Origin of the sequence: Pseudoalteromonas sp. MMG012 (assembly GCF_018100875.1) — a bacterium.
Lineage (GTDB): Bacteria > Pseudomonadota > Gammaproteobacteria > Enterobacterales > Alteromonadaceae > Pseudoalteromonas > Pseudoalteromonas aurantia.
This window is the reverse complement of sequence record NZ_JAGJEF010000022.1, coordinates 1-57,671: the sequence shown is the minus strand read 5'-3', so window position 1 is coordinate 57,671 and position 57,671 is coordinate 1. Positions and strand designations below refer to the sequence as shown.

50 protein-coding genes (1 of these 50 running past the window's edge) are annotated in these 57,671 nt (G+C 41.7%); 16 read left to right on the top strand and 34 right to left on the bottom strand.

What is annotated here, in order from left to right:
- The 23 genes from J8L97_RS09915 to J8L97_RS23480 all read right to left on the bottom strand — a co-directional run.
- Positions 1-1,527 carry the 5' portion of an acyl-CoA dehydrogenase family protein gene (locus tag J8L97_RS09915; protein WP_211049199.1) on the bottom strand. 162 nt of this gene lie to the left of the window's left edge, so only the first 1,527 of its 1,689 coding nucleotides appear in the window; the start codon lies at positions 1,525-1,527; its stop codon lies off the left edge, out of view.
- Positions 1,508-2,188: a 4'-phosphopantetheinyl transferase superfamily protein gene (locus tag J8L97_RS09910; protein ID WP_211049196.1), complete on the bottom strand. Its 681-nt coding sequence runs from the start codon at positions 2,186-2,188 to the stop codon at positions 1,508-1,510. The genes J8L97_RS09915 and J8L97_RS09910 overlap by 20 nt, the downstream gene beginning before the upstream one ends.
- Positions 2,189-2,197: 9 nt before the next feature.
- On the bottom strand, positions 2,198-2,503 hold the full coding sequence (locus J8L97_RS09905; protein WP_210997641.1) for a RedY protein: 306 nt from the start codon (positions 2,501-2,503) through the stop codon (positions 2,198-2,200).
- On the bottom strand, positions 2,504-3,121 hold the full coding sequence (locus J8L97_RS23495) for a PEP-utilizing enzyme (protein ID WP_247688626.1): 618 nt from the start codon (positions 3,119-3,121) through the stop codon (positions 2,504-2,506). It lies immediately after the preceding gene.
- 77 nt (positions 3,122-3,198) lie between these two features.
- Entirely contained in the window at positions 3,199-5,205 is a 2,007-nt protein-coding gene (locus J8L97_RS09900) for a PEP/pyruvate-binding domain-containing protein (RefSeq protein WP_247688625.1), read from the bottom strand.
- Positions 5,206-5,231: 26 nt separating this feature from the next.
- Entirely contained in the window at positions 5,232-5,426 is a 195-nt protein-coding gene (locus tag J8L97_RS23490; protein ID WP_247688624.1) for a hypothetical protein, read from the bottom strand.
- A gap of 98 nt (positions 5,427-5,524) precedes the next feature.
- Positions 5,525-6,235 carry a trans-aconitate 2-methyltransferase gene (locus J8L97_RS09895; RefSeq protein ID WP_247688623.1) on the bottom strand — a complete coding sequence of 237 codons (711 nt, stop codon included), beginning with the start codon at positions 6,233-6,235 and terminating at the stop codon, positions 5,525-5,527.
- Between the two features lie 9 nt (positions 6,236-6,244).
- Positions 6,245-7,438 carry a hypothetical protein gene (locus J8L97_RS09890; protein WP_211049193.1) on the bottom strand — a complete coding sequence of 398 codons (1,194 nt, stop codon included), beginning with the start codon at positions 7,436-7,438 and terminating at the stop codon, positions 6,245-6,247.
- A complete protein-coding gene (locus J8L97_RS09885; protein WP_211049190.1) occupies positions 7,435-8,154 on the bottom strand; it encodes an ABC transporter ATP-binding protein in 720 nt (239 codons plus the stop codon). The genes J8L97_RS09890 and J8L97_RS09885 overlap by 4 nt, the downstream gene beginning before the upstream one ends.
- Before the next feature lie 10 nt (positions 8,155-8,164).
- Positions 8,165-9,421 carry an ABC transporter permease gene (locus J8L97_RS09880; RefSeq protein ID WP_211049187.1) on the bottom strand — a complete coding sequence of 419 codons (1,257 nt, stop codon included), beginning with the start codon at positions 9,419-9,421 and terminating at the stop codon, positions 8,165-8,167.
- On the bottom strand, positions 9,418-10,827 hold the full coding sequence (locus J8L97_RS09875; RefSeq protein ID WP_211049184.1) for an ABC transporter permease: 1,410 nt from the start codon (positions 10,825-10,827) through the stop codon (positions 9,418-9,420). Before J8L97_RS09875 ends, J8L97_RS09880 begins: the two co-directional genes overlap by 4 nt.
- A 9-nt stretch (positions 10,828-10,836) precedes the next feature.
- The gene (locus J8L97_RS09870) at positions 10,837-11,598 is read right to left on the bottom strand and encodes an outer membrane lipoprotein-sorting protein (protein ID WP_192509902.1); all 762 of its coding nucleotides are present in this window, start codon (positions 11,596-11,598) and stop codon (positions 10,837-10,839) included.
- Positions 11,599-11,608: 10 nt separating this feature from the next.
- On the bottom strand, positions 11,609-11,830 hold the full coding sequence (locus tag J8L97_RS09865; protein ID WP_211049181.1) for a hypothetical protein: 222 nt from the start codon (positions 11,828-11,830) through the stop codon (positions 11,609-11,611).
- Between the two features lie 22 nt (positions 11,831-11,852).
- Positions 11,853-12,758, bottom strand: coding sequence for a nitroreductase (locus J8L97_RS09860; protein ID WP_211049178.1), 906 nt, complete (start codon positions 12,756-12,758; stop codon positions 11,853-11,855).
- Positions 12,733-15,558 (bottom strand): aminotransferase class III-fold pyridoxal phosphate-dependent enzyme, encoded by a 2,826-nt coding sequence (locus J8L97_RS09855; RefSeq protein WP_211049175.1) that lies wholly within the window; start codon positions 15,556-15,558, stop codon positions 12,733-12,735. The genes J8L97_RS09860 and J8L97_RS09855 overlap by 26 nt, the downstream gene beginning before the upstream one ends.
- A gap of 11 nt (positions 15,559-15,569) precedes the next feature.
- Complete coding sequence (locus J8L97_RS09850) at positions 15,570-16,736, bottom strand: acyl-CoA dehydrogenase family protein (protein ID WP_211049173.1); 1,167 nt, start codon at positions 16,734-16,736, stop codon at positions 15,570-15,572.
- A 27-nt stretch (positions 16,737-16,763) separates the two neighbouring features.
- Positions 16,764-19,061 carry a polyketide synthase gene (locus J8L97_RS09845; protein ID WP_211049171.1) on the bottom strand — a complete coding sequence of 766 codons (2,298 nt, stop codon included), beginning with the start codon at positions 19,059-19,061 and terminating at the stop codon, positions 16,764-16,766.
- Positions 19,058-20,608, bottom strand: coding sequence for an AMP-binding protein (locus J8L97_RS09840; RefSeq protein WP_211049169.1), 1,551 nt, complete (start codon positions 20,606-20,608; stop codon positions 19,058-19,060). Before J8L97_RS09840 ends, J8L97_RS09845 begins: the two co-directional genes overlap by 4 nt.
- 9 nt (positions 20,609-20,617) lie before the next feature.
- Entirely contained in the window at positions 20,618-22,228 is a 1,611-nt protein-coding gene (locus J8L97_RS09835; RefSeq protein WP_211049167.1) for an aminotransferase class I/II-fold pyridoxal phosphate-dependent enzyme, read from the bottom strand.
- Between the two features lie 16 nt (positions 22,229-22,244).
- Positions 22,245-23,363, bottom strand: coding sequence for a Rieske 2Fe-2S domain-containing protein (locus J8L97_RS09830; RefSeq protein ID WP_211049165.1), 1,119 nt, complete (start codon positions 23,361-23,363; stop codon positions 22,245-22,247).
- Positions 23,360-23,632, bottom strand: a complete 273-nt coding sequence (locus J8L97_RS09825) for an acyl carrier protein (protein ID WP_192509910.1) — start codon at positions 23,630-23,632, stop codon at positions 23,360-23,362. Before J8L97_RS09825 ends, J8L97_RS09830 begins: the two co-directional genes overlap by 4 nt.
- A complete protein-coding gene (locus tag J8L97_RS09820; RefSeq protein ID WP_247688622.1) occupies positions 23,626-25,245 on the bottom strand; it encodes a non-ribosomal peptide synthetase in 1,620 nt (539 codons plus the stop codon). The genes J8L97_RS09825 and J8L97_RS09820 overlap by 7 nt, the downstream gene beginning before the upstream one ends.
- Before the next feature lie 80 nt (positions 25,246-25,325).
- Entirely contained in the window at positions 25,326-25,706 is a 381-nt protein-coding gene (locus tag J8L97_RS23480; RefSeq protein WP_247688621.1) for a hypothetical protein, read from the bottom strand.
- Positions 25,707-26,453: 747 nt separating this feature from the next.
- Here J8L97_RS23480 and J8L97_RS09815 point away from each other — a divergent pair.
- From J8L97_RS09815 to J8L97_RS09790, 6 genes are all read left to right on the top strand, one after another.
- Complete coding sequence (locus tag J8L97_RS09815) at positions 26,454-27,716, top strand: efflux RND transporter periplasmic adaptor subunit (RefSeq protein WP_211049163.1); 1,263 nt, start codon at positions 26,454-26,456, stop codon at positions 27,714-27,716.
- Between the two features lie 70 nt (positions 27,717-27,786).
- On the top strand, positions 27,787-28,491 hold the full coding sequence (locus J8L97_RS09810; protein WP_192509913.1) for an ABC transporter ATP-binding protein: 705 nt from the start codon (positions 27,787-27,789) through the stop codon (positions 28,489-28,491).
- Positions 28,492-28,493: 2 nt separating this feature from the next.
- Entirely contained in the window at positions 28,494-29,807 is a 1,314-nt protein-coding gene (locus J8L97_RS09805; RefSeq protein WP_210997657.1) for an ABC transporter permease, read from the top strand.
- Positions 29,808-29,816: 9 nt separating this feature from the next.
- Positions 29,817-31,022: an ABC transporter permease gene (locus J8L97_RS09800; protein WP_211049161.1), complete on the top strand. Its 1,206-nt coding sequence runs from the start codon at positions 29,817-29,819 to the stop codon at positions 31,020-31,022.
- Between the two features lie 82 nt (positions 31,023-31,104).
- Positions 31,105-32,445, top strand: coding sequence for a sigma-54-dependent transcriptional regulator (locus tag J8L97_RS09795; RefSeq protein WP_192509916.1), 1,341 nt, complete (start codon positions 31,105-31,107; stop codon positions 32,443-32,445).
- An 83-nt stretch (positions 32,446-32,528) separates the two neighbouring features.
- Positions 32,529-33,764 carry a PAS domain-containing sensor histidine kinase gene (locus J8L97_RS09790; protein ID WP_211049158.1) on the top strand — a complete coding sequence of 412 codons (1,236 nt, stop codon included), beginning with the start codon at positions 32,529-32,531 and terminating at the stop codon, positions 33,762-33,764.
- A gap of 39 nt (positions 33,765-33,803) precedes the next feature.
- Here the strand turns inward: J8L97_RS09790 and J8L97_RS09785 are convergent, their stop codons facing one another.
- Both J8L97_RS09785 and J8L97_RS09780 read right to left on the bottom strand, forming a co-directional pair.
- A complete protein-coding gene (locus J8L97_RS09785) occupies positions 33,804-34,442 on the bottom strand; it encodes a 2OG-Fe(II) oxygenase (protein ID WP_211049155.1) in 639 nt (212 codons plus the stop codon).
- A 103-nt stretch (positions 34,443-34,545) separates the two neighbouring features.
- Positions 34,546-35,016, bottom strand: coding sequence for a low molecular weight protein-tyrosine-phosphatase (locus tag J8L97_RS09780; protein WP_211049152.1), 471 nt, complete (start codon positions 35,014-35,016; stop codon positions 34,546-34,548).
- A 429-nt stretch (positions 35,017-35,445) separates the two neighbouring features.
- Here J8L97_RS09780 and J8L97_RS09775 point away from each other — a divergent pair, with 429 nt between their 5' ends.
- Both J8L97_RS09775 and J8L97_RS09770 read left to right on the top strand, forming a co-directional pair.
- Complete coding sequence (locus tag J8L97_RS09775) at positions 35,446-35,637, top strand: hypothetical protein (protein ID WP_211049149.1); 192 nt, start codon at positions 35,446-35,448, stop codon at positions 35,635-35,637.
- A 247-nt stretch (positions 35,638-35,884) separates the two neighbouring features.
- Positions 35,885-36,223, top strand: coding sequence for a hypothetical protein (locus tag J8L97_RS09770; protein WP_211049147.1), 339 nt, complete (start codon positions 35,885-35,887; stop codon positions 36,221-36,223).
- Between the two features lie 323 nt (positions 36,224-36,546).
- On the opposite strand, the gene hmpA is transcribed toward J8L97_RS09770, so the two are convergent.
- Genes hmpA through J8L97_RS09755 form a run of 3 tightly spaced genes read right to left on the bottom strand, consistent with a single transcriptional unit; the run spans position 36,547 to position 39,163 of the window.
- On the bottom strand, positions 36,547-37,701 hold the full coding sequence (gene hmpA / locus J8L97_RS09765; protein WP_211049146.1) for an NO-inducible flavohemoprotein: 1,155 nt from the start codon (positions 37,699-37,701) through the stop codon (positions 36,547-36,549).
- A gap of 20 nt (positions 37,702-37,721) precedes the next feature.
- The gene (locus tag J8L97_RS09760) at positions 37,722-38,939 is read right to left on the bottom strand and encodes an NnrS family protein (protein ID WP_211049144.1); all 1,218 of its coding nucleotides are present in this window, start codon (positions 38,937-38,939) and stop codon (positions 37,722-37,724) included.
- Positions 38,939-39,163, bottom strand: a complete 225-nt coding sequence (locus tag J8L97_RS09755; protein ID WP_192509923.1) for a hypothetical protein — start codon at positions 39,161-39,163, stop codon at positions 38,939-38,941. Before J8L97_RS09755 ends, J8L97_RS09760 begins: the two co-directional genes overlap by 1 nt.
- A gap of 160 nt (positions 39,164-39,323) precedes the next feature.
- On the opposite strand from J8L97_RS09755, the gene norR reads away from it, so the two are divergent.
- The 3 genes from norR to bfr (J8L97_RS09740) all read left to right on the top strand — a co-directional run bounded on the left by norR (position 39,324) and on the right by bfr (J8L97_RS09740) (position 42,083).
- Positions 39,324-40,886 (top strand): nitric oxide reductase transcriptional regulator NorR, encoded by a 1,563-nt coding sequence (gene norR / locus J8L97_RS09750; protein WP_211049142.1) that lies wholly within the window; start codon positions 39,324-39,326, stop codon positions 40,884-40,886.
- A gap of 237 nt (positions 40,887-41,123) precedes the next feature.
- Positions 41,124-41,594: a bacterioferritin gene (gene bfr, locus J8L97_RS09745; protein ID WP_192509925.1), complete on the top strand. Its 471-nt coding sequence runs from the start codon at positions 41,124-41,126 to the stop codon at positions 41,592-41,594.
- Between the two features lie 3 nt (positions 41,595-41,597).
- Positions 41,598-42,083, top strand: coding sequence for a bacterioferritin (gene bfr / locus J8L97_RS09740; RefSeq protein WP_211049140.1), 486 nt, complete (start codon positions 41,598-41,600; stop codon positions 42,081-42,083).
- A gap of 196 nt (positions 42,084-42,279) precedes the next feature.
- Here the strand turns inward: bfr (J8L97_RS09740) and J8L97_RS09735 are convergent, their stop codons facing one another.
- Positions 42,280-43,746 (bottom strand): reprolysin-like metallopeptidase, encoded by a 1,467-nt coding sequence (locus J8L97_RS09735; protein ID WP_211049138.1) that lies wholly within the window; start codon positions 43,744-43,746, stop codon positions 42,280-42,282.
- 816 nt (positions 43,747-44,562) lie between these two features.
- Complete coding sequence (locus tag J8L97_RS09730) at positions 44,563-45,471, bottom strand: IS5 family transposase (protein ID WP_211049136.1); 909 nt, start codon at positions 45,469-45,471, stop codon at positions 44,563-44,565.
- A gap of 279 nt (positions 45,472-45,750) precedes the next feature.
- Between J8L97_RS09730 and J8L97_RS09725 the strand changes: the two genes are divergently transcribed.
- From J8L97_RS09725 to J8L97_RS09710, 4 genes are all read left to right on the top strand, one after another.
- Positions 45,751-46,326, top strand: a complete 576-nt coding sequence (locus J8L97_RS09725; RefSeq protein ID WP_211049134.1) for a TetR/AcrR family transcriptional regulator — start codon at positions 45,751-45,753, stop codon at positions 46,324-46,326.
- 9 nt (positions 46,327-46,335) lie between these two features.
- On the top strand, positions 46,336-47,190 hold the full coding sequence (locus J8L97_RS09720; protein WP_211049132.1) for an alpha/beta hydrolase: 855 nt from the start codon (positions 46,336-46,338) through the stop codon (positions 47,188-47,190).
- Between the two features lie 90 nt (positions 47,191-47,280).
- Positions 47,281-48,522: an ABC transporter substrate-binding protein gene (locus J8L97_RS09715; protein ID WP_211049130.1), complete on the top strand. Its 1,242-nt coding sequence runs from the start codon at positions 47,281-47,283 to the stop codon at positions 48,520-48,522.
- A gap of 8 nt (positions 48,523-48,530) precedes the next feature.
- Positions 48,531-51,851 carry a response regulator gene (locus J8L97_RS09710; protein WP_211049128.1) on the top strand — a complete coding sequence of 1,107 codons (3,321 nt, stop codon included), beginning with the start codon at positions 48,531-48,533 and terminating at the stop codon, positions 51,849-51,851.
- A 694-nt stretch (positions 51,852-52,545) separates the two neighbouring features.
- Here J8L97_RS09710 and J8L97_RS09705 read toward each other — a convergent pair.
- Positions 52,546-54,201 carry a hypothetical protein gene (locus J8L97_RS09705; RefSeq protein WP_211049127.1) on the bottom strand — a complete coding sequence of 552 codons (1,656 nt, stop codon included), beginning with the start codon at positions 54,199-54,201 and terminating at the stop codon, positions 52,546-52,548.
- 100 nt (positions 54,202-54,301) lie between these two features.
- On the opposite strand from J8L97_RS09705, the gene J8L97_RS09700 reads away from it, so the two are divergent.
- Positions 54,302-54,691, top strand: a complete 390-nt coding sequence (locus J8L97_RS09700) for a DUF1294 domain-containing protein (RefSeq protein WP_210997673.1) — start codon at positions 54,302-54,304, stop codon at positions 54,689-54,691.
- Here the strand turns inward: J8L97_RS09700 and J8L97_RS09695 are convergent.
- The 3 genes from J8L97_RS09695 to J8L97_RS09685 all read right to left on the bottom strand — a co-directional run.
- Positions 54,653-56,818 (bottom strand): cation:dicarboxylate symporter family transporter, encoded by a 2,166-nt coding sequence (locus J8L97_RS09695; RefSeq protein ID WP_247688620.1) that lies wholly within the window; start codon positions 56,816-56,818, stop codon positions 54,653-54,655. The two genes, J8L97_RS09700 and J8L97_RS09695, sit on opposite strands and share 39 nt — an antisense overlap.
- Positions 56,819-56,996: 178 nt before the next feature.
- Positions 56,997-57,410 (bottom strand): cupin domain-containing protein, encoded by a 414-nt coding sequence (locus J8L97_RS09690; protein ID WP_211049125.1) that lies wholly within the window; start codon positions 57,408-57,410, stop codon positions 56,997-56,999.
- 113 nt (positions 57,411-57,523) lie between these two features.
- The coding region (locus tag J8L97_RS09685) for a DUF885 family protein (protein WP_211049227.1) at positions 57,524-57,671 on the bottom strand (148 nt) is incomplete at its 5' end.

Below are 57,671 nucleotides of genomic sequence, written 5' to 3'. Positions count from 1 at the left end.
AACAATGAATAGTGCACAGCAACTCGCTGCAAATAGTTGTGTATATTGTTTGGTTATCGCAAAGCGAGCGATACTTGTTGGTTCGTTTTGTTCACTATGTTGAAGGGTTTGTACGCAATCGCACCAGCTTAAAATTTGCTGTTTCAGGACTGCGAATTGCTGCGCTAAAGACGCGGTTACTGTATGTTCATGGAGTTGCTCGGTTATGGCGAGAAATGACGATAGAACCGGATCATTGCCCATGTTATTTATTGATAAATCATGACTATCAAGGTTTGCTACTGGTTTGGTGGTATCTAGGCTGAACCACAGCTCTAAGTCTTGATGAAGCTCAACTTGACCCAGCAATTTGGCTGCAATGGCATTAGTTTGTGACGATATCAACCCGAGATTCAGTTGACTACTGCCATCAAACAAAGAAACAACGGCATTGTCCCTTTGCATTTTTTGAAATATACCCGCTTGGTACTCTTCACGTAAATAATACCGAGCGCCTAAAATGACTTTTAGTTCGTCAATCGCTAACTCAGTGGTTTTAGGCACCCAATATTTACAACATGCAGAATAGACGCTTAAACTTTTACTGGCATAACTAATGGCTTTGCTACTGGCTAAAGACACCATTTCAGCAACAATTAGCTTCGCAAAACTGCGGCCAAGACCTTGCTTCACCGTTGGCATATCAAGTACGGTTTTTTGGTATAAAGCGCGGGACTTTGCAAAGTCATACGTTAGGCGTAAACAGGTATCAAAAGCCCCCAATGAAAAGCCCGCACATAATATACGTGAAATTTGCAATGCTTTAAGCACGCCATACATACCGGGTTCATTGGTTTCAATCAGTGCTGACTTGGGCACTTTTGTGTTATTGAAACGAACTCCACTGATATCTGCGCATCGGATCCCATGAGTGTTAATTTTCTCGATTGCTTCATAATCACTAAGCTGAGTTTTATCTAGTAGAAATACTGCAAGCGATTCACGTTGATTGCTATCGTATTTGCGAACCAGAATAGTCATAGTGTGGCCCTCAGTTGCATTGTTGATAAGCCACTTTTCGCCATTTAGCAGGTAACCATCGGTGCAGGGCGTCGCACTGACTTCACTGGCCAATAAGTTACTGCCATGGCGTTTTTCGGTGAGCGCCAAGCAGCCCAAATGGCCTTCGAGTATATGTTTAGCTAATTGCTTTTTTTGCGTCTGATTAGCACATAACCAAATAGGCAGTGCACCTAACATGGTTTGCCCAGTTGCAATGGCTGCGGTTAAATCTCGACGAGAGAGTGCTCTGCACATAAGCAGTAGCTCTGAAAATTCACCTAATTGCCCCCCCAACTCTTGTGGAACAAAGTAGCGAAAATACCCGATGTGGGTTAAATAACTGATATATTCTTCTGGAAACTGCTGTGTTTCATCCAGCGCGACAGACCGTGCAAAGTGAATGGTATTGCTCGCATCGGTTGGGTCGCCGAGGGGGTTTTCAAGTAACTGAACATGATGTAAAAAATTAGGAGTAAGATGCGTCATAATTAGGTTCTAATAATAAAATATCGTGTTGATGAAGTTGCCACGCCTGATATTGCCAGTGCGTGATTTGTGTATAGAGATTGTTGTTAATGATGATGCTATTTGGTTGCCATTTTACAACGGAAACAGCTTGACAAAATGTAAGGTAAGGGCCATTCCCAATGGCTTTGTAAAGCGCTTCTTTAATACACCATAACTGGGTTGCCGTGCGTTTTCCCAGTGTACTCAAACATACTTGTTCACCGGGAGTTAGCCAAGGAGCGGGTGTGTTATTAAACCTTGACTGGTGTTCGGTATCAATGCCGAATGTGCCAGTACACAGTGCCGCAATGGCCAACTCAGCGGTGTAACTGAGGCCTACTGGTAGACCAGAAACTGCACAAAAAGGGGCGCCTTTATTATTCTTAATTAATGATAATTGATGGGTCTTTAGATGAGAGTGAACGTGGTTTTTTAATAACCATTTGGCACTAAGACGCGCACCGAGCCAGCGCAGAGCCGGTTGTTTGAATGTAAAGTCATGATATGTGGCAAGCTCATCATCAGATAAATGTGACATGAGCTGTAGCTTCATAGCAGGGACCATTAACCGCAGCTTTAACTGCGGTAAATGGAGTGCATAGACCTCATGTGTGGGAGATGATTTAAGTTGCGTAAGCATATTAGATGATCACCATTGATAACCCGGCATGAGCTCATCTGCGTGGATGGTTTCCACCACATCTGCCATTTGTGTGAATCTTTCGACTAGAGACTGAAACAAAGGAGTATGGGTTTCTAACTCGAATTCAGCCAATGACGTGACGGATACAACTTCTACATAGTCATAATCTAGGTTATGTACTTTACTCACCACAAAACGTTTTACGGTTTGTAAATCATGACATGCGACGTAATCCGTGTCTGTGACCCACTGTTCAAACTGCGCTCTATGTGCGGTTGATTTCAATTTTATTTTATCGATAATAATCGGCATTTAATCTTCCTTATCTACAATTACCAGCCCTCTATGGGCATCAATAGTGACTATGTCTGCGGTGTTGATCAGGGTGCTGGCGTGGTGGGTATTTACCACACACGGAATCCCAAATTCGCGGGCGACAATTGAACTATGAGAGAGCATTGAGCCAATATCCGTAACAACCGCGCTAGCGAGTGCAAACAGTGGGGTCCACGAGGCATCGGTGAAGGGCGCAACCAGGATATCGCCTTTTTGAAAGTCAGCGGCTTGGGTTGCTAAATCGGTGATCACGCAGGCACGCGCTCTGCAAAAACCTTCTGAGGTCGTTAGCCCCTGTAACGACGTTAAGCTCGGATCAAAAACAAGATCAGGTTGACTGTTAGGTTGACCAATGAAAGTCAGCGGCGGCTCTGGTTGTGTTTGCCATTGCTGGTACTGCGTGCGGTGCTTATTAAGTCGCGCTTTATCGACGAGGAGTTCGGCTGTGCAGCGCTTGTCTAAGTATTTAATGATGTTTTCAAAGTCGAGATACGCGACGTCGTCAAGATGGGTTAACAGTCCTTTTTGCATTAAACGTCTAGCGACTTCATACACTACGCGACGAATTAACCAAATTGAGGTGGTCATACTCATGCGTGTTTCTTCGCGTAATTTAGCACATCCACAATATAGTGAAATAACTCGGTTAATTGTAAAACGCTGTGTCCAGCTCAGCTCAGTTCATTCAGTAGATCACGACTGATTTTTTGCTGTTTTTGTGTTTGTTCAGCCAAGGCACCATCGACTTCATAGCCTTGTTTTAGATAGAGCTTTATCATTTGTAGCACGTAGGTTCTATCGTCTAACCAACGTGGGTTTGTGAGTTCCATTTCTTCACGGCCACGTACACCATTATCGCGCATAAAATTGGCCAAAGGGCCTTGCGAAAACCTCAGTCCGAGTGAGGTCGTGGTGAGAAACTCTTCAATTTCAGAAATCGTTTTGTTCGTAAATACATCTTTAACCTGAGGCCATGCATTTAGTATTTTACACAATTGCCAAAGCTCTTGTGCACTGGCGATGGTTCGCAAGTTTGACATGTCACCTTTAATTTTATTTTGTAGGTGCTTACTTTTATCACCTAACCATTTAGCACTGAGCTCTTCCAATAACCCATAGCAGGCAAACGCATTGATATAATAGGGTAAATAACCTTCGTGCATAGTTTTAAAATACGTTAAGCAATGTGTAAATTCATCGTTGAGTGCTTCGTGAGACAACGCGGTAATATCTTGAACTTGGACTCGATCAAACTCTTCATAACGTGATGCTATCATTGATTTGGCACGACGCTTTGCTTGAAAAAATTCTTTAATGTTTTGCTTGATCCAATACTTTAAACACTGTTTAGGTGTCATATCGGGATGGCTGTGAGCGGTACCATAGGGGTTTTCATATCCAGTTAGGTCGATGGCTTCACTACTAAAACGTGCTAAAAATGGGGTTTGGTCTGCTCCGACAGGAGTTTGAGATAGCTGCCACGCTGTATACGATACGTTTAAATAAACGTGACCTTTGTAATAAGCGATAGTTTCATTGGCTTCACCGAGATCCAGTAAACCAAGTTTTTTACCGCAATCAATGTGTACACGGGTTTGATAGTACTGGGCAAATGACAGTCCCAATGGTGTCATACGACCGGTAAATATTTCACCAATGTCCATACGAGACCAGAGAATGTCTTTTTGTACGTGCATTGATTTATTACCTAAATAAAAAGGCTCTGGTTTCACTTTTTGACTGGTAATAGGTCGACTTTGTAGTAGCCAGACTTTGCCGTCACTGATTGTCCACTCGACATCTTGCGGACGGCCAAAATAAGACTCGACTTGACGGAGCACACTATACAGAGCTTGTTGATCAATATGGTTGAGTACTGGCTCATTTTGTAAAGTTGGTGGAACTGAAAGCTTTTTTATATCGCCATTAAGATAAACGACTTGATGTTGCTTTGGCTGGGTTGCATGGGCAATTAACTCGCCATGCGTTTTATCAATATGATAACTATCACTGCTCACTTGGCCTGAAACTAGCCCCTCACATAAACCGTAACAGCCTTCAATAATAAATGCACTTTGTTCGAGTGTGGTTGGGTGTTGGCCAAATGCCACTCCGGATACATCACCAAATTGCATTTGCTGGACAACTACAGCAATTTTTGGTAGCTCAGTTGCTTGGCCCAAGGTTTGTCGATATTGAAATGCGGCGTCACTCAATGCCGAAGCCCAACAAGCTTTAACTGCTTGTAATATATTGTCGGTGCCTTCTACTGCAAGTTTAGTCAGGTGTTGGCCTGCAAATGAGTGGCTTTCGCTGTCTTCATCCGTTGCAGAAGAACGCACTGCAACAGGACCAATTAATAGGGATGCGGCATTACTGACTTGCTCAGCGATGTGCTCTGGTATACTGGCGGTCAAAATAGCCTCAGCCAGTGCGCGCCATTGTGTCGCGCCCTGGTTCAGATCAAAATGTACGAGTAGCTGAGTTTGCTCAAGAAATTCTTCAAATAATGCGACACTGATGCAGTAGCCATTGGGGACTGGTAAGCCAGCATTGTGCATCGCAATTAGTGACGCACCTTTACCACCGACCTGTTCGGCACGCGCACTGCGCCGAGTATCAAAATGAATAATGCCCTCACAGAGCGGTTGTTTAATGGCAAGAGAATGAATTGTCATGTGTATGTCCTTACGCAAGAAATAACTTATTTTTGTGCCAAAAATGCAAAGTAGCTTTCACCGGGCATTAAGCGTTTACTGTTGACTTGAGAAAAGCCCGTGCGAGTGAGCGAGCGTTTAAGTTGTTCAACATCAGGCAATGCCCCGCCAATATCACTTAAGCTGAACCAGAGATTTAACGCCGTGATGGCGCTACTGCCCCCTTGGCAACTGGTGGTCATGAGTAGCTGTCCACCCGGTTTGAGAAGCGAGTGGGCTTTGGCTAGCACCGTTTGTCGCTGGCTCTCAGTGAAGTAATAAATATTGTTATGTAACGTGATCAGGTCATATTGTGATTCGCCTTGTAAGTCAAAGAATGATTGATGGCGTAATTGATACCGTGCTTAATTAAGGTTTGACTAGCGTGGGCAACAACATCAGCTTGATAATCAATTGCGGTAATATCGCAACTGTTAAGACGTTTACTGAGGTACACTAAATACTTGCCAGCACCACACCCGACTTCTAAAATAGCCTTCGGTTGAGGTTGCTTTTTTAGTCCCCACTCGATGGCTTCTTCCACGAAAGGTTCTAAAATTTGGGATGATTGGGCAATCACTTTACCGTCTTGGTCTGAGAGTTGGTAAGCGTTGTTTTGTTTCATTCGAGTTGGGGCACTCAGTAGCGCGTCATAATGATAACGAATGGCTTCTTCGAACATGGCCGCAGCAATTTGATTTTCTTGTTTAGCTAAGTGACGACTTAGTTTACCTTTTAAACGATATCGGCCTGCGCTAAACCCAAGCTCACCTAAACGTACACCACATTCTAACCAAGCCTCAAGCGCATCTCGTTTATTGTCTTCAATGGTGAGTTGCTGCTGTAACTGGTCTAAGCTTTGTTCAGCTTGACTCAAACTGTTGAGTAAACCACTGGAGTTTGCTGCGGTGACAAAGCTGGTTCGATATACGGTATCTACTTGCTTTCCAAGACGCAGAAACGCAAAGATATTTTTATCAAAGATGAGCTTTCTTAAAGTGCTTAGTTGCATCACTTATCCTTAAAAATAGTAACGGATCCCAAACTGCAAAAGATCTGAAAACTGTTCAAATTCACTGTTTCTTTGCCCTTTCTGTGGGGTATAGGCCAGCGCGAGTCGTATTTGTAAGTTGTCACTTGCAGAATGGGTAATTACGGCTGAAATGTTAACGTGATTGTCAATTAGGTTTTGGATTGCCAATAATTCATAGCGAGTTAAATCGCTCCATTCATCAGTGAAAGAAACCGCCATGTAACGCTTAGCAATTCCGAGGTTGGAAATGTTGCTTTGTGCGTAACGTTGTTGCCAAAGCAGATAATCAGAAGCAGTGTCGGCCGCCAGCGTTTGTTGAGTCCATTCGATGGTCAACATGCCATTGGCACCGAGTTTCCTACTTAACCCTAGCAGCGTGCGTTGCTGGGATGATTGCTCAAAAAGTTGTTTACTGGTTTGTGATAAATCTCCGTATAAGTACTCGGCATATGCATCAACGTTGAGCCAGTTGATGAAATGCTGTGTACTCAAAGAGGCGTATTGCTGTGACTCTCGGTTTGCCAGAGTCAGCAGCCAAACACCCTGCTGTAAGCTTCCCTTTAGCGTTTGTAGCAGATTGACGTGGCCATTATTATTTACAGTGATAACGCTCTGGGTTTGTACTGTATTGGGGAAGAAATAGTCGTATTTAATGGCATCTACGCCTGACTTGTATAGCCTATCTAAATCGAAGACGTTAAATGCCCCAAGCGGGTCAATTGGTGAAAAAATCCGACCCAGACCAATCGTGATCGGCTGTCGACCAAGCGTGAGGCTGCTACGAGAAAAGCGGCGTTGCCAGTAACTCCAATCAAGCTGTCCGAGCCATTGATGATGGCTGTGTTCATCTTGCCATGTCGCATCGAGTTTACGGTCAACAACTGGTGACGGTGTGAACATGGATAATGCCGATTGATTATCCACGTAATCGAAATCAATTTGTGCATGATTTACCCACTCGCCTTGCAAAAGGTAGGACTGCGATTCTAATCGAACGAATTGATTGGAGCCAAGTGCAGCGCGGTCATGGCCATCAATGGCAACGATATTAGCTTCATACACGCCAGACCAACTTGGTGCTGGCGTGCTTTGTGATTCTAATAGCAGCTCAAAGTCATCTTCGAACGCGGTGCTGGTAACCTGCATTAATATGCAGGTACTGATGAGTGCTTTTTTTATCACGATGGGATTGCCGCCGGCGAATGTGTCGATGAGATATGTTGCAATTGTTCGTCACGGATGACTTTGCCATCTTGTAGATGAATAACGCGGTGTGCACGTTCGATAACACGGGGATCATGAGAGCTGAATATAAACGTGATCCCTTGCTTTTGGTTCAAGGACACCATGAGATCCAGTAAGCTTTCGGTGGCGCGAGAGTCTAGGTTTGCTGTAGGTTCATCTGCAATGACCAACAAAGGCTTAGCTGCAATAGCGCGTGCAACGGCAACGCGCTGTTGTTGACCGCCACTGAGTTGGGCTGGGAAGCGGTCTTTAAATTCACCTAACCCAACGGCTTCAAGCGTTTCTATGGCGCGTTGTTTTCTTTGCTTTTTATCGATACCAGAGAATTCCATTATCATTTCAGTATTCTCCAAAGCAGTTAGGACCGGCATTAAGTTATATGCCTGAAATACAAAGCCAATTTTTTCTCGGCGGATGTCTGCCAACTTATTATTACTGAATTTAGCAACCTCTTTGTTATCAAATTGATAGGTTCCATTTGTAGGCTGATCTAACATACCAATAATATTGAGCAGGGTGGATTTTCCTGAACCTGAAGGTCCTGCGATAACTGTGAATTCGCCTTGTTTAACCGTCAAATCTATGTCTTTGAGACAGTGGAAAGATTGGTGCTTGTCGGCAAAAACTTTATTAATTTTATTAAGAGTGATCATGATTATTCCTTTAGGCATCTTGGGTTGCAGCAAGCGGTGAACGCTGACCTGCACGGATCGCAGGGATTAAAGTAACAACAAGAGTAAGTAGAAAAACAAATAGAACGCTAAGTGATAGTTTGCTTGCGTCTAATATTGAGTAAAATTTGTCAGGTAATAATACCCCACCAGCTTCCATTGCAGTGTCAAAAACCTCTTTAAAGTCTAGACCTTGCGTTGCAAAGTGGTGATGTCCCCACAAACCTAAAGCAAGACCAAGCGTGAGAGAAAAAGCACTGAGATAAACCGCTTCTAGTAGCACAATTTTTGATACGGTACTGGGCCTTGAACCAAGTGCTATCATCATTGTGAATTCTTTTTTCCGTTTAAAAGTCGACATCAACACCGTATTCAAGATACCAACCGCGACTACGACATAGACGATAAGCATGAGTAGGTACATACCAGCAGCATCGAGCGTGACAGCCGAATAGAGTTCGGGAGCGGCAGTTTGCCATGGTGATATGTTCACATGGTTGAATGACGTTTGAAGTTGCGTGGTGGTGTGGGCTAAGCTTTCGGGTGTTTCAAGACTGTATAGACTAATTTGACTGACTTGATCTGGTACCCCTAACAAAGTTTGCAAAGTGTGTAGCGGGACCTCAGCCCAGAATGTATCGAGCTCGTGTAAGCCGGTTTTGAAAATACCGGCTACCACAAATGCTGCGCGGGATAAATCGGCGCCACTGGCTGGTTTAGCTGTGATTGTGACTGTATCTCCAACGCGTACTTCCAAGTTATTAGCCAGAATTTCGCCTATGACAATGCCATCAAGGTGGTGGAATGTTTTACTTTGGGGGAACTCAGCGAGCGTTTTCCCTTTAGTGATGGCTCTTTGGTCGGCAATGGCTGACATTTTGACTTCTTTGGCAGGCTCTACACCAGAAATGGTTAATGCAACACCATGGCGGCCGGCTTGAATGAGTGCATCGACGCGTAATCGTGAAACGGCAGTCAACTCTGGTTTATTTTGCCGTATTTGTTGAATTAACTGCTTTGGTTGAACGATTAAATGCTGTAATGATGGGTCATCACTAAAGGATTTATGCTGCACGATGATATGCCCTAAGCCCATACGTACGCCAATATCAATCATGGCCTTATGGCCTCCATCAGAGAGGCCCATAAATAAAACCATCATGCTAAAAGCAAAAACAATGATTACCGACGTTAAGCATGAACGGCGTTTATTTCTAAGTAAGTTTCGTAATGCGAGCTTATGTATCATGAGCTTCTCATTCCTTGTGCTGGTATTAATTTTGCGGCAGACAAAGCAGGGTATAGCGCGGCGAGCAATGCGATGATGAACATGACAAATACAGGAGTGAATAAGTTATCTAATGTTAATTTTGCTTTAAGTGCGGTGGTCATACCCACACCCGCCAAGCTAAATTCACCAAATTGGCTAATATCCCAACCATACTGTTGTAAATAGCTACCCAGCGTCACCCCCATGATAAGCCCAGCAATTGATGCGATAAGCGTAAGTAGTAAGGTTTCTATTGTCACCACCCATACAACATTGCTGCCTTTTAGACCAAGCGCTTTGAGCAGACACAGTTCTTTTTTACGTTCCATCACACTGACCAGCATTGCATTCATTACTCCGACGCCAGCGATTAAGAAAATGATAAACACCAACGTGCCCATGAGCGCTTGATTTGACTGGATCAAGGCCAGTATATCTGGGCGTAACTGGGACCAAGTTTGTACGGTTAATGGTTGCTTATGCTCTGCAATAACCGGATTGAGCGCATTCTGTGTACGTGCCACTGTGGCTAAGTCATATGTTTTGATGGCAATTTCATGACTTTGTTCGGGCAGTTGCAACAGTTTTTGCAGGTCATTTAAATGAAATATAATCCGAGTTCGATCTATAAGATCAGTACCCTGACGACTGGTACCAGCTACTTCTAGCTGTAACGATTGTTGGGCTCCCATTGATGTTTCATACAATAACGTAACAACATCCCCTATATTGGCTTGTAAATTTCTTGCCAATTTCACACCTAAAATAACCTTTGGTGGCACATCCGGTAACGGTGCAAGCGTGTCAATCAGTTGGTTGGTGTGTTGTTGAGTTGATGAGGTATTCGAAGATAAGCCATCTAATTCAGCAAATGCGGCAGCGACAGCTTGTGCAGTTAATTGTTCATCTAAGCGTAGTTGTGCATCGGTCAATGGACGACTTAATGGCCAAGGAGTCGGTTTGCTTAAAAATTCACCGCTGACCATTTGTTGTGCCAATGTTGTGACTAAACGCTCGTGCTGAGGTTCAACACCGAACAAACTAACACCCACAGATTTATCATTTTTACTGAGATAGCCAAAACTATATAATCTCGCCGCGACGGCAGAAATATCTTTACGGGCGCGCAAGACGTTGAGCAGCTCGGTATCGTGAGAAATGGTTTGCTGTAATTGGCGTTTTGCTAAATAGTCCTGCTGGTGGATTTGTAGATGTCCGACCTGTCCTGCGGTAGTCCCACTGACTAAATCATGACTTAATCCATCCATGATGGCTAAGGTGGTGATACAAAAGCCAATACCTAAAGTGATCCCCAATGCGGTCACTGTACTACGTTTGCGGTTCCGTAGTAGATTTCGCCAAGCGAGTTTTATAAATAGTCTCATGTTTTGCCCTTATAAAAATGCTTGTTCTGAAAACTTACTTGCAGCGAGGTCAGTGTTAAATTTAATTTTTTGATAGTGCATACGGGTGAACTCTTGAGGTTTATCACTGACTCGCATTTCCATCACGGTGGGTACCAACATGCCATCCATATTTTTTACTTCTGAATAGGTCAATGTGCGTTCTGGATGCTTGTCCTCTTTTCGTCGGTAATAGGTTACTTGCTCAGGAAAAACACGGTCATTGTCGATATATAGTCGGTACAGCACCTTTGCCCACACAACGGGCGCCGATGGCTGCGGAGTGAGTTCAATTAGGTGGTAGTTACGAGCGTCTTTTTGCCATGCTTCTTTTGCTTCATAGCTGTAGTGCCTTGCTAAATCAGTTTCGCGCATCAGATCGTCATTACTAAAATGGCTGCCCATCCAGCTCGATGCCAACATTGAACTACTCATAATTGTCGTGCGTTTATTTCGAGGTTCAAAAAATGAAATACGGTCGTCGATTTTAAGCGTCATATTGCCTCGCCATAATGCTGGCCCGAGCATGCGAACCATCACTTTTTGGGTATCGTTTCTATCGTCAGTAAGCACCAATAACGTAAAATCACGCTGGTATTCGGCCTTATTAATATTCATTTTCAGAACAGATGCAGAGGTTTGAGCGCGTAAAATACGTTCAGCATTGTCTATCCAAAGACCTAACGGTAAATCTGTTTGTGCTTTACTGCCAAAAGAGGCAAAGCACATCAAGAAAAAAATGAGTTGTTTCATAATGATCCTTTTAGTGTTGTTTTAATATGCGCGACAATGATGTGCGATATCTAAATTGAGACGTAAATCCGGGATTAGCTTCACTGGTGCCCACTCTGGCAATAAACAAAGGGAAGTATTGCGGACCTAAATTGTGATGCAGTGCTGCTTTCGCATCTGGGTGTTGCAGAAGTACACTCAGTGGGTGGACTGCTAACCCTTGCGCGGTCGCTTGTAACCACATTTCAATCATTTTTTGTCCGGCACAGAGCCAATCATAAGTTGACTGTTGCGCATTGTGGTATAGGCAAATAATTTGTGTACTGTGTACTGTGTACTGTGTACTGTGTACTGTGTACTGTGTACTGTGTACTGTGTACTGTGTACTGTGTACTGTGTGCTGTTAGCTCCCCCAGTGTTTTTGCCATATGCTCAGCAAGTCCAAACTTTGCTAATAGCGTCATTGTGATAGGGTTGAGCAATACTTGATGAAAGCGCCGCTTAAATAATGACATTGGTCCCATCAATTGTTGAATATTGAAGCCTCGGTCGCTATTCGGTGTCTTTGAGAAGTCGATAAATCGATATGTCTCTTTCCATGCATTGGCATGTTTGAAATCTTGACTGGCAAATTGACTAACAAGCTCAGCTGTTTGTTGGTGTTTGCGAGTATCTAAGCTTAACCACCTAATGTTCGGGTTATGCCAAAGCTCGGTCGTTAATATGTGCTTCTGAGGCATTAATTTTGCACAACCACGTAGTGCGCCTCTGTGGGTATGTCGTTGTTCTAATAATGACTTTATGTGGTGAAATTTGGCTAAATCAGGCTGTGTCGGGTGATAGCTCAAATGGACTTCTAAGAGATAGCTGTGTTCACAGGCTGAAATATGAACGCCTTGCACTATTGGGCTCGATATCACACACTTAGCCCCCAATGACTCTAGCAAATTGATTAACACCGTACTAAAGCCTGCCAAACTCATCCACATTTCGTTCTGTAACGCAGGAAGTGCATTAATCATGTTTTCACGGTTAAAGCCAATTTGAAGGCAGCCATCAAATGGTACACTTTGCGCGTACCATTGAACCTGCCAAGGCTGACAATTATGTGAAGAGGGCACGAGTTTTGCCAATTCCACACATTGTGCAACAAGATCAGCTAGCGGCTTGCAAGGTGTCATTTTGCGGTTTCTCCTGATCGAGTTCAAAGCCATGAATAGCCGCTAAAGCTTGCACTTGTTCTACCTGCGAGCAGGTCAGGGAGCCCATGCTGAAATGGCTAAATATACCGGCTAAACCAAGCAGCATTGTTTCGCCGCAACAAGCATATACTTGGCCTGATGGCAGTAACATGCCAGGCAAAGTGAAATGAGGATTATTAGGTAAATTAACGACTCCGCCGCGGATCAATTTAACATTGGGGCGGGTCAATATAATGTCTTCAGGTACATCTTTGGGTACTGCGACATCACTTATTAATACTGGCTTATGTTGGGCAATATAGGCGGGGGTGAAAACTGCCGCTGGACTACTGGTATTATTGACAATGACATCGGCCGTTTGACACGTTTCAAATTGCTCACTAACAGTGATCAGCTGACGCGCGAGCAGCATACGTTGTAATGCTTTGATCAAGCTGCTCGGTGTCTCATTGCCTAAACGAGGTGATAACCAGTCTCGACATGCTTTTAGTAATCTCCCTCCTTCTTGCTGCGTATCTACAGCTAAGTAGAGGTTTTCGCAAATAATATTGAGGGTTTTGTTAATGTTATTTGCACTGCCTGAGCGTGTTATTAGTAACAGAGATTGGCAATATTTCGCTAGAATAGCACTGTGTACTTGACCAATATTGCCTGCAGCGCCACATATTGCGATTGACGCATGTTCTAAATCAATACCATGACGTACTGCACTACTTAAAACAGTATTGATACTGGCGGCGACGGTAAGGGCATTGCCTGATGTTGCAGCAGGTGTATTGAACGTAAAGTCGCAGCAGTTGTTGGTAACAATTGAGGTATAGCCACCAAACCCAACCAGTTTACATCCTTCTTCACGCGCTAATCTGTAGGCTTCATGGACTTGGCTACGAATGACTTTAGCTTGATTGAAGCGCCTATCGGCTTCAATACTTTCAGCATCCATCTGAATACCGAATAATACCAGTTCAATTTGCTTTCCGGTATTCGAGGTGACGCGTCTTCTCGCTAATATACTGGGAATGGTGACGGGTAGAATATGTTGATTGAGCTCTTCTTGCTCATATTCATCGAATACCTCCCAACCGGGGTCAATTTCGTTAAGGCTATTGAGAGCAATTAGGTGACTAATAAAAGCGACTTTATCAATTCCTGCGCTGATGGGTTCATTACGCTGTGGATGATTCATGATTTTATTGCAAGGAGTAACGGCTACGTCGCTGTGAATTAAATGGGCCAACAAAGGGGCAATTTGATGGCTGCGAATTAAGTCAAAAGCGGTTCGAAATGCGCTAACCACGTTAGGGATTTGGGTAAGACAGAAGTAACCTGAAGGCTGCATTCTCAGTACTTTACGTTTACCTAAAGATGGTAATACGCGAATGTGGTGTTTATGTAGTAAATAACCCGCAAAGGTCATGGAGAGCACATTTTCACTGTCTAAATTAGCGATAGTGGCGCTGGGGTGATTAGCTTGTGACGCCAGCTCTATTCCCAACATACACCCACTGCCCCGAACATGTGCGATCATATCGGGATATTTCTTCGCAAGCGCTGAAAATGCACTTAAAAATGCGTCACCAATACGTTCCGCTTTGTGTTCAATATCATCTCGGTCAATCAGTGCTAATGTTTTTATTGCGACGGCGCTACTCAGGTCATCATCAGAAAATGTGGTACTGTGTAGCATACTGAACTCTTTATGATAACGACTCTTTTCGATGGCTATCGCTGATATTTTGCACAATCCACCCCCTAAAGACTTCGCCAAGGTTATGTAGTCATTTGGCGTGTTTAACCTCGAGCTTTCCAAAAATGAACCAGTGCGGCCCAACCCACATTGAATCTCATCGGCAATAATGGTGGTTTCTGGGTAGTGAGTTTGAATATTTTGCAATAATGAGATATGTGCTGAGGATAGTGGTACGACACCACCTTCTCCTTGGATGGGCTCATAAATTAACGCGGCCAGTTGATTTATTGGTTTTTTCACGAGACGCACAGGTGAGAATTCAATATACCAATAGTGGCTTTGCCATGTATTTAACTTTTCAATAAACGTGTTGGTATCGTCAATAAAAGTGGTATCAGTATTGTTTGATATAAAAGGCAAGCGCGCATCGCGATTATACGTTGTTGCTAGGCTCCCTCGGGTTTTCCCGTGAAACGCGCCCTTAAAGGCCGCCACTTTACTTGGCAAATTAAATGCAATTTGGTTTCTATATTCAATAGCAGATTTAAGCTCATCCAGCGTTTCAATAGACTCCTGCTCAAGTAACTGTTCGCATTCAGTGAAAAAGTCGCGATTGAGTAGTGTATGATTACTTGATACTCGAACGAGTAGCGTTCGCCAGTTTTCTGCACAGTCTTTTTGTGCGTTACTGAGCCGTTGAAAATATTCATATTGTGCATGCTTCAAGGCCGCCTCTACAGCCTCTGTTCCTGTATTTAATAATATAATTTGATATTGCTTTTGTGTTTCGCTGTAGAGTTTATCAGCCAAAACAGCACGCAACTGACGAGCCATTGGGCGCTGTGCACCTTGCACCCACATCGGCCGTTCAGCACTAAGCAATTGTTGCATTGTTTGTACTAATTCAGGGTGATTGTGGCCTAATAATGTACTGCCAAAGCCTCCTACTAAATCTAATACTTGATGTTGTTGGTCATCTTTTTTCCACGTGAGCATATCTCCTTTAGCTTGTGTAAACTCTACTAATAACCCAGCACTATCTAGCAGGTCTTCTCGGCTTAATACTTCTTGTCCTAATCGAATTTGCATATGTTGTTTTCCTAAATCCACTGAGCTTTTAAGCGCTTGATGAGCGTGCTGCTGATATTGTTTTTGAGCACATTAGTGGTCCCAGAAAAAATGGCGCTGGGCATGGCATCTCGAAGCATTCGCTCAATATCACCACTTAAAACTCCCTTAGCCCCATGTAGCTGGACGGCAGTTTGGCCGTTACTAATCGCGGACTGAGACACGGTTATTTTTGCCAAACTACTGGCGACACCAGACACATCGCCTTTATCTAGGGACCAGGCGGCCTTGTATAAAAGCAGCCGACTAGACTCGTAGTTTAGGTACATGTCGCATAATTGGTGTTGTACTGACTGATAGCTGGATAGGGGAGCATCAAATTGGTTTCGCTCACTGATGTAACGTGCTGTTTTTTGTAGTTGCCTTTTCATTTGCCCAAGATAAAGTGCAAACAAACACACTCGTTCCCATTCCATAGAGACCTGGAAAATAGGCGCGCCAGCGCCTAAACGCCCAATAAGAGCCGACTCTGGTAATAGGCAGTTGTCGAAATATATATCGCCCATCGCGGTTGTGCGTAAGCCTGATTTATTATGAGGTGTTTTTGAGATTGATACGCCACATTCATGGGAGTCTAAAATAAAAGTAGAATAATCAAAGTAATTATCTCTATCTTCAGTACGAAGGTGTACCACCACAAAGTCGGCCGCAGGTGCATTTGTGATGTATTCTTTGTGCCCATTTAAAACAAACCCTTGGGTAGATCTCTCGGCACGTGTTGTCATGGCGTAAATATCAGAGCCCGCTTGAGGTTCTGTAATTGCGTGGGTGCCAAGCCATGCTTCACTGGTGATTTTTGGTAACCACTGTGCTTGTTGCTGGTCGGACGCAAATGCGCGAATAGGATGGACACAGGCACATAAATGGGCGGAAAGCGCAAAAACTAATCCAGAGTCTTCACAATGCTCAGCTAATGATTCAATGCCAGCTGTCAGCTCAAGGGCATTGAGGTTGTCGCCTTTCATACTGATTGGTAGCAGCCAGTTGCCAATGCCTTGGTTGATCAATTGACGAAATAAAGGCTTGGAAAATGTACCGGCCAAATCGCGTTGCGTTAAATCGTCAAGATTTAACGTTTGAGCAATCATTTTTGCTTGGTCTGCGACACGCTGTTGTTTTTCGGTAAAGTTAAAGTTCATCGTTGGTTCCTTGATACTTTGCGAATATTAAGCAAAGTCGCTCATAATTACGTGATAGTTGACACCACCTGTGCCAAACCCGTTGACCGTTGCATGGCGCATTCCTTTGGGCGTCGAATAAGCTTGGTTTGAGTTCAGAGGGTCATAGCCAAGCTGAGAAAGTTGTAAGTCGCTGTGTAGATCACCTCGAATTAAATTTCTTGGTATTTGATTATGTTCAAAGCTCAGTAGCACTTTAATAATGCTTGCTAATCCGGCTACTGCGAATGTATGCCCAAATTGTGTTTTGAGCGCACCTAGCTTCAATTGGTTGTGTGTACGGGCGCCATAGATAGATGAAATGGCGTTGATTTCGACTGAATCCCCAACAGGCGTGCCTGTCCCATGTGTTTCTACGAATTCAATATGCGATGGTTTTATGAATGTTTGTGCAAAAGCATGGCGCATTGCCTGAATCTGGCCTTCAGTATTAGGCGCTATCATTGATTTACTGAGCGTACTGGAGCCAATCGCATTAAGTTCAGCTTTTATTGGCCAATCGTATTTCTGAGCCAGCGTGTTGGTGGTTAGCATGACCATTGCACAACCGTCACCGGGTGTGAAGCCATCAGCAGTTTGGCAAAAAGTTGCTATAACGTCACGTGAAAGCATTTGTTGGTTAGAGCATACACTGAGGTCATGTAAATTGACGGGCAGCTCGAGTGCGGCGACAATTGCAACGTCAATTCTGCCACTGGCGATGGCATTTTTGGCACAATCCAATGCGGCAATAGATCCAGCACAAGCGGCTTCAATCGCAAGGTGCTGGCAATCTTCTAATGCAAAGTGCGCGGCTACTTGTTTACTTAAGTTACTGGCTTGAAAGTCTTCACTTAATGCATCTTCATTAAATTGTGTTTGCCATTCACTGAGAGACGTAAGTGCTGAACTGTTTGGATTGTTGCCATTGAGTATCTCGTAGCATTGCGTACATAGTGCCTTTAATTTCGACGCCAGTAGTTTGCGACGTTCACTATATGGGCCTAAATTAGTCGCCGTGATAACCATGGACCGACTATGTTTTGGTATATCTAAAGATGGCCATTGCTTGAGCGTTTGGGCGAGCACGCCTTTAGGGGAAGGTTGCCCAAGTTGATCTAGGTGTGTCGTATTAAGCTTCGCTGCCGCATTGCAATAGTAGCTGTCATGTTGCGCCCCATTTTCATGATATAAGGAGCCTGACGCATATGTATCATGGATTAAAGATGATATACCGCCCGTTTTATCCGTGAGGCCTTGCCAATATTCAGTAACGCCAGAGCGGTTAGCCATCCAAATCTGATGGTCGCATAGCACAACCGCATGTGCCTCATTTACTGCGATTGGGCAAAAAGTACGACTGATAGTAAAGCTCGGTGCGGAGTGCCCCTCGTTTGTGTCGAAAAATAAAGCTCTGGTATGATTGTTTGGCTTTTTTAACCAATTATTAAGTACTAAAGCACTGCCGACGATACCGGTATCGGGCAATATATTTGCACGAAGGTCTAAATTAATATTATGTGTGTGAAGCGCGGGTTTTAGTTGTTCAGTCAGTGGCGCATTTGTGGTTGTGCACAGTACCACGCTCTGTGATGATTCAGTCTTTGCATGCTCAACAATGCGGTTTTTTTCACACATTAAGGCGTTGACTAGATATCCTCTCGCGTTGTCTATTGGTTTATTACAACGCTTCAAAAGCAGCACACTCGCACCAAGGCGCTGCGTATTGGAGTGGTTGGGTATGTCGTTAGCAATTGCAATTAGAACAGAGTCAGTTTGTTCAGTTCGTAAGCTATCGAACGCCAATGCCATAGCTTGTGCAAAGCTATTATTGGCCGCTTCTATGGCAAACGAACGGCCATTTAATCCGCAGCTCTGTGCTATACGGGTTGCCATTGTCGTTGCCATCTCACCGACTTTATCATGGCTGCTGTTTAGCTCAGTGGGTAGCAAATCAGCCAACTGTGATGCTGACTTATTACAGCTTAAATGCATTAGCTCCCTGAGCATCGCATTTGCAGTGAGCCGATAGTGATTCGCTAATTGTCTATCAGTGCCAGCGTGGGTGCATAGAATAACGTCTGTTCTATCGTTATTGATGTGCGCTTTATGGGTATCAATTAACGTACTACTGAGTTGTAATAGGGGTAGCTGCATACGATTGATTGCTGTGCGATAAATTGGCGGAATAGCAAATTTAGCGTATTGCTTTTTATCATTTAGCAAGGCCAAAGAACCATCTTTTGGTGAGCCAATAAGGTGCGCGCAATCAATCAGTGCAATTGCGGTGTTGTTGTTTAATGTCATGAGCACTCCACCTTCGCCAGTTGTGGGTAATCAATCTTTCCATTGGCGTTTTTAGGTAACTTACTGAGTGCTTTAAAGCGATGTGGGATCATGTACACAGGTAAATGTTCTGCACAGTATGCTTTTAGTTCAATGGTGCTGGGCTTATTTGCCATATTTGTTGGTGAGTACGTCGCAATGATTTTTGCTGACTCTATACAGTATCGCGTTGCGACTTCTGTGATTCTTTCATGCAGGCTCAATCGCGCTTCGATTTCGCCTAGTTCAATACGAAAGCCGGCAACTTTAATCATACGATCACGGCGGCCGAGAAAGTAATATTTACCAGCTGCAAATTGCACAATATCACCTGTTTTATGAAGGTGCTGCTGATGGTTTTTACTTTGTTGGCCTTCATTACAATAACCAGGGGTAACGCACGAACCCCTGACGACTAATTCGCCGATTGCACCTTCTAATTGCGGTATTTCTACGTTATCTTCACCGACTAACTGGACTTGGCTATCACCAAAGGGTGTACCAATGGGTATTGCCCCGTCGCTGATAATATCTTCATCTGTGATGGAGTATGCAAGGCAGACGTTTGTTTCAGTTGGCCCATAAAAGTTGAAAAACTGGCAGTGTTGAATGTTGTCATTTAACGTCCGTAAACAGGATTTTGGCATGACCTCACCAGCAAAAATAATATGGGTGAGTGATAGCACTTGAGCTTGTTGCCAAAGTGCAATTCTATTCATTAAATTCAGCAGGGAAGGGACGGTATACATCACGTTGATTTTTTGCTCTTTTAAGATATTTGCCAAAAGCAAAGGCTGCTTTACGACGTCTTCTGATGTGACGTATAAACTGCCGCCAACAGACAAGCTCATAAAGAGATCAAAGGTACTTAAATCAAAATTGAAACTGGCGATATTTAAAAAACGATGTGTACTTGATAACGATAACGATAACGATAACGATAATGATTGTTGACACCAGTTGATAAAATGTAACAAATTCTTGATTGATAATTTCACACCTTTCGGTCGGCCTGTTGAGCCAGATGTAAATAAAATTGCTGCTAGGTCATTGCTATCAAAGCTTACCTTTGGTTTCTTGTATGAAGTGTGAATATGCTTAAACCAATTAAAAGAGATTATGTTAGGTGCTGAGGCGCCTGTTTTGCTTATTTCAATGATGCGAATATTTGGATATTCACTTTGTAGGGCTATCGCTTGGGTTAGGTGTGTAGAGTCTACAATAAGCGTATCCACTTCTGCGTCGGCCAAAATGAGTGAGACTCGTGCCGTAGGCTGCTTTGCGTCAATTGGCACATAAGCAGATCGAGCTGTTAAAGAGGCTAAAATTGCCAATACATAGTGATTGTTCTTCTCAAGCCAAATAGCCGTTCGTTTGGTTGGTTGAAGCACAGTTGCCAAGGCGCCAACATAATTTGCGGCTTGTTGGTAACTACACATTGGTTCAGCCAATAAAAACGGCTGCTCTGGTTGGGATTGAGCCCAATGAAATAGCGCGGTATGCAGCGCATTTGACAACGTGTTATTCATCACGACTCCTTAGCTATTAAAACCGGGTAAACCCACTTCTTTTGCGGCTTTAATTAATATTTCTATTGCTTGATCTAAATCCTCTTTAGTATGTTGAGAGAGCACACTGATCCTGAGTCTTGCATCGCCTACGGCAACGCCAGGAAAGACAACGGTTTGGCAAAACATGCCCATTTGTCGAACATGATGGCCCAGCTCCATTGTGCGCTTTTCATCACCAATAACGATGGGAATGATGGCACTTTCTGAATCACCTGTATCAAATCCGCACTCACGAAGTGCGCTATGTAAGTAATTGACATTACTCCAAAGGTTTTCTAGCCTCTGGGGTTGTGTTTCCATGATATCGATGCACTGTATTAACCCAGCAGCCACATGGGCAGGAATGGTGGCTGCAAAGACGTACGAATTTGCATAAAAACGCAAATAATCAATAACCTCTTTATCGCCGCAGACGAATCCCCCCATACCGGCAAGCGTTTTACTCATGGTACCAAGTTCAAGGTCTACTTCATGTTTTAAGTTGAAATGTTCAGCTGTACCAGAACCAGTGGCACCTAATATCCCAGTTGAATGAGCATCATCAATGAGAATACGGGCTTGATATTTGCGCGCTAACCTGACCATTTCAGGGAGTTTGACGATGTTGCCGTGCATGCTAAATACGCCGTCAGCGACAATGAGCTTACCACCGTCATTATCACTACAGTTTTTAAGGACTTCTTCCAATGACGCCATGTCATTGTGTTTGTAAATTCGCTTTTTAGCACCAGACAATTTACAACCATCTTGAATACTCATATGGTTATACACGTCAGTGATAATGGTGTCTTTAGGGCCCATTAATGCTGAAATTGTGCCTAAATTAGCAGAGTAACCTGAAGGGAATACAATACAGGCTTCACGGCCTTTAAAGCGGGCTAAGCGCTCTTCTAACTCAAGGTGTAAGTGGTTCGTACCGCCAATTAAACGGCACCCCGTGTTAGTGGCTCCATACTGCTTTACAGCATCACTAATTGCGTTAACAACCCGAGGTTCATTGGCTAAGCCTAAGTAGTTGTTTGACGCAAACATTAAAAACTCACGCTCTTTATTTTGATATGCATCAAAAATAATGGCACGATTCTCACATTTTGAACTAAGTGGCATGCCGTACCAAAAGTCGCCCGTTTTTTCATGTGATGCATAAAAATCATTGAACTTTCTCACTTTACTGAACAGATCAGGATTCCCATCCGCCACGAAATCTCGCATGGTTTGAGAGGAGATTGAGGTATCAGCAGTAACAAGTTGGTTAGTATCTTTCAGCACAGGTTGTGCACCGATATTCATGCCCAGAGAGGCAAGTTTTTGTTGCCCTTTTTCTGTAATTGCAACGTCTTTACAACAATTAATAAGATCGGCAATGGTATTAAAGCTTGCTGTATTGAGTTTGTTCTCAAAAGCAAATAGCGGCTGCATTTCATCCACAATACTTGCCAATATAATGGAGTCTATACCTAGGCCTTCCTCCATAGCTTGATCGAGCAATAAGTCTGACTCTGAATAGCATGTTTGCTCTTTAACGATATCGAGTATGAGCGGCTGAATCTCAGCCGCTAAATGGGTGTTTAGTGTCATGTATAAATCCGTTTATTTAGTTGATTTCTTCAATGCCAATGATTTGTTCAAGGGAAGGCGCCTCAAACTCACCTGTAGGTTTAGTGGAAATTTTTTCCTTCAAAGCCTTTTGTTCGTTTGCTTCACGGATCAGCTTTTCTCTAAAGCGGATATAATGTGCGTTTACTTTATCTAGTGAGATTAGACGATTGGCCTTTGGACTTGATACTTTTGGATTTTGATATGAGATCACAGCCATATCTTTATCCTGTTGTACAAAACGTTCGATACGGCACATGTACCATGGGCGCACTGGTCGCCAAAACGAGATCGGCAGTGGTTTAATGAGTGGCAGTAGCAAATCACGTTTGGGTTCTTGGTAACAAACACAGACCCAGCAAGTATTGTCGTCTATGGGGGTCGGTATGAAAATAACATCAAACACATCACTTCTGATCAATACCAAGTTAGGCATTTGAACATCAATACCAAACTTCCAACCACGAGTCCAAGGCTTACGAGCGACGAGGGTTTCCTCTGCTGTACGTTCATCATCAGGGCGTAATACAAAATCACTGGTTATTAGCGTGCCATCTACTTTGCACTCAAAGTTGTCTACTTTACCGCCTTTAGGGTCCCAAATGTTGATTGCAGATCCTTTGTGAACAAAGGGAATATGATAAATTTCACACACACTTTCAACGTAGCGAGTGTAGTTGATTGGTGCATCCCAACCGTAAAAAGAATAGTATCCTTTGTATTCTTTGAACTGTTTAAACATAGGAACTTCTGGATACTCATTCTCTGGCAATTGATCACCATACCAAAACCAAATGAGTCCGAACTCTTCTTTTACTTTATAGGTTTTTACACACATTCCTTTAGGAACGTCACCGTTTTTTCCCAATACAGGCATGTGAACACAATCACCTTTTTGGTCAAATTGGAAGCCATGGTAAGGGCTGGCAATTACATCACCATGCTGCTGTCCGCGACTTAGCATAACGTCTTTATGTGGGCATTTATCATCCATGCAGACGAGCTTGCCTGTTGTATCGCGATATAATACGAGTAGCTTATTTAGACGTTTTAGCCCGATTGGTTTCTTTTTGACATCTTGGATTCTTGAAATTGCATACCATTGATTAGGGATCATAGTGCGGCCTCCTTATTGCTGTGATGTTCGACGACTTTGCTGAGTACTGCGACGGTCGCAAAATTGTCAGGGTGAATATCGATAACCGGTAATCGCAATGCAAATTCGCGATGTATAAACTCAACAACGTCAAAAATAGAGGCTGAATCTAAGATGTTTAGCTTGATTATTGGTGTGTCAGGAGCAACTTGTTCATCGTCATCGAGGTAGCTGGTGGCGATAAAGTGGCATAGCTTTGCTGACACAGTTTCAACTGAGGGGTTTAACATGTTGAGTCTAACTCCGTTGGGGTCGTTTTATTTGCTACTTGGTGTATTTTGTTCGCCAGCAAAGAGGGAGTATTACAGCTATAAAGTATGTCTGGAGCCAAATAAACGCCGGTTTGCTGTTCTAATCTAAATAGGACCTCCATGGCCAATACCGAGTCTAGTCCGACATTAGCGAGAGAGTCTTTAGGTGATATTTGTGCACTTGCAACACCAGTTAGTTCAGTAACTTGGAGAATTAACCAGTGTTCAATATTGAGGATATCTTTCAAGTTAAGCGTGTGCGAAGCGCTGGATTTTGGGTTAGAACTATGTCGTTTTTCTTGAAATTTAAAATGGAAATACGTATGCAACTCAGATTTCTCAAACGCCTGCTTAATTGCAATGCGTTGTAACTTACCTGATGAGGTGATCTTGATGGTTTTGCGGGGTAAAAACAGTATTTGGTTTGCTTTGACACCAAAACGATCAATTAATCGTGTGTTCAACGACGCAGTTAGTGCCTCAAAGTTGTCAATATTACGAGGCACCTCGATGGCCATCACCAATTGCTCATTCTGTTCATGCATGACCGAAAATGCAGCACTTCGGCAATTTTTTAACTCAGGAAAAGCCAGAGATGCCTCATACTCAAGATCTTGAGGATAGAAATTGGCACCTCTGAGAATAATGACTTCTTTTAAGCGGCCAGTGATGAATAATTCGTCATTATCATAAAAACCGAGATCTCCTGTACGATGAAATGTTTCGTCGTAGTTATCCAGTTGTAGGCCAAAGTTTGCGATGGTCCGAGCTTCATCTTGCCAATATCCAGGGCTTATGCTGCTGCCTTGTAGCCACACTTCCCCCACTTGCCCTTGTGCTACCTCAGAGTGTGAAATGGGGTCAACTACCTTAACATTAAGAGAGTGATGTACAGTGCCACTACTGACCAACCATTGACTGTGTTTCGCTTCAGCTGATGCTTGTTTTACTACACCGCGTTTAAGTAATGGTTCATCAACACACAGTTGTTTGTATTGGTGCCCATGAGGTTTCCCGCTTACCATGAGGGTTGCTTCAGCCATACCGTAACAGGGTAAAAAAGCATTGGCTTGTAGACCGCATTGCGCAAATTTATCAAAAAACTGAGTAATGGTATGCGAATTTATAGGCTCAGCACCACAAAATAGATTCTCAAGCGATGATAAATCAAGCTCGGCTAATCTAGCTGGACGAATATTTTTGAGTGCCAAATCGAATGCAAAATTAGGCGCGCCTGTTGTGGTCGCCTTAAAATCAGTGACTGCCTTCAACCAAGTAAATTGGCTACGTAAAAATAAATCAGTTGGCATTAGTAAGGTTGGGTATCCGGTATAAACACCTTGCATAACACCACCGACTAGCCCCATATCATGATGGGGAGGAAGCCATAACATCATTCGAGTTTTATCTTCTACGTGTCCAAAACTTTGGCGTATAAGTTCAGAATTTTCTAGGGTGTTTTGATTGGTAATGATGACACCTTTAGGCTTACCTGTGGTGCCAGAGCTATATTGCAATAGGGCAATATCGGCATTATCAGTTTTGAACTCATGTAACCCAGGCGCATGCGCATTGGTACAATCCTCGACCAATAACCAACGAACATGTTTATCAACAAGTTGTTCTTGCAGTAAGGGAAGGATCTCCCTATTAGTGATTATAATTGGGTTGCCTAAGTCACTAATCGCATAATGAGTCGTTCAATTTGTAGCTGATTTTTAGGTGGGAAAGAAGGGACTGCAATAACCTTCGCGGCCATACATCCGTAAAAAGCAGATACAAAATCAGCACCTTGTGGGAGCACAATGAGTGCTTGATCTTGTTCTGAGTTCACACATTTAGACAGCGAGAGCAATGTGTGAGCTATTTGGCTTATGGCCGTCGCAAGCGTTTTGTAATCATAGCTTACTGATTGCTCACCCTTCGCAGTTATAAACTGAAAAACTTCTTGGTCAGGCTTACTTAGTGCGTCCGATGCGAGTAAATCAATCAAGCTATTTGCTTCACATTGTAAAAGGTCTCTTTTTGGAAAAAGAGGGTTCGAAGTTCCCATGCTACATAATCCTTTTTGCTTTACTTGGTTACATAATTGAACACAAATGCTAAAGGAATGTGTAGATATGTTAAATATTAATCCGAATTAAACGGTATTTATTAACATTTAATTAACTATTGTGGGCGAGTATTTTCGTTTTTTGGTGATTTTTTAGCAACTTTGTTGATAGTGCTTTTCATTACCGTTCCTGTGATAGATGTATTTTTGTCGTCTTTTTGAACAGGTGGATTCAGGTGGGGTGATTTTATTTTAAGTTAAAACAATAATTTAAAATTTAATTTTAAATTGCTTTCGATTGCTTCCTGGGTAGGGGCGGGATTGTTGTGAATTTTGATGACGTGGATACTCTATTCTTAATTTTAATAAATTAAATAAGTCATGAAAATAATTTGTATTGGGTTTAGTTCCCATTATTGCTGCATAATGTGCAATATTTAATCACTATCATTTAGATCACGTTTTACTGTGTTGAGTGAACAGGATTTAACAGTAGTAAAAGTGTCCATGCGGACACTTTGAAACTGTCCGCGGACAATAAACATTACCCATAAAAATTAAAATTCCTTTATAATCAACAGCTTATTTTTTGGCATGATATTCGGATAGTAAAAGGAAAGTCAGATTATTTAAAGAGTACAAGATGTTGTTAACGAGTGCGTTTCTAATTTCTCCAGTAATTATGTTTATTGCTGTTGCTTTGGTCACCCTATGTGAAGCAATGAGTACTGTTGTAAGGAGAGGAAAATGATAAAAGACACCAGTGGACAAGATAAGCCCGTTCAAGTGAGCAAATCATCACATGTTAAAAAAGGCTTATTGGGCGTTGCATTACTTTTGGGGATTGCAGTATCTGCAAATGCAGTGATTAATACCAGTAATGCACAGTTATCGTTAGCGAAAAGTAGCTTAAACATTGCGAAAGTGACCGTGGGTAATTTTGTCAGAGATGTTGCGGCAACGGGGTTTGTGGTTGCTGCGAATGCGCCACAAGCATATAGTCCAGAGCAAGGCTTTGTGACACTCAAAGTGAAAGCTGGAGACTCAGTTAAACTCGGACAGACTCTGGCGTTAGTAGACAGTCCTGAATTGGAAAATATATTAAAACAACAACAATCAGAGTTACTCCGTTTACATGGAGAGCTGTCTCGTCGTGAATTAGAGGCCAGACGAGATACGCTAGCACTGAATAATGCATTAGATTTAGCAAAAGTTGAATTAACGGCGGCCCAACGCGAAAATAGACGTGCACAACTGTCTATTAAGCAAAGCCTTATTAGCCAAATTGATTTGGAACAAGCACAAGATGAGTTAGCAAGAGCTGAACTTACTTTTCACCATGCAGTTAAAGAAGCGGAGATCACAAAAGACACTTTGGCGTTTGAATTAGAGTCAGCAAAAAATACCGTAGCACAACAGCAGCTCGCGGTGGATGAGTTAATTCGTAAAGTTAATAACTTAGATGTGAAAGCAAGTGTTGCAGGTATTGTGGGCAACTTGTTAGTACAACCTAAATCAGCCGTATCAAAAAACCAAGCATTAATGACGTTAGTAGATTTAAGTGCCTTTGAGGCGCAGTTGCAAGTACCCGAAAGCTATGCAAATGAATTAGGCCTCGGTATGGATGTAGCGTTGAAAATTGGCGGTAAAGATGTGATGGGCAAATTGTCAGCTATTTCTCCTGAGGTTAACGATCGGGAGGTCACTACTCGCGTTCGCTTTTCTCAAGAACACATCAGCAATATTCGGCAGAATCAAAGGTTATCAGCAAGGATCATATTGGAAAATAAAGAAGACGTATTGATGATCCGTAGAGGCGCATTTTTAGATGCTGGAGGTCATGTTGCTTATAAAGTCGAAGGTGATACTGCAAAACGTATGTCAATTAACACCGGCGCGACGAGTATCCGCAGCGTAGAAGTACTCGATGGTTTGCGTTTAGGCGATGAAGTGATTGTGTCAAATTATGCCCAGTTTAAAAAAGCAAATACGGTGTTGCTACGAGAGTAACTCTATTTAGCAACCCTGTTTTAAATCAAATATTCAAATTGTAGAACAATAAAAATTATTAGGAACAAACATGTTAAATATGAATGGTATAAGCAAAGTGTATCAAACAGAAATGGTGCAAACTCATGCCTTGCGAGACTTTGATTTGCAAGTTAATGAAGGGGAATTTATTGCAGTAACGGGGCCTTCAGGTTCAGGTAAAACGACCTTTTTAAATATTGCCGGTGTACTGGAGCCGTTTACACAAGGCCAGTATTTACTTGATGGTGTAGATATTGGCAAGCTAAATGACAATCAACGTGCTGATATTAGGAACCAAAAAATAGGTTATATTTTTCAGGGGTTTAATTTAATACCAGACTTAAACTTGTATGAAAATGTTGAAGTGCCATTACGTTATAGAGGCATTAAAGCTGCTGAGAGAAAGCGTCGAATTGAATCGAGTTTAGAGCAAGTAGGTTTAGCGAGCAGAGCGAAACATTTACCGCAGCAGCTATCAGGCGGTCAGCAGCAAAGAGTAGCTATAGCTCGCGCATTAGCGGGTAAACCACGCTTTTTATTGGCAGATGAGCCAACCGGTAACCTAGACAGTTTAATGGCTCGGCAAGTAATGGAACTCCTAGAACAAATTAACCGCGATGGGGCGACCATCGTCATGGTAACACATGATCCGGAGCTTGCTCGTCGAGCGCCAAGGAATATTCAAGTTGTTGACGGTCAAATCGCGGATTTTTCTCTTTATCAGGGAAATCCAGCAGCAGTTGTTGGAGCGTAATTATGTTTTTTCATTATGTTGATTTAAGTTGGCGAAGTTTGAAGCGTACACCGATGGTGAGTTTACTGATGGTGATAGCCATTGCTGTGGGAATTGGCATCACGATGACGAGCCTCTCGGTTTACCACATGATGTCAGCAGATCCGATCCCGAGCAAAAGTACACAATTACATCACGTTCAATTACAAACGATGGATGACGGTCGCGATTGGTGGTCAGATGATAATATGCCTTATCAAGTTACTTATCCGGATGCGATAAATTTATTAAATGCAGACTTACCCTATCGTCGAACCGCAATGATTGCAGCAGGGTTTGCGGTACATGTGGATGATAGCGATATGAAACCGTTTCTAGAGCGAGCACGGGTCGCCAATGCAGATCTCTTTTCCATGTTTAATTTGGAATTTATTTACGGAAGTGCCTGGACGCGAAACGATGAAGACACGCAAGCATCGGTGGTGGTTATTTCACAAAGTTTGAATGACACACTGTTCCAAGGTGAAAATTCGGTTGGTAAAACAATTAACTTGGATGGTATGACGGTGCGTATTGTTGGTGTTATTAAGGATTGGCCAACCTACGTCAAGTATTATGACCTGAATAACGGGGCATTCCGTGACCCTGAGCACATATTTTTACCATTTAGCTTAATTGCACCAAATGAAATCATTACGTGGGGGAATAGTAATGGTTGGAAAGCGGAGAATGTCAGAGGCTTTCAAGATAAACTCAAATCAGAACAGTTTTGGGTACAGTTTTGGGTTGATTTACCTACAGACGAAGATGAGTTGGCATATGGGCAATTTTTAATGTCGTATATGGCCGAGCAGCAGAAACTAGGTCGGTTTGCCCGTAAAGAGTTGGATTTTGCATTACGTGACGTTAAGCAAATGATGGTGTATCGCGAAGTGGTTAATGAAGATAATAAAATATTGGTGATGCTGAGCTTTATGTTTTTAGCTGTTTGCCTTGCCAATATACTCGGACTGCTGCTGGCTAAGTTTTTACGACGCGCACCTGAAGTTGGTGTAAGGCGTGCACTTGGGGCAAGTAAGACACAGGTATTTATTCAGCATTTAGTGGAGGTAGGGTTACTTGGTGTAATAGGAGGAGTACTCGGTATTTTCATTGCACAAGCTGGCTTATGGGGAATGCGAAAAAGCAATGATGCGTACACGGTGATTGCAGATATGGATTTAACTATGTTGCTTTCAGCCCCAGCCATTGCTGTAAGTGTCTGTATTTTAGCTGGCCTTTACCCGGCATGGTTAGTATGTCGAACCACACCAGCCACTTACCTTAAAAGTCAATAAGGACCCATTATGTTTGAATTTAGACCCATTATTAACGCATTACTGCGTGCTAAGTCTGGTGCGATCTTATTACTAATGCAGATTGCCATTACCACCGCCATTGTTAGCAATGCCGCCTTTATTATTAACGACCGCATTGCGTACCTAGAGCAAGAAACTGGATTACCTGAACAAGATCTTTTTCAATTTAATATGATGATTTTTGGGAAAAACATTGATTTGGCAAAACAGATTGAAGTTGATGAAAGCTTGTTGCGCAGCATACCAGGCGTGATTGATGCAGTGTATATTAATGCAGTACCGCTGTCGGGCGGTGGTTCAGGGGGGAGCTATAATTTACTGCCCTCAAATGAAAAATCCCCGTCGATAAATGCCTCCTATTTTAGGGCTGATAGCCATGTGTTAAATACACTCGGGGTGGAACTGGTCGCTGGACGAGATTTAAATGAATCAGATGTAATGTTCACCTCTGATGTAAGTGAATTGCCTAAAGTGGCTTTAGTAACTCAAGCAATGCATGACGAAATGTTTCCACAAGGCAACGGTCTTGGTAAAACCATTTATCGTCGAGATAATGCGATAAAAATTGTGGGTATTATTAAACTTTTAAAAGGGCCGTGGTTGCAAGATGAAAGAAGAGACCGTTCACTTATTTTTCCACAAGTTCGACCAAGCAGTTTTCAAAAGTTTTTGATTAGAACAGAGCCCAATGAAAGAGCCGCAGTGATGCATCGAATCGAAGATGTTTTGCTTGCGGAGTATCCTGATAGAGTCATTGACGTGATCAAAGGCTTAGATCAATTAAAGGCGGAATATGTGGCTGAGGATACTCTGATGGTTCGCATGTTAATGGTGCTTATAACGGTGTTAGTTTTGATAACAGCGTTAGGGATCTTTGGTTTAACCCTATTTAATATCAATAAACGATTAAAGCAGATAGGGACTCGACGCGCACTTGGCGCAAGAAAATCTGCAATAATACGGTATTTTTTAGTAGAAAACACATTAATATGCTCTGTGGGGGTTGTATTGGGGAGCGCGGGTGCGCTGTGGATGGGGGCGAAGTTAATGGCGTTATTTTCATTACCCTCATTATCAGTGTCTTACGTTATTGTAACGGGCGCATTCGTTATTTTGATGAGTTTGTTTGCTGTCATTGGGCCAGCCAAACGCGCAGCAGATATATCCCCTAGCATTGCCACGAGAAGTATATAATTATTCTTTATTTATTAGTTGTTTAGCATAATTAACCAACATGTTACACTGCATCAGCGGTGTAACATAAAAGAAGAAAAAGATGGATAAAATACTGATTGTGGATGATAACCAAGCGGTGCTTGATGCATTATCTTTATTACTTGAAATTCACGGATATGATGTTGTGACAGCCGTATCGCCTTTTGATGCAGAGCAAATAATTCGATACCAAAAAGTATCGCTTGTAATGCAAGATATGAATTTTACCGCGGATACGACATCTGGTGAAGAGGGCATTGCACTGTTTAATGTGCTAAGACGTTTAAACCCAACATTACCTATTATTTTGATGACGGCTTGGACCGAGTTGGAAACGGCCATAGAGCTGGTCAAATTAGGCGCAGCTGATTACATTGCGAAACCTTGGGATGACACCAAGCTGCTGACCAGTATTACTAACCTAATCGCCTTAGGTAAAGCCAATGCACAGAATCAGACCCATGAACGACAGAAAAACGAACGCAGGCTGCCTAGAGCGCAGGCAAATCTTGTGGGCTTGGTTTATGCGAGTACAGCAATGGAGCGAGTGGTTGATATGTCGTTACAGTTGGCAAAATCTGATGTGTCGGTATTGATCACTGGACCAAACGGCAGTGGTAAAGAGCGTATTGCGGAAATTATTCAAGCCAACTCAACCGTGGCAAACAAGCCATTTATTAAAGTCAATGCGGGGGCACTACCGCAAGAGCTGATAGAAGCCGAGTTATTTGGTGCAGAAGCAGGTGCGTATACAGGCGCAAACAAAAAGCGCATAGGTCGATTTGAAGCGGCAGATGGTGGCACACTCTTTCTAGATGAAATAGGGAACTTACCTTTATCAGGGCAAATAAAATTATTGCGGGTGTTACAAACGGGTGAGTTTGAACGATTGGGATCAACTGTCACTCAAAAGGTGTCTGTGCGGGTTGTCTCTGCTACCAATGCAAATTTGCACAATGATATTCAAGCTGGGCGATTTCGAGAAGATTTATATTACCGCTTAAATGTGATTGAACTTAATCTTCCACCATTAAACGCCCGTCAAGACGATGTTATTCCGCTTATTCGTCATTTTCTGCCAAGGAGAGAGATAAGTTATCATGCCGAACAAGCACTTATTGCACATAACTGGCCAGGTAATGTGAGGGAGCTTGAGAATGCCTGTAAGCGCGTAAGTGTATTAAAGCCACAGGGCATACTTGAAATCGAAGACTTTGGATTATCAGAGTCTTTGAATATAGAGTCAAACCAAGCACCAACACCAAAGCTTGAGCCGAGTAAGCAAGAGATTGAAGCTGCAATGCATTCACATCAAGGGGTGATCGCCAAAGTTGCTCGCCAGTTTGGATTAACACGTCAGGCGCTATATCGTCGTTTACAAAAATTTGAGATTGACTATTGATGCACACATTAAGTAGCTGGACCCCACGGTCATTGAAAGGCCGGTTTATTGCTGCATCTAGCGCGGTGGTTTTATGCGTTTGTATGCCAATTTTGACCTGGCAATTTAGTAACTGGCAATGGATCGTGGCAGCGACTATTGGCATATTACTACTGACTAATGTGTTGTGCCGATGTTTTTTGTCGGCACTACTTGAGCCAATTAAAGCCCTTGAAGTGGGGTTGCTGAATTTTAAAGATGGTGAGTTTTCTCACTCATTGGCTTACGCTGAGCATGATGAATTAGGGCGGTTGTGTACGTTATATAATGAAACAGCTCTGCAATTGCGACAGGAAAAACAATGGATCTATCAGCGAGAATTAATGCTAGATAAAGTATTACAAAGTTCTCCGCAGGCACTGCTTTTAGTCGACAGCAATGACACGGTTGTATTTAGTAATTATAGTGCAAGGGCATTGTGTAAAAGCAGTGCAGCATTGGAAGGTATGAAAATTGATGTGTTAATGCAAGAGACTTCTGGTGAATTTTTTGAGGTATTACAGGCTGGACGTGAAGGGCTCTTTAGCATTCAAGTTGATAAAGATGAAACACAAACTTGGCACTTGGCAACTGGGCAATTTTTACTTAATAATCAAAATCATAAACTGTACCTGTTTAAGCAATTAACCCGAGAGTTAAGTCGTCAAGAAGTCGCTGTATGGAAGAAAGTGATACGTATTATTAGCCATGAGCTGAATAACTCATTGGGACCAATGTCATCTATGTTACACAGTGCAAAACTGCTAACTGAACACGTTGATGACAAGCGGCTTGAGCGGGTATTTTCTACTATTGAAGAACGTATTCATCACTTAACTGAATTCGTGCAGGGTTATGGTAAGTTTGCTAAATTACCACCGCCAAAATATAGTCAAATAAATTGGGCTTCTTTATTAGCAGGTCTTCATCAGCAATGGCAATTTAATGGACCAAACATTTTACCTACACAGCCGTTTTTGGCTGATCAAGTACAATTAGAACAGTTGCTGATTAATTTAATCAAAAATGCTCATGAATCAGGCTCTAAACCTGAACAAGTCACAATGCATATTACTCAAAGTATGCAAGGTGTTACTCTCTGTGTTCAAGATCAAGGCAAAGGAATGAGTGAGACTGTTATGGCAAACGCGTTGATCCCGTTTTACTCAACGAAGTCGACTGGAAGTGGCTTAGGGCTGGCACTATGCCGTGAAATTGTAGAGGCACATCATGGTCAACTTAGTTTGCATAATCATGAAGAAGGTGGTTTGAAAGTAAAAATATTTATACCACATGAGTGAGCTAAGTGATACGCCGTACCACCGAGCTTTATCAACATACTACCTCGGTGGGTCTATTTGTCCATTGACAGAACTGTTTACTCTAAACCACCCTGCAATTGAATATCGTGGACGTGTGGCTGGAAGCACCTCATGTGGATATTCATCACTTAAAAAAGTGACTAATGTACCAAACTGTGGCGTGATTTTTTGCTGTAGAATACTGTGATCGTGGGCGTCAAAAATAGCCAGTTCACCACCGTAATCGGCTTGCCAGTTTTGATTTAAATATAACACAGTAGAGAGTACGCGATTGGTATTGCCTTGAAAGGCATCGAGGTGTTTTTTATAAAAAGCACCGGGTTCATAATGAGCAAAATGACATTCATAGCTGAATAACCCCATAAAAAGCCGGCGATTCAGATGGTTTTTCAGTTCGTCCATATACGTTAAAAACGTATTTTCTAACGCATGACCGCTGTCAAGCCAATGAATTTTATCGCTGCGTATTTCGGTGTTTTGAGTGTGTTCCGTTTGTCGGCCAATGCCCGCGGCCGAAAAATCACGGCCTGAGAATAATGACAACCGTTGTACTAATGCTTGTAAGGCAGGTTCGGTTTTATCTATGGTTTGAACACTTAAACCCGTGACTCGTAAATCTTGGGCGATACGATCAAATAGTTCGTCAGTTGTATGCAAGAAGACCTCGGCTTGGGCTGTGCTGAATAATATTCAGGGGTTTTACCATATTGCGACTACGTACGCGACTTGAAAGTGTCAAAATAAGCAAAAATGAAGGTATTTACTGATCTAAGTCTGCCATTATATGTTGTGCCGCATTTTCAATGAGGTCAAGCACAACTTCAAAGCCATCACCTTCACCATAGTATGGATCTGGGATTTCATCGTAGCGCGAATCACCATAACTTAGAAAAAGCTTTAATTTATGTTGATATTGTGCGGGACATATAGCGGATAGATCACTGAGGTTTGCTTTGTCCGCGGCCAATATCAAGTCAAAGTCAGCAAAGTCTTTTGAATTAATTTGGCGTGCACGCATATTACCAAAGTCATATCCTCTTCGCTCACCCGCAGCGCGACTTCTTTTATCGGGTGGGTTGCCTTGATGGTAGGCAATGGTACCTGCTGAGTCGACAATAATATTAAGCTTGGTATTAAGTGCCAATTTCCGTAATACCGCTTCACCGGTAGGGGAGCGACAAATATTGCCCATACAAACGATGAGTACTTTAAAGGGGGTATGTTGCGTCATTTTATTATTTAATGGTGTATATATAGATAGAGTAAAAGTACACGAAATCGTCATTGAGTTATAGGTTTTTACATGATTATTCACGGACTGTTGAGTGGCTTTTTTGTGATACCAGAATCACAAAAGGATTAATCGGGCTAGGAGAAATAGCTTGGTATATAGGACTCGAATGGTGTCTTATCCGTGTTTAATTTGAATTGTGTATTTTCCTTGGTAAAGGAACCAATATCGGTAAATTTAAAGGGGGTCATGCGCCGATAATAGTGACAGTATTAAAATATCCAGTGTAGAAATGGCGACATAATAGGCCGTAGTTCGTCAACTTGATGCTTATAACAATCGAGGTATTAAAGTATTTTCGGCACCTATCATGATGATGTTGAGATTCATGAATTTCCAGGAGGATGACGCTTTGAAGGGAAAAGTAAGTTGATTGAACATTGCGGGCCTAAGTTTACGCGTTTAAAACGTGTACATACTGTTTCGTTAACTCGCATTGTGAATAATATACTGGCTGACCATGAACTCGCGCAATTATGTAATGAAGACTCTGATGTAGTTGACCATAGTATCCATGTTATTGCCAGTTATAAGCAGTTGATTTTTTTATTAAGTATTTAATTTTATGTGGAAATAAGCGTGAGTGTGATGTCGTGGGACTTTATTAACCCAGTGTTTTGAAGCAGTGTAATTATTAGCAATGACTTTAAGGGCTCTATTTTTTAAATAGGCTTATTTACTGCTCTAGTTATTTAACTTAAATGCGGTGAATTATCTATTTTAAATAAAAGCTAAACATATCTTAAACATCACGTTAACAATGGCGATGTATTATTATCGGGATTTTATAACACCATAAGGAAATCCCATGAATAAATTAGCTTTACTACTTGGTTTATCAACATTAAGCCTATCAATGACAGCAAGTGCAGCACACTGGTGTGAAGCATATATAGATGCAGTTGTACCAAGCGCATCAGGCATTACCGTAGTTGCAACAAGTAGTTATAATGGTAGATCGTTAGATATACTGACAAAAGATTATGATGATGGTAATTTTGGCGCTATGTATATGCGCTTATTAGATGCTAAAAAGGGTCGATATGTTGTACGGGTATATCCTGTAGAAGCGAAAGGCGAAGAAGATGGCGTATCTTGTACTGATGGTACACAAGACTATCTGAGAACAGTTGTTCGTCCGTTTTAGTTATAACTAGTTGAATAGAACCAAAATTGTTCATTTTAGATAATACAGTTTTGGTTCTTATGCTTGTTCGGATTTAATTTCTTACACTTTTTAATTATAATTTTTAACCTTATAAGTTTAGTGTTGGGTTTTAATTGATATCGCTATTAATGGCTTTATCACTAGTGAATTACAGTGACGACGTTATCATGTCATCGTTATTAAAATAATGAACATGATGATAAATCATGATTTTTATAAAAGTAAAGCCCACAGAGTATACTCGTGTAGGCTTTGCGATATTTATTGCTGTAAAGATTTACCAGCGTATCTGAGTTTTGAATTTATAATGACTCGTGCGGCCCAAATACTTCATATAGTATTCGCTCAGGAGCCACATTGAGTGCGAGCAATTGTTGTTTCATCGCAGCCATAAACGGTGTGGGTCCGCATAGGTAAAATTCACCAGATTCTGTGGGGAGTGACAGCTGCGCTAAATTTATTCGCCCTTGATGATGACCTTCGCCTTGTTCGTACCAAATATCGGCATTTATTTCTATGCGGTCGGTTGTTAATGTGTCGACACGTTTTGCAAAGCTATGTTCTGCTTGATTAATACAGGCGTGAACAAAGTGTGTTTGCGGTGGTTGTGTTAAAGTGGCTATTGATTCAAGCATTGCCATCATTGGCGTAATGCCAACACCTGCACTGATCAGTACTTTGGGCGACATATTACTCTGAAGCATAAAATCTCCAGCTGGTGGGCTGAGCTCGACTTCATCGCCTGCTTTTAAGCTATGCATGTGGTTAGACACTAACCCTTGTTGCTTCACGCTGATCCGGTATCCATTAGGTTGCTTTTCACCTGATAAAGAGTACTGGCGTATTTGTACATTTTGGCATTCTACTGGTTTAACATGTACCCCAATGTACTGTCCAGGTTGAAAGTCGACAACGGCTTTGCTATCTGCACTGCGTAAGTAAAAACTTTTAACTTTGGCAGACTCTTGCACAATGCTATCAACAATAAATGTTCGAGTATTGCGCCATCCGCCGAGTTTTTCCTCGGTGGTTTTATAAATTCCTTCTTCTTGTGTGATAAACACATCTGCCAACAAAGCGTAGGCTTCACGCCAAGCTTGTTCTATATCTGGGGTAAATTCATTAGGCGCGAGCTCTTTGAGTGTTTCAATAAGATGCAGCCCAACAATGTCATAATGATGCGGCAAAATATTTAAACTCGCATGTTTATGATTAATACGTTCAACGGCTGCTGCTAGTACCGGCAAGTTATCAATATGAGTTGCATACGCTGCGAGGGCGTTAAATAGCGCAAAATGTTGTTTACCACTTTGCTGGTTGCTCATGTTAAAGATATCTTTTAGCTCAGGGTTATGTGTAAACATCCGATCGTAAAAATGGGCGGTTACAGCGGTACCTGCTTGAGAGAGCAGAGGGATAGTACTTTTAACAAGTGCAATTGTGTTGCTTGATAGCATTAAATTCTCCAATGAATAAATTAACCACGACGTCCGTCTACACGTTTGTGTGTTAAGACTTTAAAATAAGAAATACTGAATACTGCAAATGCAGCGCTCCATAATATTGCGCTGGCGATCCACGCTGGGTGTGGGCCTATGAGTTGAGGTAAGAAAGCACGGATCACCGCGCCTAGGGCCAATAACGCAAAAGCGATGGACATAAATTTATTTGGCGTCAAAGCCCGTCCGGTATGGCCAAGTGACACGCGTGCAATCATCGCTAAAATAGTTAACCCGATTCCGCCTAATGTTATGAGGTGCAGCGCATCAGTGAATATGATTGTTGGTGTAAAAAAACTAACCCCACACAGCAGCAGTCCACATGCGGAAAATAAATAACCCAGTTGTAATGACCATAAAAGAGGAACGTGGACGATGCCTTTGTGAAACCATAAAGCACTTCGCGTCAAATGTAATACAGAAGCTAAAACAATAAGGTAGCCAGGATTTATTGGTACGCTAAAGAGTTGGTTTACGGCAAATCCGCCGATCCCAAAAGTACTAATAATGAGTAGTAGTTTGTCAAGTAGAGGTGTACGTATTTGCTGCTCAAGTTTAAGTCCACGAGCAGTAAAAAATGGGATCACGCGCCCACCGACGACGCCAATCAGTAACATAAACCCCAACACGGCAAGTTGACTAAACGTACGCGCAATCATGAATTCACCTTGCACGCTGACAATCAGAAATAAAATATTAAATGTACACAAACCGCTTAATATTGCGATGAATGCGTAGTTATTCTTCGATTTTGCGCTGATCAGCATATGGCTTAGATATACAATTGAGTATAACCAAAAGGCCAATTGACCTAGGATCACCACAGGCAACAAATGCGGTGAAACAAAAAAAGTGATACGAGTTATACACCATATGAGTAGTAATGTTATGAGTCGAGGCCCAGACATACTGGGCACATTGGTCCATGTTTGTGCTGCAGTAAGTAAGAAACTCACGGCAATGGCACCAGCAAATGCAAAGATCATTTCATGGGCGTGCCAAAGACTGGCGGGGAGGCTGGTTTGCCACTGTAATTTCCCAGTCAGTAACAACGCCCAGAGTATAATGGCCAGTGCACCCCAGATACTGGCGAGTAAGAAGAAAGCCCTGAATGGCATCATGAATAACGGCCATTGGGACACTTGATACCATTTGTATTGTTCTAGTACAGGCTCTGCTAGGTTGATTGGCCTCATTAACGTACCTCCATGCCGAGCTGATATTGGCACACACAGCGCAATACATAGCTAATTTTAAATAAGCCGGCTAATACAATATTGCTTATGTGGCTGGCAATTTGTGTTGTTAATGTAAAGTGCTCAGCAAGCGGGTAGCTCACGACAATACTTGCGATAAAGCAAAGTCCAAAGGTCAGCAATGCAGCATTGGAATAGTCTAAATGTTGTTGTGATATGAGCATGCGGTTCACCTGAGTTTATCTATGTTGTTTTAGTTATTGCACGCGCCGTGCCAATAAAAAACATTTTATAATTCAGCGTGTTAATGTTTTTTCGTTTGTAAGTAGAGTCGAATTGACTTATATTATATAAGTCTTTAAATAACGAATAGGTCATATTGACATGGACCAAAGAAGCCTTTCACAATTACTCACGCTTAGCTCTTTGTTAACAAAGGCATTACCTAAAAAAACCGAGCAAAACTTAAATCAATTTTATAGTGCTGTAGTGCAAGCAATTAAAACGTGTGTGAGCGCTGATGCCGTTGCTTTACTATTGCATCAACAAGGTGCGTTAGTTCCTGCCGCAATAGATGGTTTGACGCGAGATACGTTTGGTCGACGCTTCAATATTGAAGATCACCCTCGACTGTTGGCAATATCCAGTAGCACAACCCCTATTATTTTTAATGAGCATAGTGAATTACCAGATCCATACGATGGTTTGTTGTTAGCGCAAGAAGGTGATATTCCAGTGCATGCCTGTATGGGGATCCCGTTGTATCACCAACATACACTACAAGGTGTTTTGACATTAGATAGCCTGACTCCAGGCATGTTTAAGCAATACCCCATGCCTTTTTTGCAGCATATTAACGATATTTTGGCGGAGCATTTGAATGTCGCTTTGTATCACGAGCAGTTATTACGCAAAGCCCAACATGGCGATGCGTTAGTGTCTGAATTAAACCAAGCAGCACACGATATGGTTGGTAATAGCACGCTGATGCAATCGTTGAAAAGTGATATTGAATTGGTGGCAAGTTCAGATTTTACGGTGTTGGTATTGGGCGAGACCGGTACAGGTAAAGAGCTGGTTGCGAGAAATATTCATGGTTCGTCACGTCGCTCAAACCAAGTTTTTGTACAAGTAAATTGTGCCTCACTACCAGAAAGTCTTGCTGAAAGTGAGTTTTTCGGACACCGCAAAGGCGCTTTTACAGGCGCAGACAAACACCGAGATGGTAAATTTTTATTGGCAGATGGCGGGACTTTATTTTTAGATGAAATAGGGGAGCTCCCTTTGAACATTCAAAGCAAGCTATTACGCGTGTTGCAAAGTGGTGAAATTCAACCCGTGGGTGCCGATAACACGCAACATGTTGATGTTCGCATTGTCGCTGCGACCAATCGGGATCTTAAAGCTGAAGTTCAAGCTGGGCGCTTTCGGGCTGACTTGTACCATAGGTTAAGTGTATACCCTTTGCAGGTGCCGCCGCTTCGAGCCAGACAAGATGATATTCCGTTATTGGCTGGTTTTTTTATAGAGCAGGTTCGAAAGAAACTAGGTATTGGTCAATTGACCTTAAGTCGCACATTAAGCCAGTCGTTAAGTGAGTATGATTGGCCCGGTAATATTCGCGAGCTTGAACATGTAATAAGCCGCAGCGCACTCAAAGCGAAGCAGGCGCAATGGCAACAAGATATTGTACGAATTGAGTTGATACATAGTGAGTTGAGCCAAAGTGAGCAGCAGGATAAACCCGTAAAAACCGCTGTTGCTGAGTTTGATTCGGCCCTGCCTTTTAAAGAGGCGGTCGATAATTTTCAAAAATCACACATTATTGCTGCACTCAAAGCGCATAAGCTTAATTGGGCTGCAACAGCTCGTGCGCTTCAGATGGACAGAGCCAATCTCGTTCGGTTAGCGAAACGGCTTGGGATAAAAATGACAAAGAATTTATAACTTATTGAATAACGATGATTAAAAACATTGATTATTGATATAAATACCGATGGTAAATATTACGAAAAAGGTATTAGTATTGCAACTCGAATTAGCAATGAAAATAAGTCTCAATAATGTTATAAGTTGTTTATTTTAAAAGAGTATATTAAAAAATTATTAGTTTTAAATTATCTTGATTCGTACATATTTTGGACTAGGGTTAGAGGGCAAGTAACTTTTAACTTAGGGGGCCCTATGCAGGGTAACAAAAAAGTCCTTTTAGTATTGAATCAAATGTTGACGTTTGAACTTACTTCAATCAATCAATATTTTCTTCATGCACGTATGTATAAAAACTGGGGTCTCGAAGAACTGAACGAAAAAGCCTATAAAAAATCAATAAAAGATATGAAACAGGCTGATGAACTGATTGAGCGGATCTTGTTTTTAGAAGGGCTGCCTAATTTACAACATTTAGAAAAGCTACGCATTGGCGAACACACTGAAGAAATGCTGGCGTGTGATATGGCTTTTGAGTTAGAGCAGGTACCCGCCCTCAAAGATGCCATTGCTTTATGCGAAGCCGAACAAGACTTTGTGAGTCGAGATATTTTGGAAGACTTACTAGAGTACGAAGAAGAGTACGTTGATTGGTTAGAAACACAGCAGTTCTTGATCAAAAATACTGGTATTGAAAACTATTTACAGTCGCAAATTGAGGAGTAACGTATGCAAGGCAGTAAAAAAATTATTGATTTATTAAATAAGCAGCTGACCTTAGAGTTAACCTCAATGGATCAGTATTTAGCCCATTCAAAAATTTATGAAGATTGGGGGCTTGAAAAGCTAGGGCAAAAGTTGGCACACGAGTTTGACGAAGAGTTGGACCATGCCAAAGCGATAATTGAGCGCATTTTGTTTTTAGAGGGCAAACCAGACACCGCATCACGTGAGGCAATTCATGTTGGTGATAACGTGAAACAAATGCTAGAAAATGATCTCGCGGCTGAAATGACCGTGGCGGCAAGCTTAGTGAACATTATTACTGAGTGTGAAAAAGAGAAGGATTACGTAACTCGGGAAATATTAGAGACCCTGTTAGATGATACTGAAACTGACCATATCTATTGGTTAGAGCAGCACCTAGGGCTGATTAAGCTGATTGGTTTACCGAATTACATTCAAAGTCAAATGGAGGGTGGCCCCGCCGCTTAGAGGCTACGTTTAAGGCTGCATTTGCAGCCTTCTTTTTTGTGCTGATGTGTATCAAAATTGACGCTAGTTAACTACAGCACTGCAATACATAAAACTTAAATGTACCGTGTTTAAATAAACTAAAGTGGTTTTTTATGTGCATTGCGCGTATTTGGCGGCGGGCTTGATGTGATTTAATAAATAGGCACTGTTTGATTTAACTGCCAAATTTTTGCACGGTTCGCTGTAGATTCAGCACCGCGTTTTTATTATCGTCATGTGAATTCCCAAGTGGTACGCGTTTTCCATATAAATCAACGTATGTACTCCTTGATGAAATACGCTCGTATCTTTGGCAATAAGGATCTTTAGTTGCTTTTTTGCAGACATCTTCATAGGCCATAAATGAGCGGTAGCCGTTTATGTCGCCGTTTCTTTCTTTAGTGGAACCAATGTAAGCTCTATGGCCAAGCGGGCCGGGCTTTTTATTGTGCTTAGAGTGCTGCGCGCCAATTAAGTGGAACAATTCATGGGCTGCGGGGTAAACTTTGTAGTTACTTAAGTATCCAGCGACGCCATTGGCAACATGTTTAAAAGTTGTGTCATGTGGGTTGGTTGGAATATGCGCTAAGCCACTGACTTGGTTATATGGGTCATACACATTATGTATAAAGAGCACTATATCGGCTTTCCATGCTTTTTTTAGAGCACGTAGTGCTTGACTGGTGTCCATTTTATTCAAAAGTGTGTAGAAGTTACTTGAGCAATAATTTGCTGGGCATATATCTGCTGGTGGGGTTGTGTATGAAAAAACAGTACCTAAGCCATTTTTACTGGGTTGGTTTGCCACATAAAATCGCCATTGTCGCCCAGAGATACCGTCGTACATCTCTTCTTTATTTAAAATATCATTCACTTTATCAAATAAAGGAGTAAAAAAAGAACTTCTGAGCTTATAAAGAGGTTGCCGTTTCAGTAAATCAGGGTGAATTAAAAACAGCACACTGATCCCGTTGGTGTGATTAACAGGGGATGAAAATGAGTGAGGGTATTTTGGCTCAGGCCAACTGGTGGCGTGTGTGGCATTGTGTTGGTGATAAACGGCTTCATCCTTTATTTGCTGTTCATGGTTAATAAGATCTTCAGGGACTGATTTTCCGTCGATTATATTATCGTTAAATGGATGAGGGACCGAGTGAGAAAGAGAGACTTCGCCGGAAGGAGGCAACGACACATTTATGAAATCTTCATTGCCGTCTAATATAACCTCAATGGTGTCATGCAGATAAATATTTAACTGATTAAAACGCCGATTAGACACTTTGTAAGTCATGGATGTGAGCTTAGGGGTTAGGGTTTTATCAATTATGTAAGACAAAGAACTTAAATAAACTTCTTTTATTTCGATGTTGTCTTCGGGGGAGATGGCTATTTCTATGTTTAACCTTGAGCTTATTTTACTATCGTCCAAATGATTATAATGACGATAGTCTTCGTCAAACTCACGAGGGTCATAACTGCTGATATTACCTTCATACATGAGATTGTCATTTGCTTGTTGGATTAGAATTTGCAGCATATCGAGATTGATATTCGTATGCATGTTTTTCGTGGCTCCTTGACCATAAAATGACGCTAGGGTAACGAATAGGTATAAAACCTGAATATACATGGGTACTTTCATAGGATCTCCTTTCATATTGAGTACATATTGTTAAATAAAAGCACTAAAATGATATGTTTGCATTTCCAATAATGTCAATTTAAATGAGGGTTTTAAGTTTAATAACGAGTTAACGTAAAACGATGAAAATATAAATTAAGATATAAACAGTGGCTTGATAACTGTAAATTATTCGTAGTAAATAATTTAAGAGCCTGAATTGCACACGGAGCGAGAAGTACAGATTACGCTTAATATAGAAATACGACTATAAAGTGTTTTGGATAAAAGCGCATTCATTGCAACGTCTTCATTACAAAAAATCATTATAAGGCATTGATTAAAATGCATTTATAGCAAGCTACTCATCAAATGCTTTGTATCTAAAATGATGCTTTACGCATAGATAATAAAGGCCGAACAAGTGCTAAATAAAGACCTATTACTATGTTTTACCGGACTTTTAAGAAGTGTTATTAAACCACTAAAAGTAAACGCTTAAGCGCGGGTAACAGATAACTCATCCCGAATGATAATTACACCCTAAATCTTGCGATGGTGGGCATTTTGCTGATTTTACACACTTTACGCAGGGGTAGCCCTACCGCCAATCTGAGGCGTGTGTTCTTTTTCCAAAAGCACTGTTGGGTGAATTAAGTGTTTGAGCGCTTTTTATGCAATTTTAGTCACTTGTTTATTGCCTTTGTTGTGTTACTTATCAGGAGCTTAAATTATGTCTGTTTTTGTATCGAGTGTATTGAACTCAATCAACTCTCTGTCGGGTCATGTTAGTGACCTTGTTGATCAAATAGCTAACTACCAATCAATTTCTCAGTTTTAACTTTGTTGCTGATATTTGGGCATATCTAGCCCATTCATTTTATTTATTGCCTTCACTTTAATCATTGTTTCAGTATGCTGACTATTGAATCGACGACTTTTTAGCTTATCACCCATTAATTGTTTAAAACGATACAGCGCTGTCTCAGCAAGTGAACGTAGATGGTACCCTGAGTTCACTTTCCACTGCGTTAACCTTATTTGGTGCATCATAAATACGGCATTGTTTCTGGGGTGATCTTCTTCCCAATATTGGGCATTATCTCTGGGTGGCACCCGCATAATCGCGCTTTTTGCTGCGACCTCCTCATAGCAACTGCGTGTGTCATATGCTCCATCACCTGTAACTCTGTCTATATTCCTGCGCAGTGGCCTGATTAAATCACTAAGGGCTTCACCATCTGACACATTTACCATCGATAGCTCAGCACCCACAATATCGTGACTTGTCGCATCAATAGCTAAGTGCAATTTTCGCCAAGTTCGACGCTTAGTCGTTCGATGTTTTCTCGTATGCCATTCACCATTTCCGTACACTTTAAGGCCCGTGCTATCGACTACGATATCTATGAAGCCTTTGCCTGCGCTCTTTCTATATTGCACATCAAGTGTTTTACTGCGTTTGCATAAAAAGCTATAACCGGTTGATTTAAAATAAGTATCCATCATAGTCAGCAAGGAATTTACAAACCCTTCTAAAGCCCTGAGTGGTAAATGGAATACGGACCTTAAGGTTAAACAGGTTTCAATTGCTAAATCTGAATAGTGATTTGAACGACCACGGCCACCGTGTTTTTCGGTATTTTGCCACTTTGAGACGGCGCTATCACTGAACCAGATATTGATGTTACCGCGTTGCACTAAAGCACGATTGTATTGTGACCAATTCCTAATTTTTTTCTTCATCTCAAAATATGGGTTAAGGCATTTGATGATCTGATCGTACCAAACCAAAGAAGTTCAATGATTTAGGAAACAACGCCCATGTCAGTGGAATAACCGTTATTAATTCGAGAAGTATTGCTACTTTTAGGTATTACTGAGCGCACTTTCTTAGGCTCATATGTTGTTAATTGCATCGTAAAACTGTGTACGCGGCAGATGTTATTTAGATACCAAATGCATTGCTATTATATTTTTTTTGGCTATTATAAAAACGAACGTTCGTACTTTTTTGAGGTTTGAGTGAGTAAAGGTAAGCAAACAAAACAGCAGATCTTGGCAACCGCGTTGAATGTGGCGACAGCGACTAGCCTAAATGATTTGACTATTGGGGGTTTGGCGACGATCACGGGGCTGTCAAAATCAGGCCTGTTTGGGCATTTTAACTCAAAGGAAAATTTGCAATTGGAGGTGTTGGAATATGCTCAGAGTATATTCACTGACGCAGTGATCCAGCCAACAGTAAACATGAACTCGGCAATGGAGAAACTTTTGACGACCGTTGAATGTTGGCTGAACTGGTACCGGTCGCAAGGGAGTAGCTGCATTTTTGTATCTACCTCAGTTGAATTTGATGACCAGCCGGGCGCTATTCAAGATTTAGTCAAAAAGCGTTTGCAACAATGGCTAGAGTACCTGACTCAATTGGCGCAAACCGCAGTGAATGAAGGGCAAATGAAAGGCGATGCACGGCAGTTTGTGTTTGAACTTTATTCATTATATCTAGGGTCTCAACATATGGTGTGGGTCGGGTTTGAAGATGAACAACATACTCGATTTAAGTGTGCTTTGAGCGCGCTTATTCAACGGTATCAATAAGAGAGTGTTATGAGCAGTAAGATATATTTTTCAGACAAAAGTGACGCTAAAAGTGTGCGCTTTTACGCTATGCAAATACTATCAAAGTCCATGCACAGTGTCATGCCGAGTACTGCACAAAAGTACGCTAAAAAGTTATTAATGACGCCAGTACGTCATAATGTCAAACAAACGGTACCTGCGCGGTTTAAATCAGGCGTGTTGGCGAGTAAGTTAGGCCCCATTCATGTTATTAGTGCCGGAGAAGGGCCTGTGGTGTTATTTACACATGGCTGGTCAGGCAGTGCGAGTCAATTTTATGCGTTGATGGATCATGTGGTTGCATTGGGCTTTAAAGTGGTGGCATTCGATCATTATGCCCATGGCCAAAGTGGTGGCGACCAAGCAAACCTTCCTAAATTCATTTGTGCATTAAATGCGGTGTTGGAAATGCTAGCTCAACCAGTTAAAGCGATTATTAGTCACTCTATGGGCGGTATTGCGGCACTTAATTCAAATTGGCAAATTGAGCAGCATATTTTGATTGCGCCCCCGTTTGACTTTTATACAGGGTTTCGAGATAGGATCCTCTCTATCGGAATTGTTGAATCGTTATTCACTGATGTACTGGCGTCGATTGAAAACGAGCATGATATGAAGTTTAGTGATTTGTTGCCTGAACAACAGCTTATAAATCACAGTAAAATCACAATTATTCACGATATTGAAGACAAATTTGCGCGTCATGATTTAGCCTATGAGCAAGCACAGCAACATGCGCATATTGACATATACTCAACACAGGGTTTAGGTCATGGGCGAATTTTGAATTCACAACAAGTTTGGGGGCATGTTGGTGAATGTTTAATGAGTCATATGAGTTAGGTACGAACTTTATTTGTTAACTTACTCCACAATTTTTGTTATTTACGCTATTTTTAAGTATTGAAAAACAATGCTAAATACGGACTGTAAATGACAAAACTTGTAATGAGGCTAATAAGTTTAGCACTGTGTTTTAGTACTGCGTGTTTTGCCTCAAATGAAGATAAGATTTTAAAAATCTATCACGACTCAGATTATTCAAACCACCACGCTTCTGCACAAGCAATGAAAATGGGCTTTATGACGGCATTGGCTCAAGTCAACAATACAGTACAAGGTTTCAAAATTGAGTTTGTAGAAAAAGATCATCGAGGTAACAGCAATCGCAGTTTGTTGCATATGCGTCAGTTTTTAAAAGATCCTCAGGCATTTATCATACTTGGGGGGTTGCACTCTCCCCCTTATATTAAAAACCGTAATTATATTAATGAAAATGAAATTCTGCTGTTAGTACCGTGGGCAGCCGGTGGGCCCATTACGCGGTATCCAAGTGATAACAATTGGGTTTTTAGAGTATCAATTGATGACACTAAAGCCGGGTATAAAATAGCCAGTTATGCCGTTGATAGTTTGAATTGCAGCAATCCGCATATGTTGTTAGAAAGCACCCCTTGGGGCCAGTCGAATGAGAAAACGATCCGAGCAGCGTTAAAGAAAACGACAGTCAAGCAAGCTGATATAAACGTCACCTGGTTTAATTGGAATACACAGCTCAATCGCAGCAAAATAATATTAAGAGACATCATAAATTCAAAGGCTGACTGTATTTTGTTCGTAGGCAATGCAATAGAAGGAAAGTATTTTGTGAAAGCGATGGGAAGTCTACCCGATAACTTAAGACTACCCATCATCAGTCACTGGGGCATTACTGGGGGGAACTTCTACGCTTCCGTTAAGGATGAGTTACAAAAGAACCTAGCCCTTAATTTTATACAAAGTTGCTTTTCGCTAAAGCATCGACCACTAACAGAAGAAGGACGTCGTGCAATACTTGCTGGGCAAGCGCTGTTTCCTGATAAATTGGCGGATCCAGATAGACTCGCTGCACCAGCGGGCTTTGTTCATAGTTATGACATAGGTAAAATACTTATTGCAGCACTGCAACAAACTCCGCTAACAGGTAATTTAACTCAAGACCGAAAACGACTAAAAGACTCACTTGAGAATTTGAAAAAGCCGGTAGTGGGATTACTCAAAACCTACACAAAGCCATTTAGCGAATGGAGTGAAGAAAATCCAGATGCGCATGAGGCTTTAGGGCTTGAAGATATTTGCATGGCCAGTTTTGATGAGTTTGGTGGCATAAACGTGCTGCCCAACGATAAAGAGTGATAATAAATATGCGCAACAAAATACAAAAAAAACTGCGTCTTACCTCAGATAAAGCTTTTTATGCATTTTTGGGCACAAGTTTAATACTATCTCTGGTTGTCAGTATTTTATTAGTTGGTAGCCGTGCGGACGATACAGTGAGGGCGTTGCAGCAGCAGTCAAGTAAGGTAGAGGCGCAACTTGCTGCGAGCTATTTGAGACAGTTTTTAGAGACTCGACAACAGATTTTACAAGATTTGGCTCGTCATCCTATTTTAACAAATGGGGTGATGGGCAGTGAATTATCGAAAGCATCGGTCTCTGACTTTCTCGATGGATATAAAATATTAGGGCAGAAAGAACCAATACGGCTGGTCAATATTCTTGGAGACATAGTATATAGTAATGCGCCATTGAGACCAGCAATAGAAACGCAGAATGAGTGGTTAACGCGTATATTAGATGGTGAATTGAGTCATGCAATCGTGCTTAATAAGGTACACCAAGATTACTTTTTTAAAGTGTTGGTACCCGTCCAATATAATGGTTTCACGGAAGGAGCATTATTGGTTGAATTTAAAACCAGCTTACATGAGTTATTGGCGGTTGCGTTAGATAGCCGCGCTCATGCTATTAGCATTGAAGGGCGGTGGGTTTCGTTTACCAATGTAGACGCTGAGTATGAGTATGTTAGTACGGGTGTGCAAAAAATTGGCTCCACAGGCATAAAATTTGAGTACCTAACACATGTCAATTTACTGGATGATAAAGTATGGGGTTTCATGCTCGATATTGGTTGGGCAATTGTCATTAGCTTAGTTTTGTCATCGGGTTTGCTGCTGATTTTTGGTAAACAGTTGTTGTTAAACCCATTTAAGCAATTGGAGCTATCTCAACAAGCAACCATCGCCAGTGAAGAACGGTACAAATTAGCTATGCAAGGTAGTCACGATGGGCTGTGGGATTGGAATATTGTGACTGGTGAAGTGTATTACGCACCGCGTTATAGAGAGTTACTGGGCTATGAAGGAGATGATTTTGATGGCTTTCCAAATTTATTCTCAAGCTTAGAAACACATTTGCACCCGACAGATAAAGATCGAGTCATTGAGCAACTCAATAAACACATTGAACATGGTGACCCATACGATGTGGGTTATCAATTGCGTCATGCGACTGGCGAATATCGCTATTATCGTGCTAAAGGGATTGCACTGAGAGATGAAAATGGACGTGCAACTCGAATGGCCGGTTCGTTGACGGATATAACCGAGCAAAGGCTATTTCAAGAGGCTCTTAAAAAAGCCAAAGAGCATAATGATTTGTTAGCCCAAGCGATTGAGTCATGCAATGTTGGTATTTCAATATCGGACGCTAGAACGGATGATCACCCTCTGGTTTTTATTAATAGTGCTTTTACTCTAATTACAGGTTATGACAAACGAGTATTGGGAAGTAATTGTCGATTTTTACAAGGCAAAGAAACGCAAGAAGACACCATTGCTGAAATTAGAAAAACACTACGACAGCGTAAAAAACATCGAGTTGAAATATTAAATTATAAAGCGGATGGTACGCCTTTTTGGAACAATTTACAGATATCACCTGTGTTTGATGAAACGGATACATTGACTGCTTTTGTTGGTATTCAACAAGACATCACTGAACGGATTGAATCTCAACAGGCGCTTATCGAAGCAAAAGCGATGGCTGAAAATGCCAACATTGCTAAAAGCGAATTTTTAGCGTCTATGAGCCATGAAATAAGAACCCCTATGAATGGGGTGTTAGGCATGCTGAATTTATTACTCAACAGTAACTTAACTGATGAACAGCACCATAGAGCGCGGGTTGCTATGAGTAGTGCAAACTCTTTATTGACCCTGATTAATGATATTTTAGATTTTTCAAAGGTGGATGCAGGTAAGCTTGAATTAGAGTACTTGGACTTTGATTTACGTGGCATGCTCGGTGAGTTTGCGGAAGCTGCTGCAATTCAAGCACATGATAAGCAATTAGAACTTGTGCTAAATATGACCAGCATAAATGAATCGGTGGTTAAAGGCGACCCAGGTCGGCTAAGGCAAATATTGACTAATTTAGTAAGCAACGCCATTAAATTTACCAGTGAAGGTGAAGTGGTTATTGAAACGAGTTTGTCTGAAGCCGACGAGACGCATTGGCTATTCAATTGTGTCATTCGAGATACGGGGATTGGTATTTCGAACGTTCAGCAAAGTAAGTTGTTTAAGTCGTTCTCGCAAGTGGATGCCTCGACGACTCGTAAATATGGTGGTACCGGGCTGGGGTTAGCGATTGTCAAAAAGCTATGTGAATTGATGCATGGCGATGTGGCGGTTACCAGTGATGTCGGCCGAGGTAGTCAGTTTAGTTTTCATATCAAATTACAAAAAAGCGCAGGCTCATTGCAGGTAATTCCAAGCGTTGACACCACTAAATTGCATTTACTCATTGTTGATGACAATGATACTAACCGTGAAGTGCTAAGAGGCCAGTTGGAACATTGGGGCGCACAAGTTTCAGAGGCACCTTCGGGGGTGCAAGCTTTGGCGATATGTGAAGCGTATTATGCAGAGCACAATACGTGTTTTGACATTGCTTTTTTAGATATGCAAATGCCGAATATGGATGGCGCGCAACTAGGAAAGGCATTAGTTGCTAATACACGCTTTAAGAATATGAAGTTGGTTATGATGACCTCAATGGGTCATCAAGGTGATGCGCGGTTTTTTGCTGAATTGGGCTTTGCGGGGTATTTCCCTAAGCCAGCGACAACGTCAGATTTATTCGATGCTTTGGCCATTGTGGCTGAAAATGGTGAGGCACTGGCTAAGGCTGAACCTTTAGTCACTTCGCACTATATTAAAACGCTTAAGAATAAAGTGGGTCCTGACATTGAAAATGTACAATGGTGTCAATCGATTAGAATATTGTTAGCTGAAGATAATCAGGTAAATCAGATTGTCGCAACCAGCATGTTTAAAAAGCTTGGATTATCATTTATTGATGTTGCTGCAAATGGAAAAGAAGTGATCTCTTACTTAAAGCAGGCCCAACACTCAAAGCCTTACAATGTTATTTTTATGGATTGTCAGATGCCCGAAATGGATGGGTATGAAGCAACCAAAGCCATTAGGGCCGGAAAAGGCGGGGTGTTATACAAAGAGATCCCAATTATTGCGATGACGGCTAATGCTATGGTAGGAGACAGAAATAAGTGTTTGGAGGCGGGAATGGATGACTATGTTGCGAAGCCTATTGTGCCTGAGGTACTGTATGAAAAAATGCTCACATGGTTACCACACTCGCTAGAGAATAATAAGGAATAACGTTCTTTAGCAAGGTTTAGGTATGCTTTATTACCACTTCATTGATCAAGCATTGTGCATCAGGCGTTTAAATGATGCCATCATTTAGGTCTGATGCTTGGCTGCATAAGCAGAATAAAATAGAAGTCGGTGGTGATAGAGCATTAAAGGATATGCATTGGTAGACTCAGGGAATAGGAGAAAGTTTAACGTGTATTATACATGTGGCCTTTTTTGATTAACCTCAGCTCTGGATAAGCGAATTTGCCCAATAAAGCTATTTTTCTCACTCTCGGCGTTGCTTTCATTTGTAATAGCCCGCTATTACCACATAAAAGCGCCTTGATATTGAACAAAATATCATCATTGGAATGTACTTAGTTTTTTTACAAAACATTTTCTATTCCAAAACCCTTATCCAAACCTGAGGTTAATTAATCAGGCAATTCATGATGAGGCCAATAAGTTAAACCCTGCAGTAACCGGCTTTACCATATGGCAAGCTTTTCAAGATAGCGTCAATAAAGGAAACGCTACTTCTAGTCGCACATTTCTTGCGGCCGTAAAGCCTTTTGTTTCCTCTGAGTTCTTTGCGCAATTGCAACGGATAATTTTACCCCAAAACACACGTGCAGCGACGGATATTGAGCAATTGATTAAGATGAGCCAGCAATAGAGCGGTATGTTATTACTGGCATAGGGCATGGATGTTTGATCACCATCGAGTGAAATGCATCACGGCGCTCAAATGGGAAGAAGCATCTTTAATTCGCAATAAGTGCAGCAGACATAAAGCCGTCAACTGCTTTTTCTTAATGAATGGTTGGTTGTCATTTTTGAGTACTGATAACCAATGTACTATGACCCCCCTAAAGTTAAGTCTTGGAAGGTGTTGTGTGTCTTTGGGCTTAGTGGCAACTTCTGCACACTCATGCTCTTGATATGCGGTCCACGGGAATCGACAGACTTGCGGGTAAGCATAGTTTACCCATGTATGATAAAAAGCGTGGTTACGTACTTTCTCAACTGGCAATGCTAAAGCACTTTGAATGATTTTGTATGAATAGAAAGGGCAAAAATACTCGACTCGATATTGGTCTACGTTCTCAAAAATGGTTTCTAAATGGTGATGTTGCTCGTTCAGCAAGAGAAACAGCTGCACCGCCTTATCTAACCCTAGAGATTGGTAGTGACCAATGGCCTGGCAGAGGTTATAGATGAGCGCTCGTTGAAGTTCATCTGCATGATTAATTACCGACTTAGGAAGATAACCTTGTTGTTGTTCTAAGAATTTATGTACCAGACACAATAAATCATTAGATTTAGCTGCTTGGTAGACTTCATCGGTGTAGTTGGTTAAGCCAAGTGAGCTGTTGCCACCATGACCGACCCAGGCGAGGGTTGGCCTAGATACACCTCTGAGAAATTTAGGGTGACTATCGTTTAAATCACTTAAAATTGCTTCTAGAGAATTTAATTGGTGATATTCTGGGTTTACCGCAGTCAATACAATGTCATTTTCCTGAGTAAATTCAAATAACTGCTTTTTTATTTGGGCGGGTTTTCGTGTGAGATGAACGGCTTTGATTTTTTTACTTATTCGCGAAAGTTGCGTATTTAGCACTCTGCTATCAAGTCCATTTGATAGGGTGCTGAGTACAGTTGAATCTGTTTTACTTGCTTTAGCGACGACAGATTTAAAGGCTTGATCCAACTCTGTAACAGCATCACCTAAATCTAATTTTTGTTTGGCTAATGCCAGCCAGTCGAGGTAATTCTCACATGTGTGCCCACTTTTATCGAACACTAACAACTCAGCGGGTGTAGCTCTGCGAACTTCGTTATACGGGGTGTGGTCAAGTAAAGTGTACCCAAGCGTGGCTAATTCACATAGTGCTGCGTAATTACGTGTTAATGTCACCCCTAATTCTTTAAATAAGTTAAGTTGTGTCGAAAACAATAGTCCAGTACCAATATGCATATAATAAAATGGACGGATAGCGAGGGGGTCAGTTGCTAGTACCAACTTTTCGTGTTCGGTGTTGTATTGGGCGTAATTGAAAATCCCATCACTGCTAAGCAGCATTTCTGTTAACTTCTCAAAATTACCTGCAAACGTTGTAAGGTCGTTGCTGCGGTCACTGGTAATAAGTGGGTGGCCGATAAGCGTTGCAACTTGCAAATCATTGTGCAACCACGCAGGCTGTTTGTAAGCGTCAAAGTCGTATTGGAGTATGACACCGCGATTGCAAGTAAAGCGATTCACATCACTACTCGGGTATGATTCAAAATATCGTATTAACTTGTTTATTATGCATTTTTTGTCAGCATGATCCGTATCAAAAGAAAAATAACCTGCTAGAATTGCCATATTTGTTTGCTCTTAAATCAATTGAGATAAGATTGATGTAGCGAGAACTAAGCCAGAGCGTTTCGTCAATGCGTATGGGTATAGAAATTAAGGAGAATAATTGAACAGTTTGGCACGCGCTATCGGTCACTCTATACTTTTTTTTAATGGTTTGATGCTTATTTTACTCGGTGTCGAGCTACCTGTTATAGGAAAGTATATTGCAGTAGTTGTGTTGGTAGCTAATGGTATTTTTATGGTGCTGTTTTGGCTAGATAAACGCCGAGCCTGCAGGCAAGAGAAAAGGCTCAGCGAACTCAGTTTACTCCTTGTATCGTCTTTAGGGGCGCACTTTAGTATGTATGTTGCTCAAGATGTGTTTCACCATAAGTCTAAAAAGTGGCAATTTAACGTTAAGTTGCTTTGTGCACTGCTGTGTCAAACTGCCTTACTTGGGCTCATGTGCTATTGGTTATTGAGTGGGTTGGCGAGTGTACGAGTCGATGAGTGACCAGCGGGTGTCTTCCTTTTGGCCTCCTAAACCTAAAATCCAATAGTTATAGGCGTCATGCACTTTACCATTGGCTTTTTGAATATCGAGCCATGAATTAACATAGCTCAGCAGATCCAGATTGCGTTTAGCAATAGCGAACCCAACAGGGTACTTGATGGAACCTTCTTGCGGGACAATTACACCGAATTCAGGGTAAAACATGCTCCATGCGAACCCGGCTTCAGCACTGATCACCAGTGCATCAAAATTATTAGGGTCCGTAAAGTATTGCTTTAAATTGTTCAGTTCAGAAAAGTGTATATTGGGGTATTGCTTTGTTACCTTATTTAAAATAGGGCCATATTCTACATGAGCAAACTGTACGCTAGAGAGGTTTGTTATATCGCTTTTATGTGCAAAGCGTTGTAATTGGTGATCTTTGGCGAGTAATGCTAATTGCAATTTTAGCACATGATCACTGAATCGAACCTTGGTTAAATCGACCACATTTATTTCTAATCCAGACATAGCAATATCAAAATAGCCTTTGTTAAGGTATTCACTTAATTGGTGTTTTTTAAAGGGGATAAACTCAACTTCAACTTGTAAATCATCAGCAAGCCGATGGGCCAAACTAATATCAAAGCCAACGAGTTCATTTTTTTGGTTAAAGTAGCTAAAAGGGACATTATCAACTAAGTAACCAACTCTAATTAAGTTTCGCTTTTGAATAATATCAATATTGGTGAGCGACAATTCTCCGGAATGATATGCTTTGGGTACGTGGTTTAATACATGTGCAGGGACTGTTTCAGCAATCACCATATTTGCAATGATGTCGTCAGCAGCTTTACTGTTGCCTGCTAAATGACTATTTAGTGTGTAGCTGGTGAACATGAATATGGGTAGGCACACGCTCATTAGTGCTAGGTAATATACCGAGCGTAATCGTTTTAAATGCAGTTGCTTTCGGCAATAGAAAATACTTAAAAATACAAAAGAAAATATATAAATGACCGTTGTAGGTGATACTACTTTGGCACTGAGTACCGACATAGACAAGTACAACTGATAGCTATCGGCTGGAATTTTCAAGCTATCAAGTAAAAATGGGATTGCGATATGCACATTGGCAAAGTAACTCAGCATCGCCGACAGAGTAACATTAGGAATATCAGAAATACCGACAGGACTCCCCGTTAACCATGCTGCGAACATGACGAACATCAATGTGGTGAGTTTACCGAGGCTAGGGAATGTGTAAGCAATAGGCACAAGTACCTCGGCAATGTGATCAGCTTGCTCATCAGCTTGATTGGTTTTTCGCAGGTGCTCTTTGATCCCTTCTGTGATAACCGGCAATACAATAAAGACGTTTCCGGTACTGAAAGCCGTTATCCACGCATTACGCATTACTAGAATAAGGTCCCGGTATTTTATTGGTGTAAAAGCAGCCACTATCATCGGCATGAGTACAAGCATCAAATATAGTCCAAGGCATAATACCAAGACCCAATATACTTGCAGATTATTTAATTGTTCACCACTGAGCGTACCAGCCGTACTGGCGGTCATCGCAAAAATACCAATAGGGAAAATCGTAATGATCTTTTTTGAGATTACCGTTAGCCCCTGTCCAATGACTTCAAGAAAGTCAAGTACCGTTGTTTTACGTTTATTTGCTATTAATGAACTGCCTAAAGCGATACAGAAAATGACGATGGCAGGTACGTTACCTTGTGCTAAAGAGGCGAATGGATTGGCGGGGATATAATGTTCAGCAAAATCGATGGAGGCCGTAGGGCTAATAAGGGCTGGCGAAAAAAATGTCCCAGCGTCATGTTGAGGTAGTGTTAATGCAAAGCACCAAATAGCAGCGAGACCAATGCACCATAAGCTTATCATTACGGTTGCAGCTTTGAGTAAAATACTTTTGACTTGCTCAGGACTAAACTTTCCTAGTCCGACTATCAGGCTTACGACAATATACGGGAATATAGTGATCTGCATCAGCTTAACGAAGCCATTACCTATGGGTTGTAAAAATGCAACGCGTTCACCAAAAATAAGGCCTGTAGCAACACCTAAGATCAGTGCCCACAGCATCCAATTACGACTTTTCAAAAAAGAAAAAAATGTATTCATTGTGTGCATCGCTCAATATTAGCTTCAATTAAGCATAATAGAAAAATAAAAGAGCGGGGATTATAGTGATCGAAACTGACTGGTGTCTGAACTGACTATGCTTAAATTGATTAATAGAAAAATGTGCAGCAATGGATGCTTTACTGTATGTAAAAGAGTAAAGCATAATTAATGAACGTTATTGCTTAATCGTGATAGGCTGGTTTTCAATACCAGCATAAAAAACCATAATTTCAGCAGTGTCAGTACCGGTATTTACCCCGTAGTGCCATGTGTCTATTACTTCAGTAATAGGATCACCGGCAGTCATTTTGAGCTTTTTCCCTTTTTTGGTTGTAACTAGCAACTCACCTTTGAGTAACACGCCTGCATTAATAACGGGGTGTTGATGCCGAGGCAATGTGACGCCTGGGGCGATAGCTATTTTCAAAATAGTAATTTCTGGTTGACCTTTTGGGTAAGCTGGGAGTGTATTACCGTTCCAGCTTTGCGTTGTTTTTACAATCGTTTCTACTGAGATTGGTGCGTGTTTTTCATCAGCGGTACTATAAAAAGATAGTAATACCATAAGGGGTGGTAGAAGATATTTCATTGTTCACCTATGGGTAATTAGAAAGGTGTTTGTGAGGGCAAACACATATAGTTACTATGGGCCTATTGTAAGCAACAGAGTGAACTAGGCTCATTCTGCTGCTTATTATCTCGTTATTGCATCAATTTCGTTATGTACTTAACGGGTGCACTACCAAAGCTTAAAAATGTTTCATGGAATGTTTTTAAGTCGAAGCTATTCCCCAATTTAACTTTTTGCGCCTCACGCAAATCGTAAATTTCTCGGTATCCGCTATAGTAG

What these genes read in the sequence shown, in the direction of transcription:
- norR (WP_211049142.1), top strand. Translation starts at nt 39,324, where the DNA reads ATGGACCAAAGAAGCCTTTCACAATTACTCACGCTTAGCTCTTTGTTA.
- J8L97_RS23480 (WP_247688621.1), bottom strand. Translation starts at nt 25,706, where the DNA reads ATGGGAACTTCGAACCCTCTTTTTCCAAAAAGAGACCTTTTACAATGT.
- J8L97_RS09720 (WP_211049132.1), top strand. Translation starts at nt 46,336, where the DNA reads ATGAGCAGTAAGATATATTTTTCAGACAAAAGTGACGCTAAAAGTGTG.
- J8L97_RS09710 (WP_211049128.1), top strand. Translation starts at nt 48,531, where the DNA reads ATGCGCAACAAAATACAAAAAAAACTGCGTCTTACCTCAGATAAAGCT.
- J8L97_RS09770 (WP_211049147.1), top strand. Translation starts at nt 35,885, where the DNA reads ATGAATAAATTAGCTTTACTACTTGGTTTATCAACATTAAGCCTATCA.
- J8L97_RS09845 (WP_211049171.1), bottom strand. Translation starts at nt 19,061, where the DNA reads ATGACATTAAACAACAACACCGCAATTGCACTGATTGATTGCGCGCAC.
- J8L97_RS09900 (WP_247688625.1), bottom strand. Translation starts at nt 5,205, where the DNA reads ATGACAATTCATTCTCTTGCCATTAAACAACCGCTCTGTGAGGGCATT.
- J8L97_RS09790 (WP_211049158.1), top strand. Translation starts at nt 32,529, where the DNA reads ATGCCAATTTTGACCTGGCAATTTAGTAACTGGCAATGGATCGTGGCA.
- J8L97_RS09800 (WP_211049161.1), top strand. Translation starts at nt 29,817, where the DNA reads ATGTTTGAATTTAGACCCATTATTAACGCATTACTGCGTGCTAAGTCT.
- J8L97_RS09780 (WP_211049152.1), bottom strand. Translation starts at nt 35,016, where the DNA reads ATGACGCAACATACCCCCTTTAAAGTACTCATCGTTTGTATGGGCAAT.
- J8L97_RS09690 (WP_211049125.1), bottom strand. Translation starts at nt 57,410, where the DNA reads ATGAAATATCTTCTACCACCCCTTATGGTATTACTATCTTTTTATAGT.
- J8L97_RS09870 (WP_192509902.1), bottom strand. Translation starts at nt 11,598, where the DNA reads ATGAAACAACTCATTTTTTTCTTGATGTGCTTTGCCTCTTTTGGCAGT.
- hmpA (WP_211049146.1), bottom strand. Translation starts at nt 37,701, where the DNA reads ATGCTATCAAGCAACACAATTGCACTTGTTAAAAGTACTATCCCTCTG.
- J8L97_RS09865 (WP_211049181.1), bottom strand. Translation starts at nt 11,830, where the DNA reads ATGATTGAAATGTGGTTACAAGCGACCGCGCAAGGGTTAGCAGTCCAC.
- bfr (WP_192509925.1), top strand. Translation starts at nt 41,124, where the DNA reads ATGCAGGGTAACAAAAAAGTCCTTTTAGTATTGAATCAAATGTTGACG.
- J8L97_RS09695 (WP_247688620.1), bottom strand. Translation starts at nt 56,818, where the DNA reads ATGAATACATTTTTTTCTTTTTTGAAAAGTCGTAATTGGATGCTGTGG.
- J8L97_RS09835 (WP_211049167.1), bottom strand. Translation starts at nt 22,228, where the DNA reads ATGACACTAAACACCCATTTAGCGGCTGAGATTCAGCCGCTCATACTC.
- J8L97_RS09735 (WP_211049138.1), bottom strand. Translation starts at nt 43,746, where the DNA reads ATGAAAGTACCCATGTATATTCAGGTTTTATACCTATTCGTTACCCTA.
- J8L97_RS09905 (WP_210997641.1), bottom strand. Translation starts at nt 2,503, where the DNA reads ATGCCGATTATTATCGATAAAATAAAATTGAAATCAACCGCACATAGA.
- J8L97_RS09885 (WP_211049190.1), bottom strand. Translation starts at nt 8,154, where the DNA reads ATGATCACTCTTAATAAAATTAATAAAGTTTTTGCCGACAAGCACCAA.
- J8L97_RS09875 (WP_211049184.1), bottom strand. Translation starts at nt 10,827, where the DNA reads ATGAGACTATTTATAAAACTCGCTTGGCGAAATCTACTACGGAACCGC.
- J8L97_RS09895 (WP_247688623.1), bottom strand. Translation starts at nt 6,235, where the DNA reads ATGCAACTAAGCACTTTAAGAAAGCTCATCTTTGATAAAAATATCTTT.
- J8L97_RS23495 (WP_247688626.1), bottom strand. Translation starts at nt 3,121, where the DNA reads ATGAGTATGACCACCTCAATTTGGTTAATTCGTCGCGTAGTGTATGAA.
- J8L97_RS09715 (WP_211049130.1), top strand. Translation starts at nt 47,281, where the DNA reads ATGACAAAACTTGTAATGAGGCTAATAAGTTTAGCACTGTGTTTTAGT.
- J8L97_RS09910 (WP_211049196.1), bottom strand. Translation starts at nt 2,188, where the DNA reads ATGCTTACGCAACTTAAATCATCTCCCACACATGAGGTCTATGCACTC.
- J8L97_RS09760 (WP_211049144.1), bottom strand. Translation starts at nt 38,939, where the DNA reads ATGAGGCCAATCAACCTAGCAGAGCCTGTACTAGAACAATACAAATGG.
- J8L97_RS09880 (WP_211049187.1), bottom strand. Translation starts at nt 9,421, where the DNA reads ATGATACATAAGCTCGCATTACGAAACTTACTTAGAAATAAACGCCGT.
- J8L97_RS09850 (WP_211049173.1), bottom strand. Translation starts at nt 16,736, where the DNA reads ATGAACTTTAACTTTACCGAAAAACAACAGCGTGTCGCAGACCAAGCA.
- J8L97_RS09815 (WP_211049163.1), top strand. Translation starts at nt 26,454, where the DNA reads ATGATAAAAGACACCAGTGGACAAGATAAGCCCGTTCAAGTGAGCAAA.
- J8L97_RS09855 (WP_211049175.1), bottom strand. Translation starts at nt 15,558, where the DNA reads ATGCAAATTCGATTAGGACAAGAAGTATTAAGCCGAGAAGACCTGCTA.
- J8L97_RS09825 (WP_192509910.1), bottom strand. Translation starts at nt 23,632, where the DNA reads ATGTTAAACCCCTCAGTTGAAACTGTGTCAGCAAAGCTATGCCACTTT.
- J8L97_RS09810 (WP_192509913.1), top strand. Translation starts at nt 27,787, where the DNA reads ATGTTAAATATGAATGGTATAAGCAAAGTGTATCAAACAGAAATGGTG.
- J8L97_RS09755 (WP_192509923.1), bottom strand. Translation starts at nt 39,163, where the DNA reads ATGCTCATATCACAACAACATTTAGACTATTCCAATGCTGCATTGCTG.
- bfr (WP_211049140.1), top strand. Translation starts at nt 41,598, where the DNA reads ATGCAAGGCAGTAAAAAAATTATTGATTTATTAAATAAGCAGCTGACC.
- J8L97_RS09860 (WP_211049178.1), bottom strand. Translation starts at nt 12,758, where the DNA reads ATGACACCTTGCAAGCCGCTAGCTGATCTTGTTGCACAATGTGTGGAA.
- J8L97_RS09805 (WP_210997657.1), top strand. Translation starts at nt 28,494, where the DNA reads ATGTTTTTTCATTATGTTGATTTAAGTTGGCGAAGTTTGAAGCGTACA.
- J8L97_RS09830 (WP_211049165.1), bottom strand. Translation starts at nt 23,363, where the DNA reads ATGATCCCTAATCAATGGTATGCAATTTCAAGAATCCAAGATGTCAAA.
- J8L97_RS09730 (WP_211049136.1), bottom strand. Translation starts at nt 45,471, where the DNA reads ATGAAGAAAAAAATTAGGAATTGGTCACAATACAATCGTGCTTTAGTG.
- J8L97_RS23490 (WP_247688624.1), bottom strand. Translation starts at nt 5,426, where the DNA reads ATGACCACCAGTTGCCAAGGGGGCAGTAGCGCCATCACGGCGTTAAAT.
- J8L97_RS09840 (WP_211049169.1), bottom strand. Translation starts at nt 20,608, where the DNA reads ATGAATAACACGTTGTCAAATGCGCTGCATACCGCGCTATTTCATTGG.
- J8L97_RS09795 (WP_192509916.1), top strand. Translation starts at nt 31,105, where the DNA reads ATGGATAAAATACTGATTGTGGATGATAACCAAGCGGTGCTTGATGCA.
- J8L97_RS09705 (WP_211049127.1), bottom strand. Translation starts at nt 54,201, where the DNA reads ATGGCAATTCTAGCAGGTTATTTTTCTTTTGATACGGATCATGCTGAC.